Annotated in this window: 39 protein-coding genes and 3 pseudogenes (1 of these 42 running past the window's edge); 19 read left to right on the plus strand and 23 right to left on the minus strand. The window is 60.5% G+C overall.

Features of this window, described 5'->3' with window-relative positions; genetic code table 11:
• Window positions 1–258: 258 nt before the first annotated feature.
• Together JMY24_RS34725 and JMY24_RS34730 are read right to left on the minus strand one after the other, a co-directional pair.
• Entirely contained in the window at window positions 259–1680 is a 1422-nt protein-coding gene (locus JMY24_RS34725; RefSeq protein ID WP_201703775.1) for a hypothetical protein, read from the minus strand.
• Between the two features lie 908 nt (window positions 1681–2588).
• Window positions 2589–3209, minus strand: coding sequence for an SEL1-like repeat protein (locus tag JMY24_RS34730; protein ID WP_128598766.1), 621 nt, complete (start codon window positions 3207–3209; stop codon window positions 2589–2591).
• A gap of 413 nt (window positions 3210–3622) precedes the next feature.
• Between JMY24_RS34730 and JMY24_RS34735 the strand changes: the two genes are divergently transcribed.
• Window positions 3623–3976, plus strand: a complete 354-nt coding sequence (locus tag JMY24_RS34735) for a hypothetical protein (protein WP_201703777.1) — start codon at window positions 3623–3625, stop codon at window positions 3974–3976.
• Window positions 3977–4762: 786 nt separating this feature from the next.
• On the opposite strand, the gene JMY24_RS34740 is transcribed toward JMY24_RS34735, so the two are convergent.
• Window positions 4763–5116, minus strand: a complete 354-nt coding sequence (locus JMY24_RS34740) for a hypothetical protein (protein ID WP_128598325.1) — start codon at window positions 5114–5116, stop codon at window positions 4763–4765.
• Between the two features lie 186 nt (window positions 5117–5302).
• Here JMY24_RS34740 and JMY24_RS34745 point away from each other — a divergent pair, with 186 nt between their 5' ends.
• Entirely contained in the window at window positions 5303–8704 is a 3402-nt protein-coding gene (locus JMY24_RS34745) for a nickel-binding protein (RefSeq protein WP_236597670.1), read from the plus strand.
• A 706-nt stretch (window positions 8705–9410) separates the two neighbouring features.
• Window positions 9411–9836 (plus strand): hypothetical protein, encoded by a 426-nt coding sequence (locus JMY24_RS34755; RefSeq protein WP_128598328.1) that lies wholly within the window; start codon window positions 9411–9413, stop codon window positions 9834–9836.
• Window positions 9837–10055: 219 nt separating this feature from the next.
• Here JMY24_RS34755 and JMY24_RS34760 read toward each other — a convergent pair whose 3' ends face one another.
• Complete coding sequence (locus tag JMY24_RS34760) at window positions 10056–10619, minus strand: hypothetical protein (protein ID WP_128598329.1); 564 nt, start codon at window positions 10617–10619, stop codon at window positions 10056–10058.
• A 607-nt stretch (window positions 10620–11226) separates the two neighbouring features.
• A complete protein-coding gene (gene ggt / locus JMY24_RS34765) occupies window positions 11227–13128 on the minus strand; it encodes a gamma-glutamyltransferase (protein WP_128598330.1) in 1902 nt (633 codons plus the stop codon).
• Window positions 13129–14798: 1670 nt separating this feature from the next.
• Between ggt and JMY24_RS34770 the strand changes: the two genes are divergently transcribed.
• The 5 genes and pseudogenes from JMY24_RS34770 (at window position 14799) to JMY24_RS34790 (ending at window position 19372) form a co-directional block, all read left to right on the plus strand.
• Window positions 14799–15299 (plus strand): hypothetical protein, encoded by a 501-nt coding sequence (locus JMY24_RS34770; RefSeq protein ID WP_128598331.1) that lies wholly within the window; start codon window positions 14799–14801, stop codon window positions 15297–15299.
• A gap of 60 nt (window positions 15300–15359) precedes the next feature.
• Window positions 15360–15815, plus strand: a complete 456-nt coding sequence (locus JMY24_RS39755) for a peroxidase family protein (RefSeq protein WP_413231296.1) — start codon at window positions 15360–15362, stop codon at window positions 15813–15815.
• 416 nt (window positions 15816–16231) lie between these two features.
• A complete protein-coding gene (locus JMY24_RS34780; protein ID WP_128598334.1) occupies window positions 16232–17110 on the plus strand; it encodes a class I SAM-dependent methyltransferase in 879 nt (292 codons plus the stop codon).
• A gap of 614 nt (window positions 17111–17724) precedes the next feature.
• A pseudogene (locus tag JMY24_RS34785) lies at window positions 17725–17979 on the plus strand (IS110 family transposase); the annotation flags it as partial.
• Window positions 17948–19372, plus strand: a complete 1425-nt coding sequence (locus JMY24_RS34790) for an IS1182 family transposase (protein ID WP_128598336.1) — start codon at window positions 17948–17950, stop codon at window positions 19370–19372. The pseudogene JMY24_RS34785 and the gene JMY24_RS34790, both read left to right, overlap by 32 nt.
• A 447-nt stretch (window positions 19373–19819) precedes the next feature.
• Here JMY24_RS34790 and JMY24_RS34795 read toward each other — a convergent pair whose 3' ends face one another.
• Window positions 19820–21190, minus strand: a complete 1371-nt coding sequence (locus tag JMY24_RS34795) for an FAD-binding oxidoreductase (RefSeq protein WP_201703778.1) — start codon at window positions 21188–21190, stop codon at window positions 19820–19822.
• Between the two features lie 618 nt (window positions 21191–21808).
• Here JMY24_RS34795 and JMY24_RS34800 point away from each other — a divergent pair.
• Together JMY24_RS34800 and JMY24_RS34805 are read left to right on the plus strand one after the other, a co-directional pair.
• On the plus strand, window positions 21809–25432 hold the full coding sequence (locus JMY24_RS34800) for an adenylate/guanylate cyclase domain-containing protein (RefSeq protein ID WP_201703780.1): 3624 nt from the start codon (window positions 21809–21811) through the stop codon (window positions 25430–25432).
• Between the two features lie 71 nt (window positions 25433–25503).
• Entirely contained in the window at window positions 25504–25761 is a 258-nt protein-coding gene (locus JMY24_RS34805) for a DUF4242 domain-containing protein (protein ID WP_128598441.1), read from the plus strand.
• Window positions 25762–26067: 306 nt separating this feature from the next.
• Here JMY24_RS34805 and JMY24_RS34810 read toward each other — a convergent pair whose 3' ends face one another.
• Entirely contained in the window at window positions 26068–26877 is an 810-nt protein-coding gene (locus JMY24_RS34810; protein ID WP_201703782.1) for a methyltransferase domain-containing protein, read from the minus strand.
• Between the two features lie 1132 nt (window positions 26878–28009).
• Between JMY24_RS34810 and JMY24_RS34815 the strand changes: the two genes are divergently transcribed.
• On the plus strand, window positions 28010–29539 hold the full coding sequence (locus JMY24_RS34815) for a PAS domain-containing sensor histidine kinase (protein ID WP_201703784.1): 1530 nt from the start codon (window positions 28010–28012) through the stop codon (window positions 29537–29539).
• Between the two features lie 246 nt (window positions 29540–29785).
• Window positions 29786–31636 carry a PAS domain-containing sensor histidine kinase gene (locus JMY24_RS34820; protein ID WP_201703786.1) on the plus strand — a complete coding sequence of 617 codons (1851 nt, stop codon included), beginning with the start codon at window positions 29786–29788 and terminating at the stop codon, window positions 31634–31636.
• Window positions 31637–32190: 554 nt separating this feature from the next.
• Here the strand turns inward: JMY24_RS34820 and JMY24_RS34825 are convergent.
• Genes JMY24_RS34825 through JMY24_RS39475 form a run of 3 tightly spaced genes read right to left on the minus strand, consistent with a single transcriptional unit; the run spans window position 32191 to window position 36242 of the window.
• The gene (locus tag JMY24_RS34825; protein ID WP_128598445.1) at window positions 32191–32565 is read right to left on the minus strand and encodes a response regulator; all 375 of its coding nucleotides are present in this window, start codon (window positions 32563–32565) and stop codon (window positions 32191–32193) included.
• A 9-nt stretch (window positions 32566–32574) separates the two neighbouring features.
• On the minus strand, window positions 32575–35718 hold the full coding sequence (locus JMY24_RS34830) for a CheR family methyltransferase (protein WP_201703788.1): 3144 nt from the start codon (window positions 35716–35718) through the stop codon (window positions 32575–32577).
• Window positions 35715–36242, minus strand: a complete 528-nt coding sequence (locus tag JMY24_RS39475; RefSeq protein WP_328809321.1) for a type II toxin-antitoxin system ParD family antitoxin — start codon at window positions 36240–36242, stop codon at window positions 35715–35717. The genes JMY24_RS34830 and JMY24_RS39475 overlap by 4 nt, the downstream gene beginning before the upstream one ends.
• A 324-nt stretch (window positions 36243–36566) precedes the next feature.
• Between JMY24_RS39475 and JMY24_RS34840 the strand changes: the two genes are divergently transcribed.
• The 3 genes and pseudogenes from JMY24_RS34840 to JMY24_RS38820 all read left to right on the plus strand — a co-directional run bounded on the left by JMY24_RS34840 (window position 36567) and on the right by JMY24_RS38820 (window position 38863).
• The gene (locus JMY24_RS34840; RefSeq protein ID WP_201703790.1) at window positions 36567–37259 is read left to right on the plus strand and encodes a potassium channel family protein; all 693 of its coding nucleotides are present in this window, start codon (window positions 36567–36569) and stop codon (window positions 37257–37259) included.
• 142 nt (window positions 37260–37401) lie between these two features.
• Window positions 37402–38079: a carbonic anhydrase gene (locus JMY24_RS34845; RefSeq protein ID WP_128598447.1), complete on the plus strand. Its 678-nt coding sequence runs from the start codon at window positions 37402–37404 to the stop codon at window positions 38077–38079.
• Window positions 38080–38586: 507 nt separating this feature from the next.
• Window positions 38587–38863 (plus strand): annotated as a pseudogene (locus tag JMY24_RS38820) (DUF1488 family protein).
• A gap of 131 nt (window positions 38864–38994) precedes the next feature.
• On the opposite strand, the gene JMY24_RS34850 reads toward JMY24_RS38820, so the two are convergent.
• Complete coding sequence (locus JMY24_RS34850; RefSeq protein WP_201703792.1) at window positions 38995–39315, minus strand: hypothetical protein; 321 nt, start codon at window positions 39313–39315, stop codon at window positions 38995–38997.
• 262 nt (window positions 39316–39577) lie between these two features.
• Here JMY24_RS34850 and JMY24_RS34855 point away from each other — a divergent pair, with 262 nt between their 5' ends.
• A complete protein-coding gene (locus tag JMY24_RS34855) occupies window positions 39578–40381 on the plus strand; it encodes a hypothetical protein (RefSeq protein ID WP_201703793.1) in 804 nt (267 codons plus the stop codon).
• Window positions 40382–40471: 90 nt separating this feature from the next.
• Window positions 40472–41116 carry a hypothetical protein gene (locus JMY24_RS34860; protein WP_128598593.1) on the plus strand — a complete coding sequence of 215 codons (645 nt, stop codon included), beginning with the start codon at window positions 40472–40474 and terminating at the stop codon, window positions 41114–41116.
• A gap of 408 nt (window positions 41117–41524) precedes the next feature.
• On the opposite strand, the gene JMY24_RS34865 is transcribed toward JMY24_RS34860, so the two are convergent.
• Window positions 41525–42130 carry a hypothetical protein gene (locus JMY24_RS34865; RefSeq protein ID WP_128598594.1) on the minus strand — a complete coding sequence of 202 codons (606 nt, stop codon included), beginning with the start codon at window positions 42128–42130 and terminating at the stop codon, window positions 41525–41527.
• Between the two features lie 400 nt (window positions 42131–42530).
• Between JMY24_RS34865 and JMY24_RS34870 the strand changes: the two genes are divergently transcribed.
• Window positions 42531–42689: a hypothetical protein gene (locus JMY24_RS34870; RefSeq protein ID WP_164853880.1), complete on the plus strand. Its 159-nt coding sequence runs from the start codon at window positions 42531–42533 to the stop codon at window positions 42687–42689.
• Between the two features lie 95 nt (window positions 42690–42784).
• Here JMY24_RS34870 and JMY24_RS34875 read toward each other — a convergent pair whose 3' ends face one another.
• The 8 genes and pseudogenes from JMY24_RS34875 to JMY24_RS34910 all read right to left on the minus strand — a co-directional run bounded on the left by JMY24_RS34875 (window position 42785) and on the right by JMY24_RS34910 (window position 52435).
• A complete protein-coding gene (locus tag JMY24_RS34875) occupies window positions 42785–44125 on the minus strand; it encodes a tetratricopeptide repeat protein (protein WP_193425448.1) in 1341 nt (446 codons plus the stop codon).
• Window positions 44126–44234: 109 nt separating this feature from the next.
• A complete protein-coding gene (locus JMY24_RS34880; protein ID WP_193425451.1) occupies window positions 44235–45107 on the minus strand; it encodes an MFS transporter in 873 nt (290 codons plus the stop codon).
• Between the two features lie 350 nt (window positions 45108–45457).
• Window positions 45458–46240, minus strand: coding sequence for an enoyl-ACP reductase FabI (fabI, locus tag JMY24_RS34885; RefSeq protein ID WP_128598595.1), 783 nt, complete (start codon window positions 46238–46240; stop codon window positions 45458–45460).
• Between the two features lie 2 nt (window positions 46241–46242).
• Complete coding sequence (locus tag JMY24_RS34890; RefSeq protein ID WP_128598596.1) at window positions 46243–47421, minus strand: acetate/propionate family kinase; 1179 nt, start codon at window positions 47419–47421, stop codon at window positions 46243–46245.
• 10 nt (window positions 47422–47431) lie between these two features.
• The gene (locus JMY24_RS34895) at window positions 47432–48373 is read right to left on the minus strand and encodes a phosphate acetyltransferase (protein WP_236597672.1); all 942 of its coding nucleotides are present in this window, start codon (window positions 48371–48373) and stop codon (window positions 47432–47434) included.
• Between the two features lie 47 nt (window positions 48374–48420).
• Complete coding sequence (locus JMY24_RS34900; protein WP_201703797.1) at window positions 48421–50700, minus strand: DUF3141 domain-containing protein; 2280 nt, start codon at window positions 50698–50700, stop codon at window positions 48421–48423.
• A gap of 756 nt (window positions 50701–51456) precedes the next feature.
• Window positions 51457–51810: pseudogene (locus JMY24_RS34905) on the minus strand (transposase); the annotation flags it as partial.
• A gap of 28 nt (window positions 51811–51838) precedes the next feature.
• Window positions 51839–52435 (minus strand): porin, encoded by a 597-nt coding sequence (locus tag JMY24_RS34910; RefSeq protein WP_128598324.1) that lies wholly within the window; start codon window positions 52433–52435, stop codon window positions 51839–51841.
• A gap of 182 nt (window positions 52436–52617) precedes the next feature.
• On the opposite strand from JMY24_RS34910, the gene JMY24_RS34915 reads away from it, so the two are divergent.
• The gene (locus tag JMY24_RS34915; protein ID WP_201703799.1) at window positions 52618–53652 is read left to right on the plus strand and encodes an IS110 family RNA-guided transposase; all 1035 of its coding nucleotides are present in this window, start codon (window positions 52618–52620) and stop codon (window positions 53650–53652) included.
• A gap of 543 nt (window positions 53653–54195) precedes the next feature.
• Here JMY24_RS34915 and JMY24_RS34920 read toward each other — a convergent pair.
• The 3 genes from JMY24_RS34920 to JMY24_RS34930 form a co-directional block, all read right to left on the minus strand.
• A complete protein-coding gene (locus tag JMY24_RS34920) occupies window positions 54196–54873 on the minus strand; it encodes a VOC family protein (protein ID WP_128598323.1) in 678 nt (225 codons plus the stop codon).
• 847 nt (window positions 54874–55720) lie between these two features.
• Complete coding sequence (locus JMY24_RS34925; protein ID WP_236597673.1) at window positions 55721–56191, minus strand: hypothetical protein; 471 nt, start codon at window positions 56189–56191, stop codon at window positions 55721–55723.
• A gap of 1373 nt (window positions 56192–57564) precedes the next feature.
• A protein-coding gene (locus JMY24_RS34930) for a two-partner secretion domain-containing protein (protein ID WP_201703807.1) crosses the window boundary here: on the minus strand, window positions 57565–57671 show its end. The gene runs 2218 nt beyond the window's last position; 107 of the gene's 2325 nt are visible here — the last part of the coding sequence; its start codon lies off the right edge, out of view; its stop codon occupies window positions 57565–57567.

The raw sequence follows: 57671 nt of genomic DNA on the forward strand, positions 1-57671 counted from the left end.
GCTTCAAATCGATGTGCGCCGCGTGGACGGCCAAGCGCGATCGGCCTGGTGACCTGAAGGGTATCCGCCATGAGGTCAGCCTCCTAAGGACGGGATTCGAAGTGTAGGAGGCGAGTTGGCAAATTTAATACGGACATATGCGAGTTGACACTTTTATGCCGATTCGAAGGGACATAAAAGTGTCAACTCGCGCGCGTTCTGGCCCGCGGCTACTGGCGAGGGCCGGTGACAGATTCATTACGTCCTACGACCGACGACTCACAGCAGGACTGCCTGGTGCAAAAGCTCGAGCGCCTTCAGCTCATCCAGCCGGCCCGTGCGTGCCTTGCCTGCCAGCGTCTTGAGCAGTGCTTCCGCGATCGGCGCAATGCCGTGAAGATGGTCCAGGCTTGTCACGGACGGAGGTAGCGTCCCGGGCGATGGCTGCGGCGTTGCGGCAGTCCTGAACGACCCGGTGGTGGCTGGCGTGGTTGCCGCGGTGGTTGTCGGTGTGGGTGGCGATATGACTGCGGGCAATTCGCCGCCGTCATCTTCGCCAGATACGCGAGCGGCAGGCCCGTCGGGGGCATCGGCGACATGATCGTGCTGGCTGGCGACGGTCGTCTCTTTTTCTGTCGCGCCGTCCGCAAAAGCCGATGCGGGGTCTTCCGCACCGGTCCGGACGTTCGCCCGCGCGTGCGCCGCGTTCGCCGTCGCATCCGTGCGCTTGCCCGGCGCGTGACCTTCCGTTGCGCCCGGTCGTGGCTCCTTCTTTTCAACGGATGCACGGCCGCGCGCGGCGGGCGTGAGCAATCGCGACACCGACTCCGGGATGTCGGCTTCCAAACGCGGCGTGTCCAGCCAGCCAGCTGGCAAACCAAGTCGTTCGGTGAAACGGTTTGCTTCAACACTGTCGAGCCGTTTTTTGCCATACAGCCGGTGGGCCATGTTGGATCCGCTCATTTCCATGACCACACCGAGTCTTGCTTTCGATCCGTTACGGGCCGTCAAAACATGGAGGTTCGCGCGCCGAATTTTCTCTACGTCACCGCTGTCGTCTAACGCGAGTGGTCGCTGCTGGTTTCCCCCGACAGATTTCTGGGGTTTCGAAGGTGAACCTTTTCGCGGCGCACGTGGGGCAGGCGGTGCGGCCATCTGGCTTCGACTGTTTCTGACGGCCCTGGGCGAGCCGCCCGTCGCTTTTTTCGGCATCTGCGCTTCCCCCGACAAACTGTCTGCAGGATATGGTTGCTGGCCGCCGTGAACGGCGGAAGGCGGCATGGGTGTTTCCGACACTGCTTCCGGTTCGTCGTCGGCCAGGACGAAATCGAGCGGTGATTTCAGGCGGGCGATGGTTTCGGGCGCAAGCGCAGGATTGGGCTGGTCAAAGAAACCGTGAGGCAAACCAAGCGTGGTTTCCATGTGAAAGGCAGTCTCGGGCGTGAACCTTTCACCCTTCGTCAGCTCGGCCACTCGCGCCATGTTCGATCCCAGTCCCAGCGCGATATTCTCCGCGCCTACCGTATCCACCAGAAACTGGAACGATCGTGTCTTGAAAATGGAGGCAGTCTGGGCAGAGTCCCGGGCAGGTGCATTGACGTACGGCGGCCTCGGCCGCTTCGGCTGGGACTGTTTGACGTGACGAGGTTGGCGCTGGCCGCTGTCCCGAGATCCCGCATATCGTCCGCGGGTTTGACTCATATAGTAGGGCTCCATGCGATCACTGGTGTGCTGAGTGCGATTATAGATGACGTGATGCTGGCATCGGATGCCGAACGACGCGATAGCGCGAAAACACACGGGGAGAATCCGGCCATAGTGTGGTACTGGTTAACGTCCGCGCTCTCCGGTCGCGATCTGGTGATGCTGCTCTGTAAAGCAATGCATAGTCAGCCTCAGCCTTTTGCCGGTCACACGAAATCGTCAGATATCAGGCTGGCGATCGAAGATTGATGCGCCGGCTCTCTCACGTTCAACGCAAAGCGCGGCCGGCGGTTGATCCGTCGGTGGTTAGCGAACGGGGGCTGGCTGGTCAGTCAGCTCCTCGAAAGTCGGGCTGAACTTCTGCCGCCCGGAATGATTCGGCCTACCAGGCATTTCTTGCGAACGTGCCATCAGTGATGCACGAGATCTGCCGATCTCCGAAGCACCAGGGCAGCGCATACACCAGCTTGCCGATTCGCATCGCCGGTATCGATCAATCGGGAAAGCCTGCTCGCCGGTCGGCGCGGTTATTTTCTCACTTTGCATTTCGCGAGGACCTGCATTCGGATAATGCGCGTCCTCGTATCACGAAGAACGGAGAGTGTCTGTGCTGTACTGTCGCCGCTAGCCATTGATGACAGCGTCCATCGAGTGGCGGATGTCGCCAATGCCTGACGCAAGTTCCAAGGGAAGAGGTCGCGGATAGTGACACTTGGTGACACTGCCTGTGTCATCACGAATGCGTCCGACAGAACGTGAGGTGCTGACTACGTAGGGATCTGACCGCTTCGATCTGGGGACTGACACTCGCACCACTTTGCCTGCCGGCGTATCTGCGCCCAGCTCAACGCGGCTTCACCTCTTAACCTCGACCTCCGTCTCGTCCGGCGGGCGGTACGGCACCTTCACCGTAGCGCTGCCAGACGGCGTTGGCAACGCATGTCACCCCCGCCGCGCCGATAGCTCTGTATGGCCTTTGTGCGGTCCTGAGTGACGCTCTTCTCTTCGGCACCCCACGCGCCCTCCCAGTGAAGCCCGAGATTGTATGCTGAGGCCTTGTGGCCCAGTGTGATGGCCTGCTCGTAGAGCGTGAGCGCGCGGCTCGTATCGGCCGGCATGCCCCGCCCGAGGCGTGCGCTATCGGCCAGCGCTGCAGCGGCCATGCCGCGAAGATGGCCGTCCGCGGTCTCATCCTTCATCACGTCTTCGAAGATGGCATTACCTCTCTCAAGGTCCGCCTCGCCTCCGGTCGGTGTGACGAGAGAAATGGCCATTGCCATCCGCCAGGCGGGATGCCGGTTAGCACCAATGCACTCAAGCAACCAGCGGCCGAGATGCGGCGCGCGATTGAGCGTGCTGGTGAGAAGAGCATTGGCGATCGCGGCGAGCGACTCGGGCGACAGAAACCCGGTCTTGTTGGCCGCGATGACGTGACGGGAAAACTTCTCGACATCCAGAGTAGGGTCAGCGAGGCGCAACTGATGCCATTCACGCTCGATCGTTCCTACCCAGCTTTGCATTTGCATGGTGAGCAACACGTTGGTGAGGAATGCACCTGATTCTAGCTCACCTTTTGTGAAATGCAACTTTCGGAACTGGTGCGCCCCATTCGCATGCGTTCGCCAGATGGAGGGTTGCCATCGTTTCCCCGTCCCAGTCAGATGACGATTGTGAGCAAAGCTTCAATGTTTGTGCTGTGATCCAGCGCGGCGGTGAGTCGTGCACAGAGTTCCGAAGCGTTGGCAGGCACTGGCACCTCCTGCAACATCAAGGCGGTGGCGCAAACCGTAGTGGATGATCAGGCCTGGATGGCGGCGGTATTCATATCGCGACTTGTGGCAAGATCCGAACCGGATGGCAGAGGCGGGTTCGCGAGCCCATAGGCAAGTGTGTCTGCCAGCCTGCTTCACACGACGTTGGAGAAGGAGAGTGTCCTACGATGGCTGATGCATTTGAACTCGTTGCCCTGGCGTTGCCCGGCGACGTCGCCCCCGAGTCACTGCCCGCCATCGTCCGCCAGTTCGTCGCGGATTGCTGGCCCGGTATGAGCCGCGGCCAGTTGATCGCCCGCGCCCGGCGCCTTGCACTGCGGCCGTCGCTGCGCGCCTATCGCCCGAGCGCGCCGGGAGACATCGGACACTTTGCGCTCGCACTTATGGCGGGTACGCACACCGTCTCCCTGATCGCGCATTTACGCCGCGTCACACAGCGGCGCGCATCCGCACGCAGGCGCAAGGCGGTCACCGCCTCGCGACCGCCCGCGCGCGATCCGCGTCAGACGTCGCTGTTCTGAAAGGGCGCCGAACTCGACGACCTTCATCGAATGGGGTGCCACGCAGGTGCGCGAGTTCATGAGCACGATCGAGGCCATGACGCAAAAGAAAAATCTACGGCGGGCTTCTGCACGATGCCGCGCCACGCTCGCGTGCCGCTGGCGACGAGGCACGTCGACGATCCAGACTGAGGACGCCGTCCGCAAGTTGTCAGAAGGCAATTGATTGGCGGGATTCGCCGCTGGTCGGGAGGATCGCCCTGGCTCCGCACTCCCCATGAGGATGACCGCTGTTCAAACTTCGTCCCATCTTTCACGAAAAGAGGCTCTTTTGTCCGTCTGTTTGCGTAAGGGGCGGGCTTCAGCGTAGGCGTATTCTTTCACACGTCACCAAACAACAGGCGTGATCGGGGTAGCGAGGAGAAGAGCGCGGCCCCGCGGCTTCGATATGGCCGCGGGGAATGCGTCGACTATTCACATATCCTCCGGCTGCGCTAAGGCGCCCGCAATACTCCGAACCCGACGGGCGGGGCATTCACGCGACTCGCCCTTACGCAAATCTTCACAAACGCCGAACTGCGGCGTCGGAGCCGAGGACACCAACGCCGCGTTTCCGCCCGAGCCGACGTTTGTGCGCCAGCGCCGGTCGGACCGCTCACTCCTGGCAAGCAGTCGTTCGCGAAGCCTTCGACGAACGCCCCGGTTTCCGAGGAACAGTCGCCGCTAGCAAAGGCGTTCAAACTGCGTGCTAGCTTCATATCGGCTCCGGTCAGCAAAATTTGCGGTCGACGAGCGCGACAACGGTGATCACCTTGCCTGTAATCGGCTGCTGCGCCAGGCAGCGAATGCCTGAATCATGAAGGCTCGTGATGGATCTTTTGCGATCGCGCACGCCTCCCCGTGGCCCATCCAGAAACGCTGGCTGGCCGCGTCGTACTGAAGATGCCCGCGAGCGGTTTGCATCGTCAGCCAATCGCTGAGGCGGCGCAGATCCGTACCCGATTGCCTCGCAATGTGCTCCGCGGTGAGCGGGTTTTCGGCGAGCATTTCATACAGTCGAAGCACATCCGCTTCGGTTAGCGCGACCCGCGCTTCCACTTCAACCGGCCGGTAAGAAGCCCGCTCGATGTATTCGCTGAGATCTTTGTGCACGAAAGCCACGATCACCTCCTCTGGTAGGCCACGCACGATCTGGTTCTCCGAAGCCTTCACATGAGACCGAATCCCGGTGGCGGAGCCCTGCGATCTGGTAGTAATCTGGGAATGGACGACTCTCTGATTGACGCCGCTGCGGTGGCGATAGCGTCAGGCTGCGCCGGGAACGTTGTATTGATCGTTGGAGGCAGCGTGTTAACCGACGGCATGGCCGACAGCGTATGCGGCTCTTTGACTATTCGCCTGCTTGGCGAAATCGAACTCAGGCGCGATGGTGCAAGAGTGACATTGCCCGCTTCGCGGCGCACGCGTGCCTTGTTGGCCTACCTTGTAATGTCCGAAGGTGCAGTCGCGAGATCGTCCTTATGCGATCTACTCTGGGACGGCCCTGACGATCCTCGCGCCGCGCTGCGCTGGAGCCTGAGCAAGCTGCGACCGTTGCTCGACGATGCGTCGCACAAGCGGATCGTAGCCAGTCGGACTCATGTGGCTTTCGATGCTGCCGATGCGTGCATCGATACGGCGAAGGTGCAGTCGCTACTCGCATCGGGAGCCGAGTCGATGCCGCTGTCCACGCTAGAGGAAGCCGCAACGCTGTTGCGAGGCGAGTTCATCAGCGGACTGGATCTTCCCTCGTGTTATCGGTTCCACAACTGGTGCGTCGCTCAGCGCGAGAGCTTCGGCCACATGCGCAAAACGGTGCTTCGCGCCCTCGTCGCGAAGATGAACGGCGACGAGCCGGCTGCCTTGCAGCGCGGGCGGGAACTGGTTGAGGCCGATCCACTCGACGAAGCCGCGCATGCTACGCTAATTGGCCTTTTGCATGGTGCCGGCCGGCACACCGACGCCGAGCATCACCATGATTATGCGCGGGCGCTTATGCGCCGTGAACTGGGAGCATCCGCGAGTGCGACGCTCGACGATCTGATCCGGCATCTCAGGCTCGGACAGCGCGCGATGACCCGAGTTGACGAATCGATAAGCCACCTCGCTCTTCGCAACAGCGTCGAGCATCAGCAATTCCCATCGCCGCCACCGCTCGTCGGGCGCACCGCTGAGTGCACGGAGCTCGACACATTGTTGTCTGCGCCTCCAACGTCTCCCAAACTGACATTGCTCAGTGGAGAACCGGGTATCGGCAAGACGCGCTTGCTCGACTATTTTGAAAAGCAGGCGTCGATCTCGGGTGCAGTCATGCTGCGTGGCCGCTGTTATCAGGCCGAGATGATACGGCCATACGGGATCTGGATTGATGCACTGCGCGCCGTCGCAGCGAATGATGTGATTGCATGCGGCGAACCGCTCGCGCCTTTCGTTAGTGCGGCGTCCGCAGCCATGCCCGGAACCCAGCCCGATCAGGGAGACCGCGAGCAGTTCTTCGAAGGAGTTATGGCACTGCTTGAGCGCTTGAGTTGCAACCGGCGGCTCGCTATCGTACTCGATGACCTTCAATGGCTGGATGAAGCGTCGGCGGCGCTCCTTCATTTCGCTCTGCGACGGCTCGGCGGTCAATTGATCGTTTTCGTGGCGACGGCCCGCATTGCGGAGGTGGACGACAACCCATGGGCGAGAATGTTGCTTCAGTCCCTTTCCCGCGACGGCAAGCTCAATCGCGTGCCGTTGCGGCCGCTTCTTGCTGCTGATGTCGAAACGATCGTTGCCGCACTTGGCAACAACATGTCGGCCGGGCGGGCGTTGCGTGAAAGCGGTGGTAATCCGCTCTATCTGGTTGAACTGACTCGGGCCGCGACACCGGAGAGGGGCGACTGGCCGCCGTCTATCGCCACGCTAATCGAAGAACGTCTCACTGTGCTGGATCACCCGACTCGAAACCTGCTTTGTTTCGCGGCGACCATCGGCCGTAGCTTCGCCCCGGAGCAACTTGCCGAACTGACCGATAAGCCGCTTCAGGACATTCTCGCGTCCCTGACGGGACTCGAGCGCCGCGGTTTGATCGCGCCCAACCAGAGCGGGTTCGATTTCGCACATGACCTGGTGCGTGAGACGGTGTACCAGACGCTTTCACAGCCGCACAGGCGCGCAATGCATCATCAGATTGCCCGGCAGTTGCTGGCAGCGAGCAGGTACGATCCGCAATTGCATGGCGCAGTCGTTCATCACGCTACCTTGGCCGAGGACCCGCTGATGACGGCGCGGGCATGTGTCGAAGCGAGCCACCACTGTCTTCGGGTTTTCGCAGTTGCTGAAGCCCTCGCTGTCGCTGAACGTGGGATCGCTCACGCTCGCGCAATAGCGCCCGGAAGTGAGCGCGTGCGCCTCAACATTCAGCTTCTGACGGCGCGGCTCGTGGCAGCCGCGTGTTCCGGTGACAGGCGGCCCGCCGCGCTCGAGGAAGAACTCGAGCAGGCCATTCGGGAGGCGGAAGCGCTGTCGCTTCATGCGGACGTGGTCCAGGCACTCCACAGTCTGTCGTGGTTGACACAGCAGGCAAACGAAGTCGAGCGCACGCGACTCGTGACGATCAGAGCGGAGACGGCAGCGCGCAGGGCGGATGCGATTACGCGCTGCAAGCAGCTTGCCAACACCGGCCGGTGCCTGCTTGAACTGGAGCGTGACCTTTCTCGCGCCCGCAGCGTTCTGCATGAAGCCGGCGCAATGGCGCAGGTCTGCGACTTGCGCGTGGTCGAGCTTATGTGGGGCGAGGCGCTTCTCGCGCGTACTGATGGAAATATCGACTTCGCACGTGCCAGGATGACCGATGCTGTGGCGCAAGCGCGTCTCACAGGCGACCATTGGCGAGAATATCAATGTCTCGTCTGGCTCGCGACTATCGACCTCGAATGCGGAGCTTTCGAGGAAGTCAGTCGCCTGACCGATGAGATCACTGCAGCAGCGATGAAGCTCGGCGACTCCGGGGCACCGTACGCGAATGTGATCGGCGAAATCGCAAGGCTGCGTCTTGCAGGCGACGATCCGCATAGTCATATTTTTCACGGCCTCGACGGGTTGCGTCAGGCGGACGACAAACGACATCTCTGTCGTGCCCTGAATGAAGCAGCGCTTCTTTTCCTCGACTGGAGCTGGAACGGGAAGGCAGGCATTCATGCAACCGAGGCGCTGTCGGCGGCAAGCGCTTTGCATTCGACGACAGAAATGATCGTTGCCACGGCCATCCTTCGAATCGGCGCTCTCGGCAGGCGATGTGGAGCGCGCCGAGCTCCACATCGCGTCCTTGTGCGAATTGCTGAGCGATCGAGTACCGGGTCGCCGGAGCGACGCGGCAATCGTGCGTCTACAAACTCGGTTCCCGACGATTACAACGGTAATGCCAACGCGTACGCATTAGCCTTGACGGATGAGCGGTCGAAATGGAGATGTGAAATGACGCACGTTGTGGTGGAGCGCAGCTTTCCGATGCCTCAGTCGGATGAAGACCTGGCGGTGGCCGAAGATCGGTTAGCGCCGTGTAGCGAGCTTTATGGTGTCGTGTGGAAACGCAGCGTCGTTTCGTCTGATCGCAGGCACATGATCTGCGAGTACGAAGCACCCGACGCTGAAACGGTCCGGAAAGTTCAGAAAGAAGCAGGCGCCGTGTTCGATCATGTCTGGTCCGGCGAGATCATCGGTGGCTGATGCGACGACAGATTGCCAGACGTCGTGCACTGTCGGCACGGGGCGCGCAGAGTAAATCGCGCTAACCTCCGGACTTCTGAACATGGTGGATCAGAAAGGCTAGCTGGTGCCTGTCACAGTTGCCATGCGGACCGTACCTGTCAATCAGTCGATCCGCGGCTGTGGGCATTGAAATTCGATGCCGGAAGCAGTTTCCTCGATGTGGCGCGAGGGCGCGGCTATCTTTCGGATGTAGCAGGGAAGCTGCGCTACGTTGCGGCGCTGGTTGAACTGCGAAGAGCAAGGTAACCGAGGGCAACCGGATTCCTGTCTGGAATCGCCAGAGCGTCGCTCTCGCATGGAGCCGATCGGCGTCAATGCAGCGGCATCCGTTTCGCGGTAGTACACCGAATACGAGACCGCTTCGTCCCACTTTACTCCGTCCGCTTTTGCGGGCACCGGAGCAATCGATAGATTTCTTTCTATCATGGTGCGGTGTCGCGACCGGGCAGGGAATGCTCGAAATGGCGAACTGGGTTCGGCGTGCCAGCGGGAATGTTCGTGGATCCCCCACGTCAGCGTGAAGCCATTCATCAGCGCTCGGCATGCCTGCGATAACAGGTCGCCCATGAATTCGAGTGGTTCTATTTCGATTGCCTAAGTATTCTGGAAACTGGCTATAAACCAGCTATTCTCGGATGTAGTGATGAATCCTGGCGCTTCGCAGATGCTGTTCACTCTCGACGTAAGGAGTCCGAATGTGGGCTCATTGGTGCTGGGGCAGCGGGAGGTTGCTATGTGCAAGTTGACTGGTCGGGTCGCACGACTGCTCGCCTTCGCTGCTTGTGGCGGATTCGTGCTGGAGGGTCAATCGAAACCGGTCTGTCCCACCTATGTGGAACTGAAGTCCGGCACGATCTTCGATATCGCAAAACTGGTTGAGGACAGCGGTTCACCGGATGCGGCACTGAAGAAGGCTCGCACCGATCTGGCGCAAGTCAAAAGGTATGGAGGCTGCAAAAGCCTGGAGCACACTCGACATTATGGGGAGTGCACAGAAATAGTAGCGGCAGCCGAGGAAGCAATCAGCGCCCTGGAGCGTTGCGTGAGCGAGGATGCCTCGAACGCCGCTAATCCGACGGCGGGTGAGTAAATGCCGGATGGAAGAATGCCGGTTAAGTCGAGCGCGAAAGAGCGCGCTCGTTTTTGCCCCAGTTGAAATACCAACAGTGCTGGAACTTCGCATTCAGCGGATTTGCGAATGCGCGACAACTGCACGGCTGCACTTCACGTGTGCCGAGCGCACGTTGAACCTTTGAGCGGTTGGAGCAGGACAACAGCGGTAGAAAAAGGTCTGGAAGTCCTGGAGCATCTACTGTGAGGCAGTCTTCGCACGGCCAACTTCACCCTCGAGGATCCACAAGCGCTCTTCTGCTGACCGTCGCTCGACGCGAATTACCCCTGTTCCCTGCAAGTGGCTCAAACTACCACTCGCGCCAACGATCTGCCAGAGACCAAAGATGAAGGGCCGCGGAGCTTCGTGCGACTCAGGAACATACTGAAGATGCATGTGTAACCGCATGGTGAGCTTGTCACCCGACGGAAGGGTAAAGACCAGATAGCCCGGGCCACCTCCATTCGGTTCTGCCTCGTTGCTGCCATCTGCGGCGACCTCTTCAGTCGGGACTTCGTGAAGCCCCCAATCAAGCACCGTTGCATCCTCAAGCAGGCCCTTGCTGGTCACCTTGCCGCTTTGCCTGAGCGAAGCGACGTAACGTCCGCTGCCTTCGCCAAGCTCCAGCTTGTCATATTGATTGGGCATTCCTCGCTCACCTGTTTTGAGGTTCACAACGAACTCTAGCCTCACTGGGTCTGCGTGAGCGAACGGCGTCGACAGGATGCCAAGAGCCAGGAACACTTGTCGGATTAATTTCACTGGAACCCTCCGATTGCCTTTGCGCCGACTCTCGCTGAGACGAACTGGCCTCGTCCTTCCACGCGGTATCACTGTCGGCGAGTATGGGGCCGCAGGCGGACTTGTTCGGCGACTTCAACGGACTCCTGCAAAAGACTGTTTGCCGTTGACACGTCAACAACCGGCTACTGTAAAAGCACACCACAGCGCCGGCGAGCCAAAAATTGCAGGATCAGTCGTCCCGCCCCACTGACAGCGCGCACCTCTTTGGCGCACAGATACCGAAGATCGTTAGTACGCAATCTGCGATCGGAAATTAGTCGCTTTCCCGGACATGATCACGGCGACTGCATCGACGGAGTTGCGTAGGCGGGCAGTGGTGGACCCCGGCACAACAGATCAAGTAGCTCCCGGCCCGCTTCGGACGTTTGGCAGATCCGTCTCCAGCGACAACCGGGGTTGTGTTCAAAGCCGTACGAATCAGGTACGCATGACGCATATCGATCGTCCCGTCAGCGTGATGGGTGGCCCAGTTCCGGACCGGAGAGATAGCGTTCATTTCAAGAGATCGCAGGGCCGCTCAGAGGTCGCACGCGGTCGTTGCCCGAGAGATTGTCCGCAGCCCACCTTAATCGCCGAGTGCGATGCCTTCACGTCGAGGGTCTGCACCACCGGCCCAAACCTTGCGGCCATCGACGCTCTCTTGCCGCATGATTGCCTGGACACCGCTCGTCATTTCTACCTGCGACACCTGGTGACCGCGAGCCTTCAGTTCGTCCGCCAACACTGGTGTGACAAGCCCCCTCTCCAGCTCCGTCGGTCCGTTGCGACTGCCGAAGTTGGCCATACCGATGGCCGTTTGCACGTCAATGTTCCAGTCGAGCAGCGCCACGAGCGTCTTCGAGACGTACTCGATGATTTGCGATCCACCAGGGGAGCCAAGGGCAGCAAGGAACTGGCCAGTTTCGCGATCGAACACAAGGGTCGGCGCCATTGACGAGCGGGGACGCTTGCCCGGCGCTACCCGATTAGCGATGGCTTTGCCGTTTTCCGTCGGTAAAAATGAGAAGTCGGTGAGTTGGTTGTTCAGCAGGAAGCCGTGAACCATGAGGTGCGAGCCGAAGTACGATTCGATCGTCGTCGTCATTGAAATCGCGCCTCCGCGGTCATCGACAGCGACGATCTGCGACGTGGAAGTCCGAAGCGGAGAGGGGTCCGGCGCAAAGGCGACCTTCGTACCCTCGGGCACGCCAGGTTGCGCCTTGCCCATGCTCTTTTCATTGATCATTGCCGCCCGGTCCGCCAGGTAGCGGGAGTTCGTGAGACCGGCTACGTCGACTTGCACGAAGTCGGAATCGGCCACATACATGCCTCGGTCCGCGTAGGCAAGGCGATCGGCCTCGGCGATCGCGTGCACGGCATCGGGCTGCGCTTCGAACAGAGCAGGAGTGGTGACGGGCAACGGCCTCATCGAAGCGAGCGCATAGCGCGGATCCCGCTTTGCGAGTGCCTCGAGAGTGCCGAGAATCTGCGCTATGGCGATGCCGCCGGAAGAGGGCGGCGGCATGCCGCATACTCGCCAGCGCTGGTAGTCGGTGCATAACGGAGAGCGTTCCTTTGCCCGGTAGGATCTCAAGTCTGAAAGAGACAGGGCGCCTGGATTTGCACTGCTGTTGACCTGGGCGACGAGATCGCGCGCGATGGACCCCACGTAGAACGCGTTCGCGCCACCAGCTGCGATCTGCTTGAGTGTCTGCGCCAGTTCGGGATTGCGGACGATCGTTCCCACCGGTTTGGCTTTGCCTTGCGCGTCCAGAAAATACGCGGCCATCTGTGGAGATCCGGACAGGAACTTGTCAGCGGCCACTTGCGTATAAAGACGCTGAGAGATCGGAAAGCCCTTCTCGGCTAATCGAATGGCGGGATCAAAAAGCGTTGCCCAGGGAAGCCGGCCGTGCTTACCGTGCGCCAGTTCGAGTGCCCGCAACACGCCTGGAGTGCCCACGGAGCGTCCGCCAATCTGGCCTTCGCTAAAGTCCATGGGTTGGCCGTCAGGGCGAACGAAGAGGTTTTCGGTCGCATCGGCCGGCGCGGTCTCACGGCCGTCATAGGCGTGCACGCGCTTGCCGTCCCAATACATGATGAAGGCGCCGCCTCCGATGCCGGTGGCCTGCGGCTCCACCAACGTCAGCACGGCCTGCATCGCGATTGCGGCGTCGATAGCAGATCCTCCACGGCGCAGGATCTGGCGTCCGGCCTCCGTGGCGAGAGGATTCGCCGCTGCGGCCATGTGACGGCCGGCATACACGGTTGCCATGCCAGTCCGATAGCCCGATGAAACTTCGGGAGCTGCCGGTGTCGTCGGCGTGGTCGGCTGTGGCGCCGAAGCCACGACGGGCGGAGCCTGGACCTTGGCGGTATCCTGTTGCGTCCCGCACGCGGCTGCCAGAGCGCTCCAGGCGACGGTCGCAAGGGTACGGCGGAATCTGTGCTTCGGCATCCGTGCGGTTGCCAGATTTGGTTGCGCCATGATCTTCTCCTCCGACGTGCGGAAATGACTCGTTATTGCGGCGAGCGCCTTAGCGCTACCAAGGTGGAGCTTATGTTCTCAACGGTTGCTTGCTTCTGCACGGTCGCTACACAGGGGCCGGTGCTCCGCTGCCGAACCTGGTGTCGAGCGTGTCAGGGGACCGTTTCTCTCTCCATGCCAATGTCCGCGATATTATTGACTGCCCTTCGATGGCTCGCTTTTATCTCGCGGCAACTCGCGCGGGCTCATCGTCCCTTGGTTAGTGTTTCCCTGGGTGGAATTGCCAGCGCGGAGTCCAGCCTCCGACGCAACCTTGTCCATGAGCGCACGGTCCTCTGCGTCACCCTGTTCTGCGCGCGCCGTCATTGAAAACGCCATTAAAGCTAGTACCAATGCAACGAATCTCATATCGCACCTCCTGATGGATACCCTTCGACCTTCCCATCTTTTGAGATATGGATATTCACTATAGTAAAGATGCCGTCTGCGTTCGATGCAAGTGAAACCGTAGTGACGTTGGTTTGTGCCGCCCACTTTCGATCCGCGCTGGGTGCGCAATTGTGAAGCGCTTGAACGACGTCGCCGAGTCGCTACCAAGGCAACGAGCATGCCAAGGCCCGAGTCCGTTGTCGGAGCAGTCCGAACGGTCGTCGTATCGTAGAGACATGGCCGTTGCTGTAGCGTTTCATTGACTCCCCCGGGTCACTGCACGATGTGTTTCGCACACCGTAATGGGCTGCGCAACTTGGCGCGGTCCTATGCTTCTATAAGCATGCGGGCGTAAATCGGACAAACTATGGCGGACAGTGGCGATGTCAGCCTGGCCATCCTCAACGGAAGTCTCCCGGACAATCCTGACGTACTAATCCGTGCCACAGCTCGCCACAGCCCATCGGCCAGCTGCTACTGGCGTACGAAAACAGTCAGAGAGCGTCGCGACCCTTCCGGTTGCCCCTTCGCATGGCTCAAGATAATCGTCCCGTTCCCGCGATCGTCAACTACTCCAGAACGCTGTTTGGGCGTATTCCTTTTGCATCGTACGCGTTGACAGGAGGGCACCGTGAACGATGTTTCCTCTGCCATTGGCTTGCGCACCGTTGCGGAGCCTGTCCCCGAGGGAATTCCCTTGTTGTCGCAGCGGCTCGCCGAAGCTCCCGAGGCGAACGGTATTTAAGGCTCTGTGCGGGTGACGCTCATTGTGTTGCTCCAAGGCAGCAGCCGAAGACAGAAAAGGAGTCATCCGCATGCAGATTGTCCCGCTATCCTGATCGACATCGCTTGCCCAAATGGTCGCGAATGTGACGCTGAGTGTTAGGTAGTTGTTCATTGCGAAATCGATTCTGTAGGCGTTCTAAGTGAGCGAATACATGAACGACGCCTGAGTGTCCTTTTGGCGGAAAGGGCAGTCAATATGTCTGTCTGTCTTCCTTGCGACACGTCAGTCGACTTCTATACTTCAGGCCGCATGAGGAAGCAATATGTAAAGGCCCGTGAAGGGCCTCGCCGCTACACATCACATTCAGTCAACTACGCCGATGGAAGACTATTCGACGGATAGGAGTCCTTTTCATAGGATTTTCATTGGAGGAACTATGGCTGGATCACATGGCTTTGTACGAGGTCTTCATAACGTTAGCTCATCGAGTATCAGCGGAGCGCGGTTTGGTCGTATGTTTCGAACACTGCATCGCGAGACATACGACAGGGGCGATCTGCTCACGCTGTCGAAGGAACTGATACAACTGGAGACGGCCCATCTTCGAACGTCGGCGGACCCCGATCCGGACGAATTCAATATTGTCCGCGAGGGACCGCACGTCGTCGAAGGCAGCGTTCCATTCAATCGGCAGGGCGCCCCGAACACTTTGCTCGACATCCTATATGGCGCCCCTGAGCCGCCCGACGAGAATCCGACACTGCCAGCGGGATATACGTACTTCGGTCAGTTCATCGATCACGATCTGACCTTCGACCCGAATAGTTCGCTTCAGAAACTGAATGACCCGGATGCAACCGAAGATTTCCGAACCCCGCGTTTCGACCTCGACTCGCTCTACGGCCGTGGTCCCGACGATCAGCCGTATCTTTACAAGAACGCGCAACGCGACGGAGGCGGCATTCGGATGCTATTGGGGCGGAATCCCGACGATTCCGAACGGCGCGGCGAATAGCTCCGCAACGTAGAGGGCCGGGCGTTGATCGGTGACCCGCGCAACGATGAAAATGCGCTCGTGTGCCAGATCCACGCCGTCTTCCTGAACTTCCACAACAAGGTCGTCGACCCGCTGCTGGGACAGCGGCAGATGTCGTTTCACGATGCGTTCGTCGAATCTCAGTGCATCGTCAGATGGAACTATCAGTATCTTGTTCTCAACGACTATCTCCTGCGAATCGTCGGAGCCGAGACGTGGAGCAAGGTGTTCATCGGCACAGGGACGACCGATCGTCCTGCGCCGCAAATCGACTTCTATGTCCCTCATCGGGGTCAGGCATACCTGCCCGTAGAGTTTTCAGTAGCGGCATTCCGGTTTGGCCATTCGGTGCGCCCGACCATATGTCTTATCTCTTCCAGGACCCTTCGTGGAAACCAGAGAATGAGACGACCCGCAGTGGTTTCGACCCTGGGCCGGGCGTCAACATCACGACGGTCTACGATCTCATTCACTGGACAACTAAGGGAACCATGACTCATGCATCATGAAACACCGCTGACTGTGCTTGATTCGTGCGCGTTTCATCCAGCATGTTCGGCCAAGGCTGGGTGGGCATGCTGGGCGTGTTACAGCGGTGCTTCGGCTGAGGAGCCTGCCTGCGACTTCGCCGAGGCATCGAGCAAACTGATGTGGAAAGCTCGCGGGCGCTTGGTCAAAATCCATACTTTAGCGGGATCGCGCAGAGCGAGATGAAGGGCGGCTACATCGCGCATGCTCTGCTTGCCTGAGCGCAGCACGGTTAGGCACTGCTTCGCGCTCACGGGCGTTTCACAAAATAGCGAAAGTACGACTCAATCATGATGGTGCCTGTCTCGCCGGTCGGCCTTACGTGAGGTAGAGTCTCTAAGAATCGCTCGTCGCGGTTCCTACCTCCAACCGGCGTTTATTTCATGAAAATCAACCGACCGGACCGGGCGCGCGCCGTCACGCGGGCCGCGTGCCTGGCGCTCATGCTGACAGGATGCGCTTCCTCTTCCGTGGATTCGCAGAATTCGTCCCATGATTGGCAGTCGCAGAGGGCGGGCACGACGTCGCTCGACGCCGCCATCTCCGGACCGCAGCGCAGCGATAAGGCGCGTGCACGCGACGTTTATCGCCATCCGCGAGAAACGCTGCTCTTCTTCGACGTCTATCCGGCGCAAGCGGTGCTCGAAATCGCGCCGGGTGGCGGATGGTACACGGACATTCTTGCGCCATACCTGCACGACGCAGGTCTGCTCTGCGAGGCGCAATATCTCAGCACGTCCGCTGATCTTGCCGCAGAGGACTATGTCACTGATGCCGCCTATCGGCGCAAGCTTGCGGACGCGCCAGCGGTGTATGGAAAAGTAGTCGTCGGCACATTGCATGCAGGTCAGTTCGCCGGCTTCGACGCCCATGACCGGTTCGACCGCGTATTAACGTTTCGGAATATCCATAATTGGATCAAGGACGGACAAATCGATGCCAACCTGGGCGCATTTTACGGCGCGTTGAAGCATGGTGGCGAACTTGGCGTCGAGGAGCATCGCGCGCGGCCGGGAACAACCGTGCAGCAAATGATCGATTCTGGCTATGTGACTGAGGCTTTCGTCATCGAGCACGCGCAAGCGGCCGGTTTTAAGCTCGTTGCGCGCAGCGAGATCAATGCGAATCCAAAGGATACAACGGACCATCCGCACGGCGTGTGGTCGCTGCCGCCGACATACGAAGGGGGCGACGTCGATCGGTCAAGCTATGCCGCTATAGGAGAATCGGATCGCATGACGCTGAAGTTCGTCAAGCCTTAGCCTCCTATGCATTCCGCGAGGTGAATCCGGGTCGCGGTGCTCACGGCTCTTCGTCGCCTTGAACGATGTCCAGGTCGCTGAGGAGCTACGACCGCACGTGGGGCAAATGAACTTCACCCCGCGAGCTGCCCATTTGCCGGCTTGTCGCTTATCTGTTCCAGCGCCGCATCGATTACATGAAGAGCAGACCCTAATCCCGCGGCAAGCAGCTCGTCGCGCAGGCATCGAAGTCGAGCTCGCGTGCTGGCGACGTCTGTGCCATGTGCTGCCTCCGCAACGAGGCGCACGCGTCGAACGAGCAGAGCTGCCCATGGCAAAGGCTCGGCCTGCATGAACGCCTCGAGAGCTTCGGCATGACGAAGTGCGTCATCCCACTCAGCGCCTTCGATGCCGGCCTCCATTGCATGGATGTGGAAGCGTAGAACGGATTGAGCGAGGCAAGGCTGCGAGGGTCGGGTGCGGCTGACCGCCCGGAGGGCAACGCCCGGCCCAGATGGAATGGACACCGCCCTCCCCTCGGGGACGTGGGCATGATTGAGGGCCTCCAGAACCGAACGGCATCAATGTGCCAGAGTGGAGTTTCGACACGTCCACTTGAGGAACGGAGGCCCCAAATGAATGTTACGACTTATGGACTGGATGTTGCAAAGCGGGTATTCCAGATGTACTGGGTCGATGCACAAACCGGTGAGGTTGCCAATCGCCGGTTCGGACGCGACGATCTGATCGCATTTCTGGCCCAACGCCCTCCGGGTCGAGTGGCCCTTGAGGCTTGTGGAAGCGCTCACTGGTGGGCACGTAAGATTCAGTCGCTTGGCCACAAGGTAGTGTTGCTGCATGCCCAGTTTATCCGGCCATTCGTGCAAACGCTTTCTCCTTCCCGAAGCGCTTGATGACTACGTGACCGACACCAATCCTGTGCGCGTGGTGGATGTCTTTGTGGATGAGCTCGATCTTCAGAAGCTCGGGTTTGAAGGTGTTGAGCCAGCGCTGACCGGCCGGCCTTCGTATCATCCGGAGGTGATGCTCAAGATCTATATCTACGGTTACCTGAACCGTATTCAATCCAGCCGTCGCCTTGAACGCGAGGCCCAGCGCAACGTCGAACTGATGTGGCTCACCGGACGCCTGGCGCCGGACTTCAAGACCATTGCGCGGTTCCGTAAAGACAACGGCAAAGCGATCCGCAGCGTCTGCCGTCAGTTCGTCGTGCTATGCCAGCGTCTGGACCTCTTCGCCGAAGCGATCGTTGCGATCGACGGCAGCAAGTTCAAGGCGGTGAACCACCGCGACCGCAATTTCACGAGCGCCAAGCTCGAACGACGCATGCGCGACATCGAGTCAAGTATCGCTCGCTATCTCGAGGCAATGGACACAGCGGATCGTCAGGAGCCTGCAATTGCGACGGCCAGAACAGCGCGACTGCAGGACAAGATTGCGGCCTTGAAGGAACAGATGCGAAGCCTCAAGGAGATCGAGGTCCAACTCAACGCGGCACCCGACAAACAGGTATCGCTCACGGATCCGGATGCCCGTTCGATGAAGACACGAGGAACGGGAGTCGTCGGCTACAACGTCCAGACGGCGGTGGACACGAAGCACCATTTGATCGTCGCGCACGTCGTTACTAATGATGGCATTGATCGTGATCGGTTGACGTCGATGGCGAAGCTTGCCCGTGCAGAGATGGGTGTCGACAAGCTCACCGCAGTTGCGGATCGCGGCTACTACAAGAGCGAGGAGATACTCGCATGCCATGAGGCTGGGATAAGCGTGTTCGTTCCGAAGACGGTGACATCGAGCGCAACGGCTCACGGCCGCTTCGGCAAGGATGACTTCATTTACAACGCCCAGACGAATGAATATCGGTGCCCGGCCGGCGAGCGGCTCATCTGGCGATTCTCGACCGTTGAGCGCGGCCTGAAGATCAGTAAGTACTGGAGTTCGAATTGCCAGCAATGTCCGCTCAAAGGGGACTGCACGCCGGGCCCTCAACGTCGCGTGACGCGCTGGGAACACGAAGCTGTTCTTGATGAGATGCAGGTGCGACTTGATCATGCGCCTGAGATGATGCGCATCCGGCGACAGACTGTCGAGCACCCGTTCGGCACGATCAAGGCATGGATGGGTGCCACTCATTTCCTGACACGGACCATCGGGCGGGTGAGCACGGAGATGAGCTTGCACGTGCTGGCGTACAACATGAAGCGGGCGATCAAGCTACTCGGTTCAGAAGCGGTTATGAAGGCGATGAGGGCGTGATGCCCGTACGGGGTTGTTGACCCTTTGCGATGTGTTCGACCGTGATTTGACGTTTGGGTTGCCGCAATCGAAAAGCCGTGACCTGCGCCGAGACAGGTTTCGTCAATTCCCAGTCGCCAGCCGTTTTGACACACTCTGGGCCAGGAACGGACGTCGACGTACCAGCTTAGGATCGCTCCGAAGCGGACTCTCGCGAACTGTTTCGCGTAGCTTGCGCGCACCGGGGAGGTCCAGGAACCTTGAGTGCGGGGAACGTGAACCCCGCGGAGTTCGGTTAGCCCCGATCTGATTCACGCGTCGCGCTGATCAGTTTCGCGCGACGTGGACGCTCTTCAAACGTGCGCGACACAAGCAAGTCACCCGGCAACGACGACGGCAATGTCCGCAGCATGTTCGCGCTGAATCCCGCGACGCGGCGCGGGCGCGCGAGGCCGCGCGCTTAAATTTTCACGCTTTCGGTTTAATGTTCTGGTTGACTCGGAACAGGTTATTGGGATCGTACTTCGCCTTGATCGAGGCAAGGCGCGTGTAGTTCTCGCCGTAGCTCAGTTCGACTCGGTTCTCGGCCTCGTCGGCGTCCAGGAAGTTCACGTAGGCGCCTTCCAGATTGAACGGGTGGATAGCCCCCCAGTAGGCACGGCCCCAGGTCTTAAGCGCCTCGGCGTCCTTGGGATCCGGGCTGACAGCCGCAATTACCATCGAAAATGACGCGTCCCGCGCGCTCCACGGCGTGGCATCCTTGGCGACCCGCCGAACGGCGCCGTCTATGGGGTAAAGGTGCATCAGGCAGAAGGGGGTCGGTGCTTCGAGCGCGTTGGCGATATGCACGTCGATCGCCTCGTCAGGCAGCGCCTTGACGAAGTCGCCCTTCCAGTACCACTGCAAGCCCTTAGGGAAGAACGGGTCGAACAGCGTGTTGATGGCAGTCCACGGCATCTCGCCCATCCAGTTGAACAGCGGGGTGGGCAGTTTCTCGAGCAGCGAGGTCATGAGCTGCTGACCCTCTGCGATCGGCCCGTTGAAAGCACCGATCAGAGCACAGGCGCGTTTGTTCCAGTGCTCCTTAGGGAAGGGATCGGTTGGAGGCACAGTTTTGAGGCCGACAAAGAGACCAAGCTCTTCGGGGGCGTGTGGGATGAAGTCGCGGTACATCGCCATAACTTGCCTGGCTTCCTTGGCGTCCCAGAAGATCGGACCGGCGAACACCATTTTGGCTGGGTGGGCCTGAAATAGAAAACTTGTGACCACGCCGAAGTTTCCGCCGCCACCGCGCACCGCCCAGAAGAGGTCAACGTGCTTGTCCTTGTTAGCGGTGACAAAAGAGCCGTCGGCCAGCACCACATCCACCTCTACCAAATTGTCCACCGTGAGGCCGTGCTTGCGCGTGAGGTAGCCGGTTCCTCCGCCCAAGGTCAGACCTGCGACCCCCGTGCTGCCGACGATGCCGAGTGGTACGGCGAGGCCAAAGGCGTGGGTCGCGTGATCGACATCCGCTGCAGTGCAGCCTGGATCGACACGCACGGTGCGGCTCGCTGGGTCGACGCGCACGCTGCGCATCTGCGACAGGTCGACGACCAGCCCACCGTCGCAACTGCCCAAACCGGGACCGTTGTGTCCGCCTCCGCGGATTGCGAGAAGCAGTTTGTTTTCGCGCGCGTAGTTGACCGCCGCTATGACATCGGCGGCGTCGGTGCAGCGAGCGATCACCTTGGGCCGCTTATCGATCATGCCGTTGTACAGCGCTCGCGCCTCGTCGTAGTCCTTGTCTGACGGACCGATCAGCCTCCCGCGAAATTCCTGAATCGCAAACTCGCCCATGACGCTGCCTCCTTGAAGAGTTAATCCATCGCGCGCCCGCGCGACGACGCGCTGCCGTACCAAGAAGCCTCGCGCCGAACTGTCGACAAGAACGACCTCGGCGCGTGGGATCGATCGGCATCTACGCACCTATCCGGTAGCCGTTCGCGAGCTTAGCCTCGCACCCCACTTGATGAAAAGCATAGTGCCCCGACGCAATTGCCGGAAGGAACTTCCGATCGACGACACTGACAGCAAGACGAGCGAGCAACCAGTCGAATGAAACCCGACCCATCGGCGGCCGCTCTGTCCACGGGTGCGGCCGACCGCCAAGAGGGCAACGCCCGGGCCAATTGCGAACGTTGGGTGAAGGCGCCAGGATTTTCCATCGCTTCCCAGGTTTACTGCGGCGGCACAGTGACTACACTAGGTAAGGCTCGCGGATATCAAGTGCGCGGCCTGCTCAATGAGTTGCACACACTCCACGCTGCCGGAGAGGAGGCTGCACACATTGTTTGTGCGGCGTGCTCGTCTCGTTGGTACATCAAACAGGAGGATCCATGGCAGGCAAAGAACCGCGATGGAGTGGATCGAGACGACACGCGTTGGTGGTGTGGTGGTTCGACAAGAGATCACGCGATGGCCGACGATCTGACGAGATGGCTGGTGCAGGTTGGGCTCGGTGGGCACGCTGCGACGTTCGCCTCGCACGGGATCGACTGGGATGTGCTTGGCGACCTCTCGGAACAGGACTTAAAAGAGCTTGGTCTGCCTCTGGGCGATCGGAAGCGGCTGCTGAAAGCGCTCGCGGCGCTGACCGACGCACGGACTCCATCTCGCGAACGCGAATTAGAGCGGCAGGAACAGCCTCCGTCTTCTGCGGCCGGAGCCCTCGAGGCTGAGAGGCGACAGCTCACCGTGATGTTCGTCGACCTGATCGACTCGACGCCGCTAACAGAGCGGTTCGATCCGGAGGACATGCGACGCGTGCTCAGGGTCTTTCACCAAGTCTGCGCAAGCGCGATCGATGCCCATGAGGGCCATATCGCGCAATATATTGGTGACGGAGTACTCGTCTATTTCGGCTACCCTCACGCGCATGAAGACGATGCCGTGCGCGCGGTAGTCGCTGGTCTCGCTGTCATCTCAGCTCTTCGTCAGGCTAATGATCATATAGAAGCCGAGGACGGCGTGCGTCTGCAGGTGCGTGTCGGGATCGAGACGGGTCTGGTCGTCGCCGGCGAAATCGGCGCCGGATCCTCGCTGAATCGGCAGGCAGTCGTCGGGGAGACCCCAATCGTCGCTGCTAGGCTGCAATCTCTGGCTCCGCCCGACGCGATCGTCGTCGGCCCAGCCACCGAGCGGTTGATCCAAGGATCGTTTTTGCTTGAAAGCCTTGGCAGGCGCGAGTTGAAGGGTATCTCCGGTCCTGTCCAGGTCCATCGCGTGCTGGCGCAGACAGACGCTGTAGACCGCTTCGAAATCAGGGCGGCCCACGGGATGACGCCGCTCATCGGCCGGACGGCCGAAATCGACATGCTTCGGCAGCGCTGGACGCAGAGCGCCGATGGGGAAATGCGCTGCGTGCTGCTGACTGGGGAGCCGGGGATTGGAAAGTCTCGCCTGCTGCGGGCGTTCCGCGACAGCATCAGTGCGGACGCGCATGAGGTCGTTTCGTTGCACTGTTCCCCGTACTATCGCGACAGCCCGTTCTGGCCGGTGATACAACGGCTGCAACGCGCCTTTGACCTGGATCCCAAGGCGCTCATCGCTTCCGATGTCAGACGGCTGGAGGCCGGGCTCGGCGCGTTCGGTGTCGATGTTGAGGAGACGATCCTCGTGCTCACGACCTTGCTTGGGATTCCGACGGCCGAGCGGTATCCGGCGATCGACGCTTCCTCCCCTTCCTTTAAACGGCGAACCCTCGATGTGCTCGTCGCGATGATCGAAAAGAAGACGCATCTTCAGCCGGTTCTCGTAGTCGTCGAAGACGTGCATTGGATCGATCCGTCGTCGCTGGAGTTCGTGCGGCTGATGCTGGAGCAACTGGTGGCGGCCCGGCTGCTGGTGCTGCTCACGGCGCGGCCCGAATTCAAGCCCGGATGGGCGTACCCTCATCTCGTGCAGGTCAATCTCGATCGGCTCTCGCGACGGGACAGCATCGCGATGATCGAACGGCTGACCGATGGCAAGCCGCTTCCACGCCTGTTGCTGGATCAGATTGTCGCGAAGACGGACGGCGTGCCACTTTTCGTCGAGGAACTGACGAAGACCGTGCTCCAGGGCGACCTGTTGCACGATGCCGGCAAAAGCTACGAATTGAAAGGGGCGCCACAGGCGATTGCGATTCCGGACACGCTGCAGGGCTCGCTGCTGTCGCGCCTCGATCGACTGGAGCCGGGTGTGAAGGAGACCGCCCAGATTGCGGCGACAGTCGGACGGGAATTCGGCCGGAGGCTCCTCGCCCTGATCACCTCCAGGCCCGAAAACGAACTGCAGGAAACGCTTGATCGCCTGACTACGGCAGAAATCATTCTGCCGGCTCCAGGTAAGCCAGAGGATGGGGGCGCATATCTGTTCCGTCATGCGCTGATCCAGGAAATCGCATACCAATCCCTGTTGCTTGCGCGCCGCCGCCAGTACCATGGCCTGATTGCCGCTGCTCTCGAGCAGCATTACCCCGAAATAGTCGAGCGGCAGCCGGAACTGATCGCCCAGAATCTCGCTGCCGCCAACCTGCCGGATCGCGCGCTCAGCTATTGGCAGCGTGCGGGCGAACGGGCGCTTGCGCGCGCAGCCTACGAAGAGGCCATCGCCGATGCGCAGCGCGGGCTTCAATTGGCAGAAGGTCTCTTGCTCGGCGAGCACGATCGGGCTATCCGTACGTTGCCTCTGCTTCTGATACGAGGCGGGGCGGAGCACAGACTGGGGCGCCGGGATGCGAGTGAAACCTTTCTGCAGGCCGCTCAGATTGCTCGGGTAGAGAAGCTATCGTCGTATTTCGCGCAGGCGGCGTTGGCGTACGACAACACGGAGATGTTTCTCGGCGGCTCCGGAGAGGCATCGATTGCCTTGCTGGAAGAGGCGCTCGCTTCGACAGGCACCGAGGAAACAGTTGAGCGTTCTCGCCTGTTGAGCCGACTGGTCCGTACCCTTCACATGACCGGTGCATTCCGACGAGGAGGCGAAATGGCTCGCCAGTCTGTCGCACTCGCGAGACGCCTGGGAGATTTACAAAGCCTGTTCGACGTCTTGCTGTGCGAGGTGATGCATGTCGGCGCCCGCCCTTTGCCGGCGGCGAAATTCCCAGAGCGTCGGAGCGTGCTGGAGGAACTCCGTCAGATCGCCGACGATCTCCGTGATGACCATTCCATTAGCCAGGCTTGCGCTCGAAGCCTCACGGGCTACCTCGAGATCGGAGACGTTCAAGGCTTCGAGAACGCCCTGGAAAGGTACCAGGAAGTTGCCACGAGTGGCCAACAATTCGTGGACAAGTGGTGTGTGACCTGTACACGGGCGATGCAGGCCATCCTCGTCGGTGACTTCGCGCTGGCGGAGCGCAAGGCGGAAGAATCCTTAGCGCTGGCGGAGAGCGTCGACGCGAAATTCGCGGCGGGCGTCTACGGCATGCAGATGTTCACGATACGCCGGGAACAAAGCCGGCTCGCTGAGGTCGCCCCGCTGCTCAAACGGTTTGTCGACGAGCATCCTGAAAACGCGACCTGGCGGCCAGGCCTGATGTTGATTGCCAGCGATCTCGGCTTCGAAGCGCAAGCCCGCCGCAATCTCGATGGGCTGGCGGAATCCGAATCGTGCATTCCCATGGACAGCAGGCGGCTCGTTACGTTGACTTACCTTGCGGAAGTCGCTGCCCGGCTGCGCGAAATCGGGCACGCCGAGCGCGTCTACGCGTTTCTTCTGCCTTTCCGGGATCAGGTAGTAACCGTTCCTGCCTTCACCCTATGCTGCGGATCGGCGGCGCGGTACCTCGGCATGCTCGCCGGCGCCCTTGGCGATTGGTCTGCTGCCGAAGAGCATTTCGAATACGCATTGCGTATGGATGAGCGCTTGCGGGCGTGGCCATGGTTGGCGCATAGCCGGCACGAATTCGCTGTCATGCTGTCGGCCCGCAATCGCAAGGGTGACCGCGCATGGGCGGCAGATCTGCTCGCCACCGCGACTACGACGGCTAAGGAGTTAAAGATGTTTGCGCTTCTGGAGCGTATCGGCGGCGCCGCGAGCAACTCGGGACCTAGGAATTAGCACAGGGGTATTACATACTCATATTGCACAGCCGAAAGTCCGGCAACCAGGCACGACTACCGGAGAACACCATGCCGCGTTTCCTGATTGAACGAAACTTCGCCGAGCAGATCGAGGTTAGTGGCGATTCCGCACAACTCCTCAAACAGATTAACGACGAAGAAGGCGTTAAATGGCTTTTCTCCTTTCTCAGCGCAGACAAGAAGAAAACCTATTGCCTGTACGAGGCACCCGACGGCGAAGCCATCCGCGCTGCCGCACGTCGTATGAATATGCCGGCCGATGTGATCGTCGAAGTCAGCGATTTGCGGCCGGAAATGTTCAACTAACGGCAGTAACCTGTCGGCGCGCCCGCAGATGTTGAAAGCGCTTCAGGAAATGGACAATGAGCCAATCTTCCGATAGGGGACCATCGCGGAGGCCCCGACTCGCATCTTGCGAACGACGCTTTGTCCAGTTGCCGGCCGACACGGCTGCACAAAGGACCGTTGCACCTTGGAGAGCTGCCGTTGAGGTCATGGTGGGTTGAGGGGCCGAAGTGGGTCGGGAATCGCCCGGTGGAGGGCATCGATGCGTTTGAAGGAACAGGGTTCCAGGCGTCGCAATGCACAGCGACGGGTGCGCCCACCTGTGCCTTAGCCCGCTTGTTCTCCGATCATGACGTAGAAATTATAGCCAGCGAAGAAGGTCCCCCCTTCACTAGCGCGAAGTTGTCCGGTAACGAACGCGTCCACTCTTTCAGGCGTCTCTGCGCCGGCTTTTGGCAACAGAACAGAGAACGATTGCAGCGCCGCTAGAAAGAAGTCCGCATGTCCGATTTCAGTAAGAGCCCATCCGTGGCTATCCACTAGCTTGAGGTGCGCGTCTTTAAACATCGTCGGCAGTCTTCGCAATACGCGTGGGTTTGCTATCAGTGCAGAAATGATCTTGTTGTCCATGTCGGGATCAGTGCCGAACGTTAATGTGGCGTAGTCACCGTCAAAAACCACCACTTTTCCACCGGGTCTGACGACGCGTGCTGCTTGTCGGATGACTTCGTCCGGCTCCGGTACATGGCTGATCAGCGTGTGCGCGATGACCATGTCGAATGTCCCGTCCGGAAACCCAAGCTTTTGTGCATCGTCCACCAACCACTGAATCCGATCCGCAAAGCCCTGTTGTGCGGCGACGCGTTTGCCGGTCTCGATGAGTATCGGGCTTATGTCTACCGCAGTAACCTTCCCCGCAAAGGATGGCTGGCGAAGGAGTTCGCGAACTTCAACTCCCGTTCCACAGCCGAGAGCAAGCACGTCCCGAGCGGCGGTAAGGTCCAGAGCGCCGAGGTATTGGTGCAGCATGTCCATGTACCGATCGCTGTTCGATCGTGCTTCCAGTCGCGTCGCGATCACCTCGACCGTTGGCGCATCGAGTTGGTGAGTGCGGCCGTACACATCACGGAAAGACATGTTTCGTCCTCGCTTGGCTGGAGCTGGCAATGCATGAAGCGGGTCCGCTGCTGCGGCGCTCCCTGGCGCCGCGTAGTTGGTGGCCGCACGGCAAACGGTGTGGCCCAATATAGGTGGTTAGCTTGAACCACGCAAAGGCTTAACTGGTCCGGTTTCATCGCAAAGTCAGAACTACACGATATGTGACCGCGTGCGGCCATGAAGCGTCATTCGCGGACGGCGCTGACCCGTCGTTCAGGCGACGGCTCCCCAGCGTACAACGGCCGTTCCGAAGGACTCTGGCATGTCGATCCTCGCACTTGACGCCGATCAGCTAGCGTTTGCGCGAGGTCAGAAATAGGCGAAAAAAGCGCTTCAAACACCTACGGTGAGGCAGTCTTCGCGCGACCGACTTGATTCTCGAGGATCCACAAACGTTGTTCCGCTGACCGCCACTTTACGGAATCACCCCAGTTTCTTGTAAGTGGCTCAAGCTTCCACTCGCGCCGGCGAGCTGCATCAGACCGGAAATCAACGGTCGAGGAGCTCCGTGCAATCGAGGCACATACGGGAAATGCATCTGGAGCCGCATGGTGAGCTTGTCACCTGAACGAAGGGTGAACACCAGATAGCCGGGCTCTCCACCGTTCGGTTCGGCTTGGTTGGAGCAGCGGCGGTCGCCTCTTCAGTCGGAACCTCGATAAATCTCCAATCAAGCACAGTTGCACCCTCAAGCAGGCCTTCTGGTCACCTTTCCGCTTTGTCTAAGAGAAGCGACATAGCGCGCGCTGCTTGGTCGAGTTCTAGCTTGTTATATTGATTAGGCATGTCTGGTTCGCCCGTTTTGAGTTCACAACAAGCTCCAGTTTTGACGGGATCTGCGTGAACCAACGGCGTTGCCAAAAAAAGATGCCGAAGCAAAGAAAAGCTGCCGGGTTGTCTCCATGGAAAACCCTCCGATTACGTCAGCCTCACTTTCCCCCCGTCGAACTCGCTAACGTCTTTCTCATGGCGTGTCTGCTGCCAATGGGTCGCGGTTGCGGCGAAAGGACGTCGGGGTCGGCGACGCGCGGAATAGGTCAGGAAGCTGTGCGGCTCTTGAGCGGTAGAATTTGCGTCAGGCAATACCGCCACCTGAACCAGGACAGAAAATATGAACCCGGCTCCGAGGACGCACGACGGTAGAGGCGAAACGGAGGAACTCTTCCGTATCCTGGTGCAAGGCGTCACGGACCATGCGATTTTCATGCTGTCTCCGGCCGGCGTCGTCACGAGCTGGAACATCGGCGCCGAACGGATCAAGGGCTATACGCAGTCAGAGATTGTTGGTGAGCATTTTTCCCGTTTCTATACCGACGAGGACAAGGCGGCCGGCGTGCCAGCCCTGATCCTTGCCGGCGCAGCGAAGACCGGCCGTGCCGAACGCGAAGGATGGCGGGTCCGCAAGGACGGTAGCCGTTTCTGGGCGCACGTCATAGTGGACGCGATCCGGGACGGTGAGGGTTTCCTGATCGGATTTGCAAAAGTCACGCGCGACATCACCGAGCGCAAGCAAGCTGCGGCGGCCCTGGAGAAAGCCAACGCGGCGCTCTTCCAGGCGCAGAAAATGGAGGCAATCGGGCGCCTGACAGGGGGCGTCGCCCATGACTTCAATAACCTGCTGGCGGTGCTCTCCAGCGGTCTGCAGGTGCTGACGATCCAGTCACCCACGCCGGTTCACAAGAAAATGATCGAAGGTATGCGGCGGGCGGTTGACCGCGGCGCCACGCTTACCCAGCAATTGCTTTCGTTCGCGCGCCAACAGCCTTTGCAGGCGCAGGTACACGACCTGAATGGATTGATCCGCGAGTTCGCGCCCATGCTTTCGCGCGCGGGCAGCCGTAGCACGCATGTTGAACTCGCCCTCCAGCCCGGGGATGCATTTGCATCGGTTGACGCAGCGCGCTTCGAGGCGGCGCTGCTCAATCTTGTTGTTAACGCGGTCGACGCGATGCCGGCCGGCGGTACCGTCACGATCGTCACCGATACAGTCGAGGCGGACGCGGCGAGGACCCCGGCGCTGCCGGTGGGACGCTACGTTCGCATTTCGATTTCGGATATCGGTACGGGCATGCCCGGCGACGTTCTTGCACAGGCGTTCGAGCCGTTTTTCACCACCAAGCAGCCGGGCAAGGGGACGGGACTGGGGCTGAGTCAGGTATACGGTTTCATTACCCAGTCAGGCGGCGACGTGCACCTCTCAAGCGAAGTGGGCAAGGGCACGACAGTTGATCTGTATCTGCCGGTCGCGCAGCCCGCAGCAGGCGTCGAGGTTCCGCCGGCGCCAAAGGCCGAGACGGTTCTGCTTGTCGAGGACGAGCCCGACCTGCTGGGTGCTGCGTCGGAGCTGCTGACAAGCATCGGCTATGACGTCGTGCCGGCAAGCAGTGCCTCAGAGGCAGTGGAAATTCTCCGGGAGCGCCGCGACATTGACGTTGTCGTCAGCGATGTTTCGATGCCCCACGGCGTGAGCGGGATCGAGCTTGCACGTCTGGTGCGCTCGGACTATCCGGAGATCAGGGTAGTGCTTACATCGGGATATGCGCCTGCCGCGCTTCGCGACGGGAAGGGCGGACTGAGCGATGTGCTATTCGTACCCAAGCCTTATCGCCTCGCGGATCTTGCAAAGGCGCTGCGAGCGTGAGTGGCCACTCCCCGCGTTCGCTGCACGTAAGCGCACCGCGCATTATCCCTTGCCGGTTGAGCGACTCGAATACGATGTAGCCCGCACTTGGCGTGGTTGATTGGCTGTAGAGCTCTCGATTTCAGCATCCCATTGACACTCCGTCGACATAGAGCCACGCTGGACCTGTGTCATACACCAGGTGTCGCGGGAATTCGTGACGCAGTTGGCGCAACCCTGCGCGAACTCTCGAGGGAACCACCCACCATGGTCATGGTGTTCGCCGCCGTTGCGATTGTGCTGGAAGCCGTGCTCATAGTGCTGTTGCTTGCACGCGAGGCGCGGCGCCAGAACGCCCGACAACACTCGGTGACGAGCAAGGAATGCGTAAGCGCCGCTGTTGCTCCAGCAGGAATCGCAACGTTGGCGTGGCACGTCGGGCGAGGCACGGTGGGCGAGAGCGCTCAACGCCCGTCGCTGGGAGCACGCGAGTTCCTCTGCGAGTGCTCTGAGACTGCTATCGATGACAAGATTGTCGGGCTCTCCACGCATGAGTCCGGACATTACGACGAGCGCGAAAGTGGAGCGCCAGAGCGGTCAATCGACGTAACCGGGCGAAAGGTACATGAACAATCGCATGGGGAAAGCGAAGCGCGTTTCAGCGCAATGGCGGATTCGGCTCCGGTGATGATCTGGATGTCGGACCGGGCCGGGCTGTGTATCTTTTTCAACAAGCCGTGGCTGAGTTTTACTGGGCGCACGCATGACCAGGAAGTCGGCCATGGGTGGTCAGAAGGCGTACATCCTGAGGATCTCGAGCGGTGCCTGGACGTCTATGTCACATCTTTTGACGCGCGCAAGGATTTCACAATGGAATACCGTCTGCGAAGGCGGGATGGCCAGTACCGCTGGATCCTCGATACGGGCGTGCCTAACGTCGGCGCCGACGGCGCATTTCTCGGCTATATCGGTTCTTGCATCGACATAACCGATCGCAGGCAGGTAGAAGACAAATTCCGCAGCGCGTTAGAATTCCTGCCGGTCGCGATTTTAATGGTCGATCAGCAAGGCCGGATCGCGCTGGCCAACGAGCAAACCGGAAAGCTCTTTGGGTATCGACTGGACGAGTTGGGCGGACAACCGGCGACGATGCTGGTTCCACAACTGTTGGTCGGCAGCGATTGCGCGCTGCAAACCGAGGTTTCGCGCGTGGAGCAGTCTGGGACAGTAGCAACCAGCGATCTGATGGCGCGGCGCAAGGACGGAACCGAATTCCTGATAGAAGCGGGACTTAATACGCTCCGGTTCGAAGATGAGTTGGCTACTCTCGCAGTCATCGTGGACAGGACCGAGCGGCTTGAACTTCATCGTAATCAGCAGGAACTTGCCCATCTGACGCGAATATCGACGATCGGCGAGCTGGCCACCTCGCTCGCACATGAGATCATCCAGCCTCTTACCGCCATCCGGAACAACGCGGAGGCAGCGCAGCGGTTTATTGCAATGGATCCTGTCGATCTGGACGAAATGCGTGAAGCGTTGAGAGACATTGTTGAGGCCGACGAACGCGCGAGCGAAGTCATCCGGCGCATTCGCGCGCTCGTCAGGAAAGGCGAGCGGGAAGTCGCACCGCTGAAGCCAGCCACTGTCGTCCGCGACGTCTTGCTGCTGCTGCGCAGCGACGCGATTGCCCGCGGCGTACGCATGTCACTCCACGTCGATGGAAATGTACCGGAGGTATTCGGCGACAGGGTGCAACTGCAGCAGGTCCTGCTCAATCTCCTGCTCAACGCGTTCGACGCCATGAACGATCTTCCAGCTAGCAGTCGTATGGTGACCGTAGTTGTAACGGTCGAGAGCCCTCTCGTAGTGCGTGTTGCAGTGCGCGATTGCGGGACCGGCCTGCCCAGCGGCGAACGGTCCGGCATGATCTTCAAACCATTCTTTAGCTCAAAGCGCGATGGTCTTGGGCTTGGACTGTCCATCAGCCGTTCAATCATCGAGCTGCACGGTGGGCGGCTATGGGCCGAGAATAACCCGGAGCGAGGCGCGACGTTCTGTTTCACCTTGCCCGCAGTGGAACCAGCGCATCAGTCATCTGGGAAACCGGATCGGTGAACGACTCGGCTAAGACGGACAATCCGTATCCGTCACAGTCTGGCCGGCGAACAAGCGAGGTCTGCGTCTGTTTCGGCCAGTTAACGAGTTAACGGTCCTCGAACTGCAACGGTTCGAGTGACGGCTTTGGGCTCGTTCACGGTCCGGCGGACGACGCACCGCCAGTAAGCTCATGCACGACGGGATGACCGGCAAGCTCCGGCCATCAAGCGACAATCGCGCAATAGGGTAGAACGACCGTCATAGTCTGCAAAGCGACTGACGTCAAAGCACACGACGATGGCCAGCGAAGAACTTTGCGATGTGAAAGCGCATCCATGATGCATAGGGCCCGGTGGCGAGTCGGCTGGGCTATTCGATGCAACCTGCAAGCAGGTGTGTTTTATGACCAATGCGGGCCGTGCGGCTGTGATTGTTGTCGACGCAGACGCGGGCTCAGGTTATTCGGTGATCGAGCCATTGGAGGCCCGGATGTTATTGCCAGACATAGCCAGCCGACGTGCTTGCTCGGGATCATTGGTAGACCCGTCTGCCCGACACAGCCGGCTGTTTCATCAGGCGGCGCCGGGAGCAAGCGCCGTGAAAAGCAGACGTGGATCGAAAGGCTTTTCGCACCGGGGATACCCGGCATACGCTGGATCAAGCGCGTCCGCGCCGTAGCCGGTCGTAAAGACGAAGCGCACGCCGCGTGCCGCCAGCCAGTCTGCGATTGCATATGATTTTTCGCCGTGCAGATCCACATCGAGCACGGCGCAGTCAAATGCGTCGCTGTTAGATTCGACGTACTTCAGAGCCTGGTCCATCCAGCCAATTGGTCCTACAATCTTTGCTCCCGCCTCTTCGATCAGGCCGCAAAGCGACTGTGCAACGAAAAAGTCATCTTCGACGACCAGGATCCGACGTCCCTGAAGTGGTGAATCCTGTCCCATCCGCTTTCCTCAGGTCTGCTCGCTACCCGACACGAGCTTGCGCTCAAACGGCATTTCAATCCTGCATGAAATTCCGTCGTTACCAAAGACTATTTCCGCTTTCGCCCGCAACGAGTAGGCCAACGCCTTTTCGATCAGCTGCCGCCCGTATCCGCGCTTTGAAGAATCGGGCGGGACTTGCAGGCCACTCTCGCGCCAGTCCAGGACGAGCAAGGACTGATCCTGAGGTAGGTCTTCAACGCGCCAACGAACATCAAGCTGTCCCTGACGGTCCTTCAGCGCCCCGTACTTCAGGGCGTTGGTCGCAAGTTCGTGGATGGCGAGCGCGATGTTCTGCACACACTCAAGCCCAAGGGGAACGCCCGGACCGGTGATGGCGATATTGTTCATGTCAGCTCCAGCAATCGTCTCGACCTCCATGCGCACGATGTCGCCCAGATCGACGTGTTCCCCCGTTGCCTTTCCAAGCAGCCCCTGCAGGCGTCCCAAGGGACGCAGTCGCGAGATATACGATTCAAGTGGTGGCTCAGTCGGCAATGTCTGACGCGCGATGGACTCGACGAGCGCAAGAAGATTACGGGTGCGATGCTGCAGTTCGGCAATGAGGACTTTCTGACGTGTTTCCGCGCGGGTAAGGCCCGTGATGTTCAGGAAGGTAACGACTACACCTTCAGCCCGCTTATCGCCGTTCCGGTAGGGCGCGAGGCGTACCAGATAATTGATTGCGCGATCCTTACTGTCGATACGGCGCTCGATCACACCACCCTCGGTCACGGTCCGCGCGATATCGCTGTCGAAGTGTGGCATGTGCAGCGGACTGGCCAGATCGGTGATGGGTCGCCCGCGGTCGGCCGGGCGGATATTGAACACTTCCGTCATGGCGGGGGTGAAACTGCGAATCACCAGCTGTCGGTCGAGGAACACCGTGGCTACCGCCGTGCTCTCAAACAGGTTCTGCAGGTCGCTGTTGGCGCGATCGAGTGCCTCGATCTTGCCGTTCAGCTCACTGTTGACCGTGTGCAACTCCTCGTTGAGCGAGACCAGTTCCTCCTTCGATGCCTCCAGCTCTTCGTTGGTAGACTGCATCTCCTCATTGACCGACACAAGTTCCTCGTTCGACGACTTGAGTTCCTCGAGCGCGGTCTCATACTCCTCGATCACCGATTGTAGGCGCTCGCGCGTTTCACGCAGTTCGCGTTCCATCTGCACGGTCGTACCATCGTGAGCGGCGTGAGCGCGACTCAATGCCTCTTCACGGCTGAGAACCGGCCCCTGATCAATGAATAGAACCAGGTAAAGCGACTCAACGCCAGGCCGGCTACTCAACGGCTCGATCGTCACAGTGACGATCTGTACGCGACCGTGGTCTTCCTCGACGGCGATGCCCTCGCGCGTTACCGGGCGGCCGGATTCCACTGCTTCCCGGAACACGGTGCGCAGTTCGAGACGAATGCCCTTTCGCGCCATGGTGAAAATCTGCCGCGACGGAACGCCCGCGGGCGGCTCAAGATATTTGCCGGTTCGCGCCGAGTAGTACACGACGTCACCGTCGCGATTGACGAGCACGTGGGGCGGTGAAAATCGCTCCAGCACGTGGGCGTCAACCATCTGGCGCAGGGCAACGCCGCCGACTTCCGTACGCCGCGCGGTGAAATCGCCCGGCTGACCGGTACGCATTGACGAGACCATCAGCGGAAGCCGTACGTGCGGCGCTGCAACCGAGCGACGACGGAAGATGCGATGTTTTTTCTCGACCGGGGCGAAGAGGTCGTCGAACTGGCTGACACTTTCCGAAGTGCCAAGGAACAGGTAGCCGTCGGCACGCAATGCGTAATGGAAGGTCGGAATCACCTGCGCCTGCACGTCCTGGCCGAAATAGATCAGCAGGTTGCGGCAGGACACCAGGTCAATTCGTGAAAAAGGTGGGTCACGAATGACGCTGTGCGGCGAGAAGATGCACAGGTCGCGCACTTCTTTCGCCACGACATAGCTCCCACCGTCGGGAATGAAAAAACGGTCGCGGCGCGCCGGTGATACGCCGTCAAGCAGCTGGCCGGGATATTTGGCTGCGCGCGCGACCGCGAGCGCATGTTCGTCGATATCGCTGGCGAATATCTGCACCCGGGGCACAGCCGTAAGCCTGTCCATCTGTTCGCGCAACAGGATTCCCAGCGAATAGACCTCCTCGCCGGTCGCGCAGCCAGGCACCCATACGCGTACCACGTCGTCCGCGCCGCGCTCTTCGAAGAGCTTCGGAATAACCAGGGTTGCAAGGTTCTCGAATGCTTCCGTATCGCGAAAGAAGTTGGTTACATTGATGAGCAGGTCGCGAAACAGCGCGCCGACTTCCTGCGGATCGCGTTCCAGGCGTTCGATGTAGGCCTCCACTGTCTCAATCTGGATCACCTGCATACGGCGCTGGACACGACGCATGAAAGTCTTCGTCTTGTAGCCACCAAAGTCGTGGCCCAGCTGGCTTCGAAGGATGTCGTAGAGTTTCTTACGCGCCTCGTCCAGCTGTTGCTGTTCGACCGCGTTCCTCGCAATCAGGGCAATGTCGTCCAGCACATAGGTGCTGCGGGCAAATTCGGCAAGTTTCGCTCCCATCTGTTCAACCGGGATAGCGAAGTCTACGAGGCCTGAGCCGATAGCGCTCTCCGGCATGCTCGGATGCTGAGGCCCGAACCCATCAGCAATCTGCGCCATGGTCAGGCCACCATGCTCCTTGATTGCCTTGACGCCCAGCGTCCCGTCGGAGTCGCCGCCAGACAGGACGATGCCTACCGCCAGCTCGCCGCGGTCGTTGGCCAGTTCGCTGAAGAAGATATCAATCGGCTTGCGTTCGCGTCGGCCCGCAATTTGTGCGCGGAGTCGGAGACGACCGTTCTCAATGCCGAGGATGACATCGGATGGCAGCACGTAGACGTTGCTTGCCTCAACCTGCATCCCGTCGGCCGCCACATGAACCGGTAGATCCGTATAGCGTGCTATGACCTCATGTAGCAGGCTTTCGCGTTCCGGGCCGAGATGCGTCACGATGACAAGGGCGACCCCCGGATTCGCGGGCATTCCGCGAAAGAAGCCGTCCAGCGCTTCTATCCCTCCGGCAGAAGCGCCAATGCCCGCAACTGGAAACCTCAACACGTCGCTCACGAGGGTCTCCCACGCCCTAGCGCCGCCACGTCTCGGGCGATTGATCCGGGGGCTGCGTCTGTCGGGCCGGCAACTTCGTCCCGGGAGGGCTGCGGGTTCAAAGACTGCGCTTCCAGCAACCGGAGGGCTTCGCGGATCACTTCGCTCACAGTTCGGTATCTGCCGGAGGCCACCTGTTCGCTGACAAACTCACACAGGTGCTTGGTCAGCGATACGCTGAGAGCAAATTTGCTGGACATCGGATGATCCTTCCAAAGGGGATTCATCGAGGGTACTACCTTGTCACACCCGCGTCCACCGGCGCAAGTCTGCTGTCGCCCGTCTCCGAGCGCGTGCGATCTCGCCGGGGCGCCTCCGGTGTACAACGGAAGGCCAAGGCGGACTGTCCTTTCCGGGTGAGAGCCATGCCATCCGCACAACTGGCCGACTGTCGTTAGTGCGGCGGGCGTGGAAGACTGGCGATGCAGTGCGGCCGGAAATCGGCTGCAGAGGTTGGACTCCTGAGATTCCCCAACATCACTCATCCACCAAATGGGGAGCGGGACATTCCAGCGGCGGCGACACACCGGAAAGTCGCCTTTCGTCGGAACATGATCAAATCACCTATTCGGCAAATCTCCACCTATATTTACAACACCCGGGGCGCACCACATCGTTGTCTTGATTCCCTCAGTGCAGAGGCTCGCGCATGCCGCGTTTGCGCGCTCGTTTGCCGACTCAAATCGTCCATGACGGAGGTGATCCTGGCCATATTTCGCTGGACTGGACAGGCACGAAAAGGCCGTCCGCGCTTCCGGCCTTTGGCGTTCTGAAATTGGCAAATGTTACGTACCGAGACAGAGGTCAACATGGGTATGCACGCCACGCGTGACGCCGGATTGCATATTTTTTCTCAGCGCTGCTTCTGGCTGTTTGCCGTGCTGCTCGCTCTCATCGGCGCGGTATCGTTTGTTCCTGCGACCGACCATGGCCGTCTGATGGTAAGCGGTGTCAACATGTTGCTCCTTATCGCGACGGTCGCGGCTGTCGGGCGCACGACACTGTCGTTCGCCGTCGGGCTGTTGCTCGCCGTTGCGGCAGTGTGGTTCCAGTATCTCGGTCTCTGGCATGACAGCTACCCTGACCTGGCCTGGTCATGGATGTTCAGCGCCGCACTTTATTTCATGAGCACCGCGTATCTGCTCCGTTATGTTTTCCAGCCAAGGATCATGACGCAGGACAAGCTGTTTGGCGCTGCGGCTACGTATCTCCTGATCGGTGTGCTTTGGGCGTACCTTTACGCGATCGTCGGATTCTTCTATCCGCAGTCGTACATGATCATCGGGCAACCCGGGCGACTGGTCTACGCCGATGCCCTTTACCTGAGCATAACCGTGCTCACCAGCACGGGTTTTGGAGACGTGACGCCGCTCACACGCCAGGCGCGCGGCTTATGCATGATCGAGCAGATAACCGGGGCGTTATTCGTCGCGATCCTCATCGCCCGCCTGGCCGGCGTTTATCCGCCGCGAGAGAGCTACATCGACGACCTGACGCCGTAGGCCGTCAACGATTGCGCCCGCGGGCGCATGCGAATCGACATCTGATCGGAGATAACTGAGGCTTGTCAGCATCCCGGACGGGCGAGAACTGGGCGGATTGTCAGGCTTGAGGGTGCACGACTTTTTGTTTCAGAGGGACGCCATGCGCAAACTCATCATGGGCATTGTCGAATTCCGCGAGAAAATGCTGCCGCGATATGCAGAGCAGTTCAGTAAGCTTGCGCTCGCTCAAACACCTGACGCCCTTTTCATCACATGCTCGGACAGTCGGGTGGTGCCGGACCTGCTCGCGTCGACTCATCCGGGCGACCTTTTTACGATGCGCAATGTCGGCAACCTGATACCGCCAGCGACCGCGGAAGGGGTGTCGACCGGGGACCTCTCCGAGGCAGGCGCGATTGAGTATGCAGTGTTGATCCTGAAAGTCGCAAATATTGTCGTGTGTGGACATTCCGAATGCGGCGCGATGAAAGCCGTCTATGCACGCAGCCCGAAGCTGAAAGCGCCGAACCTCGATAAATGGCTATACCACGCGAACAACGCGGCCTTTCGTCTCGAACACGAAGGCCCGCTCGACGACAGACTCAAGCCGCACGACCAGTTGTCGCAGCTGAATGTCCTCGTGCAAATCGAGCACCTGATGACCTACCCGATCGTCCGCCAGCAGGTCGCCGCCGGCGCGCTGGTATTGAGCGGTTGGTGGTTTGACATCGCGACCGGCGACATGTATGCCTACGAGCGGGGGAGCCGCTCGTTTGAAGTCATTGATCGCGCGCTGGCCGAACGGCTTGCCGCGCGCCTCGCCTCGCGCGCGCGGTGAAAGTAATCACTGTTCCTTTGACGCGCCCCTGGTTTAAGAGGGCATACGCATATCAGGCGTTCGTAGCCGGCGCATGACAATTGTTTGTCGCGATCATTGACGCGGATGCGGTGGCTGCCGTTGACCGAGCCGAACGACGAGATGACTAGAAACTTGGTGGATGGCAATAACGCACAGATGGCCCTTCTGGCTTCCAAAGCTGCCATTGACATTGCCTGAAGCTCAACGGCAGGAGTGGGTCCGGCAGGTGACCTCTGCCGGAGACGGTCATCCGTTGGCCGCGTTCGTGTTGGCGCGCGAACGTCGTGCATCGGTTTACGCTGGGCGCCGCCGAATTGCCTCCCCGCATGCGTTGAAAATATGGGCCGGTCAGGGGCCGTCAGCAATGCTGGCCCGCTCCCTTTGCGATTCGAGGCATCCTGTATCCTCATGCTGACAACAACTGCCTTCATGGTCAGACCGATACAGGCCGTTTGTCTCCGCGAATGGCAACGCCTTGCACCAGCCATGGAACAACCTGAAGTCGAGCCAAAGCTCCTAGCAGATGCCCAAGGCGTGTCTTTTGGCCTCATCAAAGGCCATGCCATCGTCGAGTGCCTCATCACGATCGCAGCACTCGAGGCCATTTCTGGCTTGAACCCCGGGCCAGCGACGCCCGGGTGCTGAAGACCTTCCGGGACGGCTACCGCCGCATTCGCGCAATCGCGCAATCGCCGAGCGGAAGCTGCTCGCCCATCCGAGCGCACGCCTTGAACTGACGCCGGACGATTTCAGATACAGCTAACCAAAGCGCGCGTGGAAGGATGGAAGGATGCGCCCCACGATCCGATGCCTCTGCGCTTCCCAAACAGGACGACGTCGTCGCCTGCCGCGCGCCGACAGCACGACCGCGGCGCTCTGTCGCCGCCGTACGCGTCAAAAACCGCCTGTGACGAGGGGCAGGACGGTGAGATCAGGATGCGTGCCGTCGACGATGCTGCGTCCCACGTGCATGCCTTCGTAAAGGGCGTCGTCCTTGCTGTCGAAATTTTCTTCGCCGTCTGCGTGAAACGGCACCGCATGTCCCGGAATCGTCGGGTCGGCGCCCGGATGACAGACGTAGCCCACATACGTGTAGCGGTTCTCCACCGCGTTGGACGCATTAACTTCGCCCGGCGCATTTTTCACGAATGGCGCCACATGAATCTCGAAGCCCTCGTACTCGACCATTTGCCAAGGTGCGGTTTCGTCGGGCATACCTGCCTCCGTCTTCGTCGCGCATATCAAAAAGTCTAGGTGATTTCATCGCGTAGCGCGCTAATGGACGGCTACGGCAAATCCACTACGGCTTGGATCGCGCCGAGTTGCCTGAGCAGCGTCAGATTGTCTTCGAGATGCGAGTTTCGACGATGCGTCCATCCTTCACGCGACAAAGGTCGTCTAGTTCGAACGTTGCCAGACTAGACCCCAACAGGGCAAGCGGCCACTTGGATCTATACTTGGGCAGTTGGAGACACCCATGGCTAATCACGACAGGCTGCATCCGCTACGTCCGCTCCTGAAGAATTGGGTTTGGGAGCATGGCCGAATCGGTACCCGCTATCTGGACTGCATCGATGGCGAAATCAAGTTTGACGAAGGCAAGAAGTCGCGCTTCGCGGCCGAAGAATACATTTTCGTGCCGCTCGACAAGGATGCTGACGACGATGCGTCTGTGGAGGGTCCTCCGATCCAGGAGGCGGGTCTTGCCCGGTTTTTGAGGGCAGCGCAGTTGGGCAAGCCGGAGGAAGCCGGCTCTATGGTGGAGGTCCAGCGCGCAGTGCAGGACTGCGTGGAACTTGGCCTGTTCAGCTCATATCAGATCGACGCTCAGGAAGCCTCTGCACGCTATGCGCAGGAGCCCATGTTCGACGATGAAATCCGCGCCGCGGTTGTCGACGATATCCGGTGTATCTACGCGGGCGCGCGCGAGCAACTGTCGTTGTACGATTTCAGTGTGCTTTACGGCTTGCCCGCTCCGTTGCTCATCAACGAGGCGCCGTTCATTGACTGGCGCGTGCGCGCTAGTCCGGCCCTTCCGTTCGTCTCGCTTCCTCTTGGACCTTACTGCCTGCTGGTGGGTGCGCCGTCGGGCCGGAGCAGCCGAATTGGCCCGGTGGTCTGGAAGTCCGCTGCCACAATGGGACCGTTGAAGGACCACAACCGCCAAATCGCAGAGCACTCACGTTTGTGGCTGGTGGCGACCACCGATGACCAACTCGTCGCTGTACAAAGCCGCTTGGCTGCGGCCTGGAGCCCCAAGCCGGAGGATGCGAAACCCTGACGAAGTCGGCGGGAAACGCGCGGCCGGCAGTGGCCGAATCATGAGGGCCCAGGCGTTAGCGCGACAACAACCTTGCTGTAAGGAAGGCCCATGAAGAAAGGAAAGACAAAACTTACCCGCCATGATGCTGAGCGCCTTTTCGAGGGATTGCCCGGCGGCAACGTGAGAGCATCGGGCCGGCCCGAGAACCCATTCGAAGCAGGAGCATTCGACGTGGTCGAGCGCGTCGACGACGAAACCAAACTCTGGAAAGACAACCTCATTACGCTTCCGATGGCGATCGAGTTGCCTGTTGGCTACGAGTCGGTGTCTCGCATGCGCGAGGCGATGGTCCGGGCATGGCGCGTGAAGTGGGTGAGGGAAGGTAAAAACGAGGTTGTCACCGAGTTTCCCGAAGGATGGACAGCCGTTCGCCCGGAAAGCGGCCCCATAGAGCTGAGAGATCCGTCTGGCGTGGTCCGCGCCTTATACGGTTGGGCTGCGGATGCTGAACTCAAAATTCTGCCGCGGTATCTTATTGAGTCACAAGCGAACAGTTCAAGCGGACTAGGCAGCCTGCTTGTCCGTGATCGCGGGAACGGTCAGATTCTTGAGCGGTCATCGATCTGGTCCGCTCAGACCGGTACCAATCATCCAGATTGGACCAGGCTGTCAGCGTGGCTCAACTTACGCTATCCACAACATCGCGACCCGCTGCGGTACTGGAACGATTGCGAGGAAAACATCCAGAATTGAGCCGCTTTGGCGGCGCTGTTCCCGAGGCAAAATACTGCACCCGGCTTGACGGAGGCGAAAGCAGGGCTCACCGCTTGATTGCGGCTTCCGCGATCGGCCACCAAGAGACGTTCAGCAAGCCCATCACGTCGACGCTCGAACATCCGCTGCGCCTCAAGAAACGGACTCACACTCGTGGTCATGTGATCGGCGCTCGGACTTCCAAGGCAGCCATGATCATGTGGATGGCGCGATGTCCATCCGCATTGCGAGCACGGGCGGCCTCCGTATTGCGACAGGTCGGGGAAGTGACCCTATCGCCCAGGCAGACGGTGCGGGAAGTAAAGGACCGATAATCTGCGCCCAAGGCCGGGCTCAGCGCCGCTCATGGCAAGCGCCTCAGCGAGCGCGAGCCCATCTGGAGCCCGATTAGCGGAAGCCGTAGACAACGATCTTCTTCCCCTCGAAATTTTCTTGCACAGCTTGCTCGCAATACTGCGGGCACGTTACCGAGCCGTCTCCGCTCGTGCCGGAGACAGTGACCGCCCTGTAAACAACGGATTCGACGAGCGTCCCATCCGCAGCGATGACCATGTTCAGGTCAGTTTCGACACCCGCCGGCACGGCTCCCCCGGCGGTATAAGTGATCTTCATGGTGCCGGTGCAATCGGAGTTCACTGAGTATGTTCCGTTCTGGTTTGGATTGAAGGTTGTCAGGCCCCCTTTCGGCAGCCCGCCGATCATGCCGAAGTCGGTGCGCGTGAAGCCGCCCGTGCCATCGAACGTCACGAGGGCGACGTCATCAAGAATCGACGTGGACGCATAGGGAGCAACTTTATTGTTCGGTCCTATCAATCCGATGATTTCACCGTGACCGGTAAATGCATACGGTCCTCTGAGCGTTGCGTTCGAACAAAGGCCGCGTGAGCCGCCGTGTCCGTCGTGGCCACCCGGACCGTCAGCCTGCGCGGCGCCGCTGAGTAAGAGAAGCGCCACGGCGGTTGCTGACAGAATGCTGAATTGTTTGATCTTCACGATAAGCTCCTTGTCGCCCAGATCGGGCGCGAAACATCACGGCGCACAGGTGTCCATTGCCTGGCAAGATGAGGCGACCGTGCGCCGTGCCGATGTTCAGAGCGAGCACGTACGTGCTGCCTCAAATTCGCATCGCAAGCACGAAGGCGGTGTTCAGTGGTGACTGAACGGACTACTTGACACACGGCTTAGCTCTGCTTGCGGCCAGTTTCCGGACACATCGGCAGATTGCCGGGTAGAAGTCATGGAGTGCCCCGCCTCTCCTTTCGGCGTATCTGCAACGCCTCCGACGTCCTGGGCAGCCGGTTCGGCTTGCGACGTTGCCATCTTGTCCTGCGCCCACGACGGCACCGTGACGAGGGCGACAAGCGTGCAAGCGGCAGCAATTCGGATTGTCCTCATGTCCATTTACTCCTGCAAAGGTGAACTGCACGGTCAGAGCATGACTGGCCTCGAAGGCGGTCCCGGACGGCTGCTCTTCAGCACAGGAGGCCTCGTGCCGGCATCGCTATGGCCATGCTGCGACTGGACCGCGAACAGAACCATCGACGGTATCTGAAGAAATCGTTAACTCTTGCGGGCAACGGGGAAATCGGGCTCGAAAGAACAGGTTCAGTTTCTGATGCAGCGCGATACAAAGACACAGTCGGTGAGTTATCGATGACGCGATCGGCACGACGCTGAACCGACTTCCGTTGACCAGTACATGAAGACGCTCGAATGGCCACACGCATAGCAGAGGCGAGCGGCCGAAATTGGCCGCGTTGAGCCGAACACTTCAAGGGTCAGGCCGGCCCTTCGCATAGGGCGGTCGGGGAGACGCGTCACCGGAACGTCGCCCTTGGCCCAGTGCGGCGGACGGGGCGTCCGCCGGTGGCATGCGATAGCCATCCTGATAGCCGATACGCTTTTGCACCTCCCTGAACCGTCCCATCGATCGATAGCGATGAAACCATGCGCTCGTGCGAGTTCACACAGGCGCGGCGAATGCTCGGCAAGTGCCACACCGAGCCAATGGAACATCTCGTCCTGCTGGCCGAGCCTCGCGTAAATCTCGGCGAACAGGAACGGGGACGTATAGCTCCGCTGACGCCGCGCCATCAGGTCCTGCAAATACCATTGCAGGACCTTCGCATAACCGCCCGAATCCCACACGGTTCGAATCGTCGATGCCCGTGTGAATTCGTTGCAGCGCGTGAGCGCATCGATCGTGGCTTCGACGGCTTCTTCGTATTGCCCGCGAACCTCGAAGGCGGTTGCCAGCAACTGATAGATCAGCGGCGACCGGTTGCCATGCCCAGCCTTAAGATATTCCCCGATGACTTCGTCGTATCTGCCCGACTGTACGAGACCGAGCAGCCGCGAGCCTTCGAAGCCGAGCGGGTCGACCTTTTCGGCGAGCTCGAACTGCGCCCGTCCTTCGGCTTCTCGTCCGAGCACGATCAGAAGCCTCGCGTACAGGCGGCTCGTTTCGGCATGGCTCGGATTGAGCCGCAACGCTTCGAGAAATTCCTCCTCGGCCCGGCGCCAGTCCCAGTCGTAGAAGTAGTGCACGCCGGCGAGCGCCTGATGGGCCTCGGGCAGGTTCGGATCGAGTTCGAGTGCTCGCAATGCCGCCTCGCGTGCCTTCGGATAGCCTTGCGACGGCGCATAGAATCCGTGCGTCGCGGTCGATCCGAAAATGTTCGACAGGCCGACGTAGCCGAGCGCATAAGTCGGGTCGAGGTTGACGGCGGTTTCAAAGTAGCCATGCGCGCGAATGAAGTCTTCGTCGCTCAATCCGTGGTGGGCAGCGAACCCCGCGTCGAAGTGAACTCGCCGGGTCCAGTAGTAGCGCCCGCGCAGATATGCATCGTGCGCCGACGGATCGATGGGCAGGCGCCTCGCCAGCCGGTGCTGCTGTTGCTCCGCGAGCGCCGGGGACACCTCTTGAGCTAACGCGGCGCCCACTTCTTTCTGAATATCAAGCGCGCCTCTTGCGATCGGTTCATGCACGCGGCTCCAGATCTGGACCTTATCAAAAGAGCGTATCAGTTGCGCCAGAATGCGGATTCTTGCGCCCTCACGCGTCAGCGCGCCCTCGAGCACATAATCGACGGTTAGCTCATGCGCGATCTCGGAGATGCTCTTTTCCGACCGGCGATAGCGTGCAGCGGTCGTCCTGGCGATGACCAGAATCTGTTCCGGGTGGAGAATGCCGATGTTGGCCGAAGTCTCGTCTGCGAGGCCCGTGACGCGATGCCATCAGCATCAGCAGTTCCATTGGCAGCCGCTCGAGTCGCACCATCTCGCCGCCGCGACGCAATTCGTAGAGCGGCAGCCCGGGATTCCAGTGAGCATTTGAAGCGGCGATGTGAGCGGCAAGGGGAGTGAGGCCGAGCGAGGCAGCCAATCCGAGGTTCATGGCGGTCGCGAGGCCGCTGAATCTGACGTCGACGGGAAACATTTCGGCGATTGCGCACGCATAGACTCCGTTTGCCAGTGAAGTCACCGTACCGGCCAGGATGAACCAGGCGGTCAGGTTCACGTGATAACGGGCGGCCGCGATGAAGAAGATCGGCGTAAGCAGAGCCGACAGGACGGCCCCCGCTCTTAACACGTAGTATCGCGGCAACAGGTCGCCAACATAGGACGTGATGAGAATGCAAGCCGCGACAGCAATCAGATACAGGGTCTGCGCGCTCGCAATTTCCCGTGCTTCGTAGTGAAGTCCTTGCAGATAACTTGGCATGAATCCGATGAACATGCCACTCGATGCACCCACCAGGGAGCACGCGGCAACACCCGTGGCGACCGGCTTGAGATGGCTGCGAAACAGCACGGCCAGCGGTTCACGGTGTCGAGCGCCGATGGCCTGCGCGTACTCATCGGTTTCCGCAAGCGTACGGCGCAGCGCGAAACTCAACAGGCCAACCATGCCGCCAATAAGGAAGCCGATGCGCCATCCCGAGGCGCTGATCCGGTCGGCGGTGAGCATGCTTTGCACCACCATGTTCACGGTCGTGGCCAGCAGGCCAAAATGTGCCTCTACTAACAACCAAGGCCTTGCGCGGCAACGGTTTCATGGAAGTAGTCTGTGTCGCGCTATTATCGCCACCTTAGCGGAATTAGCGCACTAGCCAACCGTATTAGCACGACCGACCCGCAGTCTTCGAATGACGCAGTTGCACCAGCGCACCATGTTGTGCAACGAAAAATCAAAAACATACGCAAATAACCCATTCGCAGAATAGATGGGCGTCGTTAGCGCAGAAATAGTGAACCTCAGCATCTGGCGTGGCAGTCCGCTGATCAGCAGTTTCACGTGCGCGACACGGCCGGGGCTATTCAGCTATTCATGATGCTGACGCCGCCATCGACGAAGATCGTGTTGCCCGTCATGCGCCGGGCGTACGGCGTCGCGAGAAACGCGCAGGTGTAGCCGACGTCCATGATGTCCACGAGTTCGCCGATCGGCGCACGCGCGGCCGCTTCGTTGAGCAGCAGGTCGAAGTCCTTGAGCCCGGACGCGGCGCGCGTCTTCAACGGCCCCGGCGAGATCGGATGCACGCGGATGCGCTTCGGTCCGAGTTCATGCGCGAGATAGCGGCACGACGCTTCGAGCGCCGCCTTCACCGGCCCCATCAGATCGTAATTGGGCACGACGCGCGAGGCACCCAGATAGCTCATCGCGAACATCGAGCCGCCGTCGTCCATCAGCGGAGCGGCGAGCCGTGCCATGCGGATGAACGAATGGCATGAGATGTCCATCGCCAGCGAGAAGCCTTCGGCGGAACTGTTGAGAAGGCCGCCTTGCAGGTCGACCTTCGGCGCGAAGGCGATCGAATGCACGGCGACGTCGAGCCTTCCCCAGCGCTCGCGAATCGTATCGAACACCGCTTCGAGTTCGCCGGGCTTCGAGACGTCGAGCGGCAGCAGCATCGATGCGCCGAGTTCTTCCGCGAGCGGTTCGACGTAGCTCTTCGCCTTGTCGTTGAGATAGGTCACGGCGAGTTCCGCGCCAAGCTCGCGGAATGCGCGCGCGCAGCCGTAGGCGATCGAATACTCGTTGGCGATGCCGACGATCAGTACCTTGCGTTGCGAGAACGGCTGCGCGGTAAGCGGGTCCATGCTCATGCCTCCAGTTGGTCGAGCGTGTGGCGGGCGATCATCAGTTCCTCATTGGTCGGAATGACCCAGACTTCGACGGCGCTTTCGGCTGTGCTGATGAGCGGTCCGCGCTTCGCGTTCGCATCCGCATCGAGCGATACGCCGAGCCACGCCGCCGCGCGGCACACGCGCTCGCGCACGGGCGCCGCAAATTCGCCGATGCCCGCCGTGAACACGATTGCATCGAGCCCGCCCAGCGCAGCCGTCAGGGAACCGAGTTCGCGCGATATCCGGTAGCAGAACAGGTCGACAGCTTCTGCCGCGGCGGCTTCGTCGCTCGCGAGCAGCGCGCGCATGTCACTCGATATCCCGGAGACGCCGAGCAGGCCCGAGCGCTTGTACAGCAGCGTCTCGATTGCGTGGGTATCCATGTGCGCCTGCTGCATCATCCACAGCACGACGCCGGGATCGAGGGTGCCCGAGCGCGTGCCCATGACGAGCCCTTCGACGGCGGTGAAGCCCATTGTGCTTGCGATGCTCCTGCCGCCGTCGAGCGCCGTCATGCTCGCGCCGTTGCCGAGATGCAGCACGACCGTCTTGCCGCGTGCGGCTCGCTGGCTGTATTGCGGCAACGCGCTCGCGATGAACTCGTAAGAGAGTCCATGAAAGCCGTAGCGCCGCACGCCCTGGCTGGTGATGTCGGGCGGAAGCGCATAGCGTGTCGCGACGGCCGGCTGCGTGTGGTGGTACGCGGTGTCGAAGCAGGCGATCTGCGGCACATCCGGTTTGCGCGCCTCGGTCGAGCGGATTGCCGCGAGGTTGTGCGGCTGATGCAGCGGCGCAAGCGGAACGAACGCTTCGAGTTCGCCCATCACCTTCGCATCGATGCGAACCGGCGCGGAATAGCGGTCACCGCCATGCACCACGCGATGTCCGACGGCGAGCAGCTTCTCTTCGCCCGCATGCGCGCGCAGCCAGTCGAGCAGGAACGCGATCGCGTTGTCGTGGCCGAGACTTTCATCGGCTAGCCAGCCCCTGTCTTCGATGACTTCGCCGTTCTGCCGCTTCGCGTGAAAGTGCGGCTTCGTGTACAGCTCTTCGAGCTTGCCTCCCGCGATCGGATCAAGCGCGCCGCCGCTCACCGAGAACGCATGAAACTTGATGCTGGACGAGCCGGAGTTGATGACCATAACGACGTCCATGCGATTCCCCCTACCCGATGCCGGTGGCAGCTTTCTCGCGCCGCGCGAGCGCGACGAGCGAAGCGACCGCGCACGATGCGAGCCGCGTGAGCACCGAATCGGCGCGGCTCGTCAGGATGATCGGCACTTTCGCGCCGAGCACGATGCCTGCGGCGTCCGCGTGCGCGAGGAACGACAGGCTCTTCGCCAGCAGATTGCCGGCTTCGAGGTCCGGCACCACGAGCACATTCGCGTGTCCCGCGACCGGCGACGAAATGCCCTTGATTTTGGCGGCTTCCTCGCTGATCGCGTTGTCGAGGGCGAGCGGGCCGTCCAGAATACCGCCCGTGATCTGCCGCCGGTCGGCCATCTTGCAGAGCGCGGCGGCGTCGAGCGTCGAAGGGACTTTCGAATTGACCGTTTCCATCGCCGAGAGGATCGCGACCCGCGCTTCGGGGAAACGCAATGCGTGCACGAGGTCGATGGCGTTCTGCACGATGTCGCGCTTCTCGTCGAGCGTCGGCGAGATGTTGACGGCCGCATCGGTGATGATGAGCGCGTCCTCGCGGCCGGGCACGTCCATCACGAAGCAGTGGCTCACGCGGCGCTCGGTGCGTAGGCCCGTCGCGCGCGAGACCACTGCGCCCATCAGTTCGTCGGTGTGCAGCGAGCCTTTCATCAGCGCCTCGGCACGTCCTTCGTGCACGAGCTGCACGGCGGCGGCTGCGGCCGCGTGACTGTGCGGCGCGTCCACGACGGTCAGGTCGCCGAGATCGAGGTTGCCTTCCCTTGCGGCCGCTTCGATCTTCTCGCGCGGCCCAACGAGGATCGGCGCGATTAGCCCGAGGCGCGCCGCCTCGATCACCGCCCACAGCGAATCGTGATCGCATGGATGCGCGACGGCGGTCGGCGTTGGCGGCAGTGTCGCGGCGAACGCGACGAGTCGCTCGTACTTCTCACGCCTGTGTTCCATGTCATGTGCCCTCGATTTACAGTGTTGCCCGCGCGCGGCGGGGCACGTCACTCGATCTGCTGGCGCGTTCCGGAACGCCGCGTCGGCTTCGCCGTCGCTTCCGATGCCGACTCGAAAATCGACAGCACGCGCACAAGGTCGGCGCGTTCGTGGTCATCGAGCGGGAGTGTCGTGGTGAGCTCGCCGATGCGACGCGCGGCGTCGCGGATGTCGGCCGGCGCGGCGTTCGCCAGCATGCCGGGCAGCGCGTCGATGGCGGCGTCGGTGTCAAGCCGCAGCAGCGCCACCTGTTCGCGCACGACATCCTTGAACGCCAGGATGCCGCGATCGGAGAGCGTGCCGAGCATCTCGCGCGCGAGATTGAAACGGCGCTCGTCTGCCTCGCCATGCGTGCGCCGCATGAACAGCAACGCGCGCACGCTCGCTTCGAGGAGGCCGCCCTTCGTCATGTCCTCGCGCAGGTGCTCGTGCACCGCGGCGATCGACGCGCTGCGTTCTTCCGAATCGCCCGGCTCGGTCAATTGGGCAGCGGCTTCGTCGTCGCCTCGCGGAGGAAGGCCCGCCATCGCCTGCAGCCACGGCATGCCGTAGACCGCTTCGAACATCTGTTCGACGGCTGTATCGCGCGTATCGCGATAGAAGTCGAGCGACGCTTCGATCGCATCCGACATCGCGTTCTGCATCTGCCAGAACGGATTGTCTGTGGCGACGCTCGTGCGCGCTTGCTTCACGTCCTCGGCCAAACGCGCGACGCTCGATGCAAACGGATTGCGGTCCGACCACGATTCATAGGGCACGCGCAGCGAATGAAAGCGGTTCGCGAGGTCGGCGCCCCACGGCGTCACGGACGCATGCACCCACGGCTGCACGAAGCTGCGGTACAGGCCGAGATTGAAGTTGGACACGTAAGCCGCTGTCGCGAAGCGGCGGTCGCTTTCCGGATCCGGCTGCACGATCGCGCGTACGTCGTCGATACTGCGCCGCGAAATCGACAGCACGTGCTCGCCCTCAACGAGTTCGGCGTGCGGCGTGGCGTCGGTCCGCTTTCCCATATGCGCTTCATACAGGCCCGAGGGCAGCAGGTCGATGAGGTCGACGTTGCTCACGAACTCGCGATGCTCCTTCTTGCCCGTGCTGCTCGACACGAAGATGCCGAGATGCCCGATGCTGTCGTGCGTCGCATAGACGATGGTCTGGTCGTGGCCGAAGAGATCGGCGTCGTCGCGATACAGGTCGGTGATCCAGCCGAGCGCCTGCGGCGGCGGCGTAATGTTGTCGCCATAAGAACAGAACACGACGATGGGCGAGCGGATATTGCGCAGATCCAGGCGGATACCGTCCGACGTGACGATCTCGCCCTTGACGAGCCGGTTGCCGACGAACAGGTTGTCGACGATGAACTGCATCTCGGCCGCGTTGAGGAACACGTGACCGCCCCAGTATTTTTCGAAGCCGAGATAGCGTGATGCCTCGGTGTCGACGTTCGCGTAGAGGTTGTATTGCTTCTGCCAGAGCGTGTTGGCCGGGTTCAGGTTTTCGAAGTTCTGCACGAGCCAGGCGCCGTCGAAGCGGCCGTCGCCAAGATCGCCCGTGAGCGCGGTGAGCCACGAGCCGCCGAGCGTCCCGCCGGAGTAGCGCATCGGATTCTTGCCGCGCCAGCCCGCCCAGTATGACACCGGCGCACCCGCGACGATGATCGGCCCAAACAGCTCGGGGCGCATGGCGGCCGTCATCAGCACCTGCCAGCCGGCCTGGCAGTTGCCGATCACGGCGGGCTTGCCGGGGCTGTCCGGATGCAGTTCGATCACTTTTTCGAGGAAGGTGGCTTCGGCGCGCATCACGTCTTCGACGGTCTGGCCGGGCATGGGATCGGGCAGGAAGCCGACGAAGTAGCACGGATGGCCCGCCCGCAAGGCGGCGCCGATTTCGCTGTCGCGCTTGAAGCCGCCGATGCCCGGGCCGTGCCCGGCGCGCGGGTCAAAGACGATGAACGGACGCAGCCGGCCCGGATCGTGCGCGCCGATGGCGTCGCGGTCGGGCTTCAGATCGTCGGGGGCGGCGATGCGAACGAGGCCGTAGTTGACGGGGCGCGGCAGCGTGCGCCCATCGACGACCAGCTCGGTGCCGAAATCAAGCACGTTCGGTGCGCGTTCCAGCAAGTGGGCCTGATACTGGTTGCCGCGCTCGCGCATCACGTCGGAGAAGAGGATGCCTCGCTGCCAGGCGTCGACGATGTAATCGATGGCGGCCTGCGCCGGGGCGAACCCGCTGGGAAAGGGTGTCGCGGGAGGATTGACGGGAACCGATGCCGGACTGGACTGATTCATGATCGCTTCGAACTCCATCGGAGAGTCGGCGCCGCCGTCGTTATCGCACGGTTTCGTGCGGAAGGACAGTCGACGTGAAACCAGGGCGAGGCGCATCGCGCCTTGTGAGAGACGCGGTGTCGATCAAGATCAGCGATAAATATGGCAATAGCGTGACGCGGCGTGTAGGGCGCGGCGAACTCTGCAACCATCTCGCGAAAGCGGCCCGGCGCGGTTCTTGTTGCATTGCGTCAGCCGAATCAGTGTAGACGGAGACGACTGCTGAGGCAAATCGAAAAGACCTATGATCGCTGACGCGGTGTGAATCGCCGCGGAACAAGGTCGTCAGGACGCGGCGCGGCAGACTTCTTGTCCATGATCCGTCCACCCGCCCGTTCTTACTTACTTCAAGAACGGCGCACGAACTGAGCCAGGCATGACGCGTCGATCCTCACGCGCCCGCACTCCATAGTGACTATGGTCTTTCAAGCAATTCGGTCGTTGCCAGGGCCATGAGAAGCGATGCCTGAAGCCAACGGCGGCTCCGCCTAATTGCTCTGGAAGACGGCGCGATGATGCCGTCAACCAACGGGGAATGTCACGGCCTCCGTTTCCACCAGCGCGCGAATACGTGAACGCGGCCGAAAGTTCGACCGCCCGTCTCAGCGCATAGCGAAAATAGCCTTGGAAGTTCTGGAAAGTCGCCGCGGCGATCTATCAGGCCGGTGCAGAAGTATTTGTAGGAAGTCCTCATGCGACGCTCTCGACGGAAGCCACGTCGGCCAGGTCCAGACGCTGGCATAGCACGAACTGACGAGAGACACTGCGGATCGCTTTGCCGTCGTCTTTGCGGAAGCGGGCAATAGTCTTGAAGTCCGGCGCAAGGCGGCCCGTGAGTCACATCGGTTCAACGTTGCGCTGGGCCTCACATTCAAGGCGACGGCTAGATTGAATACGGTTCAGGTAACCGTAGATGTAGATGTTGAGCATCACCTCCGGATGATACGAAGGCCGACCCGTTGGCGCTGGCTCAACACCTTCAAACCCGAGCTTCCGAAGATCGAGCTCATCTATGAAAATATCGACTACGCGCACGGGCTTGGTGTCCGTCACGTACTCGTCCCGCTGGATGGGGGCATGAACGGGATGGCAGTGCTGCTTAGAACCGGGTCAGCATGCCGACCGCACCCATCACCTGGTTGCTCGTCGCCGAAGCGCCGCCCGCGTTGTACATCACTGCGTGGTTATTGCTACCGATTGCATGCTGATACATTGCTTCAGCGTACACTTCGGTGCGCTTCGACAGCGAGTAGCGCGTAATCGCATTCACATGGTTCCACTTCGGATCGGCACCGACCTTCGCCACACCGTTCAGGTGAGCGTCCGTGTATGTATCCATCACGCCGACCGAGAGCGCCGGCGTCAGTGCGTACTTTAGGTTCAGTTCGTAGTTGTCGAAGTGAGCCGAACCGCTCGACACGCCGAATGCGCTCGTATTCTGAAACTGGCTGTGCGTGTAGACGAAGTTGGCCGATGCCGGGCCGAACGTATACCCAACGCCTGCACCGACCGTGCGCTGCACATCCGCCGTCAGGTTGCCGCCACCCGCGGTCGACCTGAACTCGCTCGGATCAGACGCAACGTTCTGATTTGCTGCTCCTGCAGCGGTACTCGCCGCCGCCGAGCCGTTGATCTGAAGGTAGGCCGCTGCGGCGGTATCTGGTGAGGGGTAGTCGGCAGCCGCATGGGAACACATCTGGCTAAATATAGTTGTCCGGCTTAATCCACGCAAAAACTTAACTTGTCGGGTTCCGTGGCGCGCCAACCCTAGGTTGCGCTTTGCGACCGCGTTCGGCCAAAAGCATAGGTAATTGGGCGGTCAAGAAGGTGGTCGGACGCTCCTAAAATCGCAGAACCAACTGTGCGAAGGAGGCTGTGATGACTTACTACACTGGGCTGGATGTGTCGCTGCGTTCCGTCTCGATTTGTATCGTTGATGGCCAGGGCCAGGTAGTGTATGAAATGAAGGTCCCGGCAGAGGTGAGCGCGATTGCAAAGGCGATTCGTTCGTTCAGCTCCGACGTTTCGACGGTTGGATTCGAAGCCGGCACATTGACGCAGTACCTGACGTATGGGCTGCAGCAGGCAGGATTCGACGTGGTCTGCCTGGAAGCCCGTCAGGTCAACGCAGCATTGAGCGCGATGCGCAATAAAACGGATCGTAACGACGCCAGAGGCATTGCAAGGATCCTGCGCACTGGCTGGTATAGCCGCGTCCATGTGAAGAGTATCGAGAGTCACCATATCCGCGCACTGCTCTCAAGCCGCAAGGCCGTTCTGAAAAAATGTGTCGATCTCGAGAACGAACTGCGCGGCTTGCTCAAGGTCTTCGGAATCAGGCTCGCGATAAAAGTCCCGCACGGTGCGTATGACAGTGTGGTGCGCCCACTTATAGAGGCTGATGCATTGCTTGTCAGGGCCCTTCTTCCGCTGCTTGAAGCGCGTCAGGTGCTCTACCGGACTTTCCTCAAGCTTGATAACGAAGTCAAGGCCATTGTCAGGACCGATCCGGTCTGCCAGCGGCTCATGACCGTACCCGGTGTCGGCGTCATTACTGCGCTGACCTTCAAGGCGGCAGTTGATGACCCGAGCCGCTTCAAGTCTTCACGAACAGTTGCGGCCCATTTCGGGTTGACGCCACGGCGCTACCAGTCAGGCGAAATGGACAATCCGGGGCGAATCTCGAAGGCTGGTGACCCTGATGTGCGCTGCGCGCTTTACACCGCCGCGCATGCGCTGGTCTCCCGAAGCGCCTCCTGGTGCACGCTCAAGGCGTGGGGCAAGCGACTGGAAAAGAGTCGTGGGCATCGCCGGGCCGTTGTCGCCGTCGCCCGCAAACTTGCCGTTATTCTGCACAGGATGTGGATCGACGGATCTGACTTCCGCTGGGGCTCAATGGAGGCGACGGCATGATGCAAACCGCTTACCAACATTGATCCCACTGGGAGCGTCCGAAGCGTGGACGATGGTCTGGAAGAAGCCGCAACTGACTGCTGCGCCCCGAGCGCGCCCAAAAGCGAGGCTCTCCATGCCTGTCCGACCAATGCGTGCAGCGTGCCGTGATTGATGAGCCGACTGCGGAAAGAAGCGTGACCCGCGCAAACGACGTTTCCGAAACCGAACCATCGGAGATCGACCCTTGACATCACCGCCCAATTAAAGAAGCAATCAATCGAAATCCGTCTCTGAATCGTCGACCATTTCTCGTCGATATTCGTAACTTGTTCCGGTCAAGCCCAACATAACGCGTCCGATTCAATGCCTGGCAGATCCGGGACGATGGCGCGCCCGCCGACATTGATGTAGATGCGCGGCGCACGGAGGCGTTCGCCACTCACTACAAGTGTCTCCTTGCGAATCGAAGCGCGCGGCGCCTTGTAGCACCGTGCACCCCTCATGCCGCGCAGCCAGCTCTCGACGACCGGGATTGCGGCAGCGATCGTCAGAGGCGCCAGCTTACAAAGGCAAGTCCTTGCCTGCCTGCTCACTAACCATGTACTCCGCATACCAGTCCGGCCAATTCTCATCGCGTTGGCCGCCCGTCCGCTTCTCGTGCTCGCCGTGCGCCGCCTCCGCCCGCCGGAGCGCCGCCGCAAGGTCCGCTGTAGAGGTGAAGGTCGTGCCGTCTGCGTCCAGGCGACCGGGCGCTCGCTGTGTGAGTTCCTGGAACAGCCAGCCATTGCCGTCCGGATCGCTAAACGAGGCGAACGAGCGGTAGCTGCGATGCTCGGGGTCCGGACCGCTAATCCTGATCCGCCCGAACAGATAGGGATCATCCGAGCCGGCGTACGCGCCAGCGGCATCGTGGAACACTCCGCTGATCTCCAACCCGCGTCCCAGCAGTTCCTTGCGAGCCGCCTCGACGTCGGAGACGATCAGGTACAGTCCCTGCGCTGAGCCGGGTGCGGCCGCTGTGACGTTCTTGCCGAAAATGACCGAGCACCCGGAGCCGGGCGGCGTGAACTGGACTACGCGGAAGTAGCCATCGTCGGAGGCATAGTCGGCGTCAAGCCTCCACCCCAAGCCGTCATAAAAGCGCTTGGCGCGATCAACGTCGGAAACAGGGATGACGATGACCTCGAGCTTCATGTCCACGCCCCGCACGTTGGGGGTACCGACTGCAGCGCTGCTCATGTGAACCTCCCATTGCTTAGGCCGCAACGCGACCTTCGCGATCGACGACAGCAACTCTTGACGAAGAGAGCTGGATGAAATTTGCTGGGCAGGATCGGATCCGGTCCAGCACAGCAAGCACGCCGGACCGGTGTTCGGCGCGGGCGCCGTTTGGGAATTCGGCAGAGGCCAGCGTCGACGGACACGCAAGGCGCCCCTGCGCTGGCAACGCCCGCGATCGTAGACCTGAGTGATATCGTAGGTCGGTTTAATTAAAAGATCCTCTCGGCGTGACGCTACCGGTCGGATTTGGAACGGACCTCGGCCGTGGTCCTCGAAAGGCGATGGTCAAAAGCCTCATGACTTCTCGTGGCAGAGCGCGAAAGACGAGATGTTTCCTATCGCAGCATGTCTTCGAAGAAACAGCCTCTGCCTCGAAATAGGGCGCAGCCGGCGTCCCTTGCGTCGGTAAATTGTTTTGCTGGCAGGCGGCCTGCTTCGTCCCGCAGCCGGGGTTCAGTTAAGAAATTCCTACCGGACGCGCGTAAATAAACGCTTCGATTAAATCCGCGGTCCTCGTGAATGACTGGTTCCTGGAATCAGGTCTGTCTCTTGTTGGTCGAAAGTACGCATCCATCGAAGACCATAGCAGCCGTTCGCGGTTGTTTTCGGCGAACGACCGGTCTGCAGCAGTGAGCGGGCATATCAGCGTCGATACACGAACGTCGGCTCAGGCCGAATGGACTTGTCGTCATTCCGAAAGACATGGACACCCTGGAAGCTGGCGTTAACCTCTCGTGAGTACCACAGGGTGTTGAGGGTCGCGAGGCGCCTGTTAGATTGATATTCCCTTTGTCTCGTCTAAGTTTCAGGCGCTTAGCGGTTGTTTGAACGGCTGTGCGTCAGCTCGCCGACCAAGCGTGGATTCCGCTCGACGCTGGAGCGACGCCTTGCGCTTTTCTTCAACGGTCGCGATGAAGTCGGACAGTTCTCGCTCCATGGCTGAATCTTTGGCACCCGGTTTCCACGTCGCGGCACCGTGCCGGCGGCGCGTGGTCCTAGCCAGCGCTAGTGCTGACATCGCGGCCTTCGCACATTCATATTCGACCTGACCGCAAAGGTCCATCGGCTCGCCGAACTCCCCAAATGCCTCCACGTACTCTCGGGCAGCGTGCACTGTAGCCGGGTACTCACGCAGCTCGGAGATAACTCGGCGGCTCAGGACGTGCCACTGCAGCTTGTCCGGATAGGCAAAAGCAGGGATGGACACGCCCTTGCTGGCTTCGCGGCTGATAGGGCCGACCGGCTCCGCTGCCGCCCAAACGGCCTTATGCATCATTGTCCGACAGGTTCGAGCGTAGCTTTCCAGCGATAACGCCAACTCCAGTGCAGTGTCGCGCCGCTGACGCCTGCGCTCCCGCGCATCCCGCGCCGAAATCCACGCTAGCGTTACGACAGAGCCAACTGCCGCTGACGCTAGCGCCAAAGTCATCGGAGCGTTCCAGCTAAGTCGCTGGAGATATTCAAGCCATTCCTGTCGCATACGAAGCGCCTCGGAGAAAGAGGTGCACAGTGTATAAGCAATCGTTTGCGGGAGTATTCAGCGCAAAAAATGCGGTGTGCATTTTCCCCACAAACGCTTCGATCGGGCGACGCCCATCTTGACAGATCGGGCCGAACCCTCGCACTCGTCCACCCACCATGGGAGGGGCCATCAAAAGTTTGACGCTGCTTTACTTCTTAAGCGGACGGGGCGGCGGCATTGGACCGAACGGCGGCAACGAGTCCGCCTGTCGCCGCTCATGGCAAGAGCCGTTCGATTGCCAGACGATCGACAAGGTTCGGCCAGGAGCCGCCTTTCGCCATCACCATCACTCGGCCGTTTGAACGCCTGCTTCGCCCCGGACAGCGGACCTCGAAGTTCCAATTCAGTCAGACAGGCTACCGCTGTGGACCAAGTGCTTACGAAGAACGCGCTGGTCTGACGAACGGCCACTTTCCAAATATCGATCGGAAGTAATGTACGCCAAGCCTCCGTCTCCAGCGACGTTGCCAATGCCAGATCGAACATACGGGCGCGCATGTTCTGATGCCCTTCCATTGGCAGTTCACGCAAGGACCTTCGGCGCTGAGTTTCTGCTCATTCATTAGCGCGATGGCGGATGGGCGGTGAGCGCGTCGAAGGCTCTCTTATGTGGGCGGCAGAATTCGCGCCCACTTTGATGACAGTCAGGTTACTGCTTTGTACCGAGGAATAAACGCCAGCATTCGCAGGTGTTTGAAGCTCGGCATGCATGGCCGTGCCACTGACCAACGCGACGCCCGATGCAGAGGGTGTGGGGATACGCGCACGAGCCAGCTCGGAACTTGATCGTCACGTCGTACACGTTACCCCAGGCGTGGGGCTTGATGGACCCGGTGAAGGCGCAACCAGTCCCGGTCCCTGTGATTGAGCCATTGGCATCAGCCGTGATCGTGACGCTAGGAAGTGCTCGTTAACGACAGTAGCGAACACTCCGCGTAGCTGGGTCGAACTGGGCCGGTCGTCGTCCGGCCCAGTTGGGCCACAACAGGTCATACGACGTGCCGGCGCGGATCGTCGACACCCGGTGAGACGCCGCAGATGCCGAACATGTCAGCGGCGTCCCCGTAGATGGCGCCGGCTGACGCGGCGCGGTCAACTGGGTGCACGCCGCGGCTTCTCAGTCGCGCTTACTGGCCCAGTTGCCAGCGCAGGATAGGGTGGGTCGCGCCGGCCGGCATGACCCACGCGCCCGTTGGACTGAAGTCCCACGATGCGTCAAAACTTGTTGGGTTAC

Origin of the sequence: Paraburkholderia kirstenboschensis (assembly GCF_904848585.1) — a bacterium.
GTDB classification, from domain to species: Bacteria; Pseudomonadota; Gammaproteobacteria; order Burkholderiales; family Burkholderiaceae; genus Paraburkholderia; species Paraburkholderia kirstenboschensis.

Coding starts and splice junctions, on each gene's coding strand:
- JMY24_RS34845 (WP_128598447.1), top strand. CDS start 37,402: ATGCGCAAACTCATCATGGGCATTGTCGAATTCCGCGAGAAAATGCTG.
- JMY24_RS34925 (WP_236597673.1), bottom strand. CDS start 56,191: ATGATGCATAAGGCCGTTTGGGCGGCAGCGGAGCCGGTCGGCCCTATC.
- JMY24_RS34860 (WP_128598593.1), top strand. CDS start 40,472: ATGAAGAAAGGAAAGACAAAACTTACCCGCCATGATGCTGAGCGCCTT.
- ggt (WP_128598330.1), bottom strand. CDS start 13,128: ATGGCGCAACCAAATCTGGCAACCGCACGGATGCCGAAGCACAGATTC.
- JMY24_RS34820 (WP_201703786.1), top strand. CDS start 29,786: ATGGTCATGGTGTTCGCCGCCGTTGCGATTGTGCTGGAAGCCGTGCTC.
- fabI (WP_128598595.1), bottom strand. CDS start 46,240: ATGGACCCGCTTACCGCGCAGCCGTTCTCGCAACGCAAGGTACTGATC.
- JMY24_RS34730 (WP_128598766.1), bottom strand. CDS start 3,209: ATGCAAATGCAAAGCTGGGTAGGAACGATCGAGCGTGAATGGCATCAG.
- JMY24_RS34895 (WP_236597672.1), bottom strand. CDS start 48,373: ATGGAACACAGGCGTGAGAAGTACGAGCGACTCGTCGCGTTCGCCGCG.
- JMY24_RS34780 (WP_128598334.1), top strand. CDS start 16,232: ATGAAAATCAACCGACCGGACCGGGCGCGCGCCGTCACGCGGGCCGCG.
- JMY24_RS34770 (WP_128598331.1), top strand. CDS start 14,799: ATGTTTCGAACACTGCATCGCGAGACATACGACAGGGGCGATCTGCTC.
- JMY24_RS34870 (WP_164853880.1), top strand. CDS start 42,531: ATGTCCATTTACTCCTGCAAAGGTGAACTGCACGGTCAGAGCATGACT.
- JMY24_RS34795 (WP_201703778.1), bottom strand. CDS start 21,190: ATGGGCGAGTTTGCGATTCAGGAATTTCGCGGGAGGCTGATCGGTCCG.
- JMY24_RS34725 (WP_201703775.1), bottom strand. CDS start 1,680: ATGAGTCAAACCCGCGGACGATATGCGGGATCTCGGGACAGCGGCCAG.
- JMY24_RS34910 (WP_128598324.1), bottom strand. CDS start 52,435: ATGTGTTCCCATGCGGCTGCCGACTACCCCTCACCAGATACCGCCGCA.
- JMY24_RS34850 (WP_201703792.1), bottom strand. CDS start 39,315: ATGCCCGACGAAACCGCACCTTGGCAAATGGTCGAGTACGAGGGCTTC.
- JMY24_RS34920 (WP_128598323.1), bottom strand. CDS start 54,873: ATGAGCAGCGCTGCAGTCGGTACCCCCAACGTGCGGGGCGTGGACATG.
- JMY24_RS34755 (WP_128598328.1), top strand. CDS start 9,411: ATGCTGTTCACTCTCGACGTAAGGAGTCCGAATGTGGGCTCATTGGTG.
- JMY24_RS34790 (WP_128598336.1), top strand. CDS start 17,948: ATGCCCAGTTTATCCGGCCATTCGTGCAAACGCTTTCTCCTTCCCGAA.
- JMY24_RS34800 (WP_201703780.1), top strand. CDS start 21,809: ATGGCCGACGATCTGACGAGATGGCTGGTGCAGGTTGGGCTCGGTGGG.
- JMY24_RS34915 (WP_201703799.1), top strand. CDS start 52,618: ATGACTTACTACACTGGGCTGGATGTGTCGCTGCGTTCCGTCTCGATT.
- JMY24_RS34805 (WP_128598441.1), top strand. CDS start 25,504: ATGCCGCGTTTCCTGATTGAACGAAACTTCGCCGAGCAGATCGAGGTT.
- JMY24_RS34810 (WP_201703782.1), bottom strand. CDS start 26,877: ATGTCTTTCCGTGATGTGTACGGCCGCACTCACCAACTCGATGCGCCA.
- JMY24_RS34815 (WP_201703784.1), top strand. CDS start 28,010: ATGAACCCGGCTCCGAGGACGCACGACGGTAGAGGCGAAACGGAGGAA.
- JMY24_RS34880 (WP_193425451.1), bottom strand. CDS start 45,107: ATGCTCACCGCCGACCGGATCAGCGCCTCGGGATGGCGCATCGGCTTC.
- JMY24_RS39475 (WP_328809321.1), bottom strand. CDS start 36,242: ATGAGTGATGTTGGGGAATCTCAGGAGTCCAACCTCTGCAGCCGATTT.
- JMY24_RS34890 (WP_128598596.1), bottom strand. CDS start 47,421: ATGGACGTCGTTATGGTCATCAACTCCGGCTCGTCCAGCATCAAGTTT.
- JMY24_RS34735 (WP_201703777.1), top strand. CDS start 3,623: ATGGCTGATGCATTTGAACTCGTTGCCCTGGCGTTGCCCGGCGACGTC.
- JMY24_RS34855 (WP_201703793.1), top strand. CDS start 39,578: ATGGCTAATCACGACAGGCTGCATCCGCTACGTCCGCTCCTGAAGAAT.
- JMY24_RS34900 (WP_201703797.1), bottom strand. CDS start 50,700: ATGAATCAGTCCAGTCCGGCATCGGTTCCCGTCAATCCTCCCGCGACA.
- JMY24_RS34840 (WP_201703790.1), top strand. CDS start 36,567: ATGGGTATGCACGCCACGCGTGACGCCGGATTGCATATTTTTTCTCAG.
- JMY24_RS34825 (WP_128598445.1), bottom strand. CDS start 32,565: ATGGGACAGGATTCACCACTTCAGGGACGTCGGATCCTGGTCGTCGAA.